Below are 47,622 nucleotides of genomic sequence, written 5' to 3'. Positions count from 1 at the left end.
CAGAGCGCATGTCTTAGTGTACTTTGGCTCCCTTTCTCTCTTTAAATGTAAGTACCTACTCCTATTCTTTCAATACACCGCAAGTCTAAAGGAGCGCAGCGGTGCCCGTTGGTCGAAGCCTGACCTATATATATGGTTAAACCGGGCTTCTTCACCGGGGCCTGTGTCCGCACAGGCATCTTTTATAGTACTGAGTATAGGTTTTAAGGAAAAAATTTACTGAATAAAGTCCAGGATCAACTCAATCAGGGCCTGGGGACTATCCACGGGGGGAATGTGTCCCGAATCAGGTATAATCTCAAAACGGCTGCCCTCTATAAGTTCGTGCAGGTTTCGCACTTCCTCTACTGGAGTCGATTTGTCCTCAGAGCCTACTATACAAAGGGTCGGTAATTTGATATTTCGGGCTACTTCGGTCAGGTCGGCATCGCGGATGGCTTCGCAGGTTTTGATGTAGCCCAGGCTGGGAGTGCGCGACAGCATGTTACAGTAGCCGGCTACTTTTGTGGTTTGCTCGTTACGGAATTTCTGTGAAAACCATCGCTGCATGACGCCTTCGGAGAGTCGGGCCAGACCGTCCTTTTCTACAGCCTCGATGCGGTCATTCCATACCTGCGCGTTTCCGATCTTATGCCGGGTATCACACAAGACCAGTTTTTCGATCCGCTCCGGTATACGATTCGCCAGTACCTGCGCGATCATTCCCCCTACGGACAAGCCCACGATGATGCACTTTTCGATGCGCAGCGCATTCAGGAGAGCCTCCACATCGTCAACGTAATCATCCAGTCCGCTGGTTTTGGGTACTACATCCGACAGGCCGTGTCCCCGCTGGTCAAACAGGAGGATATTTCCCCAGTCTTTCAGTTCCTTTACCACTTCAATCCAGATCCGCAAATCGGTACCCAGTGAGTTGATAAATACAAAGGTGCGGTCCAGTCCGGCGGGTTGCCAGTGGTAATGTATAACGTGTCCGTTTATATCTATAAATTCCACAACTAGATTTCTTTTAATCCAACATAATTCTCCGCGATGGTCGTCGCGTAGGCTCTTGACTGGCGGATATAGTCAAATTTAGCTTTTTGCAGGTGGTATTCAAATGATCCCTGCTCCTGCTGCTTATGGAAGAGCCCCGTCATGAAGTTGCTGAAATCCTGCGCCCGCCAGATTCGCCTCAACGCATTGGTCGAATAAGCCTGTAACTTATCGTCATTATTGGTCTGGAAAGAAGCTATCAGTGCAACAGCCAGCCACCGAACATCTGCCACCGCCAGGTTGAGCCCTTTTCCTCCGGTTGGAGGTACAATGTGAGCCGCATCACCCGCCAGAAAGAGCCGGCCGTACTGCATGTTGTCAATCATGAAGCTGCGCATGGGTGTAATGGCTTTCTCAAAAATTTCTCCGGTATTCAGGACGAAGCCTTCGGTATGGAGCCTTCTGGAAAGTTCATCCCAGATCCGGTCATCCGACCAGTTATCCAGGGAGTCGTCGTTTGTTACCTGCAGGTATAGTCGGCTGACTGACTCGGATCGTAAGCTATGTAATGAAAAGCCTCTTTCGGTGTAGCAGTAGATAAGTTCATCGGTGGATGGAGGCGCATAGGCTAGTATGCCTAACCAGCTGAAGGGGTACTCTTTGACGTATTCGCGGTAGGTACTCTTAGGTAGAGTCTTGCGCGAAATGCCATGAAAGCCATCACAGCCCGCAACATAGGCACATTCCAGTGAATGCTGTTCCCCGTTTTGCTGATAATGTATTATAGGAGTAGTGCCGTCAATGCCTTCGATGCTGGTGGCAGAGGCTTCAAATTCGATCTGAGTACCCTTCTCCAGATTGGCTTTGATCAGGTCTTTGATTACTTCCTGTTGCCCGTAGATGGTGATACACCGACCACCCGTCAGCTCGTCGAAGGGGATACGTTGCCGTTCGTAGTCAAAACTGAAGTATACTCCTTTATGCTGTAATCCTTCTTTATTAAGCCGACCCGCTACCCCTAGTTCATCAAACAAGTTGACGGTATTCTGTTCCAGGAGTCCGGCCCTTACCCTTGATTCAACATAGTCGCGGCTTCGGTTTTCGATTATGACCGATCCGATTCCAGCTCTTTCGAGCAGAAGGGCCAGAGTTAAACCTGCGGGGCCTGCGCCTATGATACCTACCTGGGTCTTGTGTTTCATTATGGCCTGTGATCATGTACTACTGCAATAACTCAAAAGTAAGTAGCAGACGCAGTTGGCCCTTTGGACAAATAGATTTAATAGTTGGACAAAATAAACATCTGCATAAATTGATTCGTACGTAATTAATTACATATCTTGTTAAAAAGTAGCATCGAAGCTGCTTACATACCCGTTTATGCTGGCCTTGATCTTATGGCCTTACCCCACTTGTAGCCGATGCTATATTCCAAAAACAAACCCCTGCGGTACGGGCTGTATGGTGAAGATGACTTGCTGGTGCCGGACTTTGTGCACTGTGAATCATTTGAATACCGAAGTGCAAAGCACAACTGGGTTATTGAGCCTCACCTGCACGCACACCTCTTTCAGGTGTTCCTGATTGAGTCAGGAACCGTCAATTTTACTTTTGAAGGGGAGCCGCATCGGGTTTCGGCACAGTCCATCGTGGCTATTCCGGAGAATATCATGCACGGCCTGGAAGTGAGCCGTGATATCAGAGGTATGGTATTGACTCTTTCCTCCTCCTTTATGGAGGTACTTTTCCAACCGTACCCCCATGTACTTACCGAGTTGGGGAGTACCCTTGTCCTGACTGAAGTAGGGCAGCACAAACTCTTCCAGCTCGTCCGGCAAACCATCTATGGGCTGTACGAAGAGCTACAGGATGATCTGCCCGAGAAGGGGATGGTGCTGCAGAGCTACTTTCATCTGCTGCTTGGTGGCATATACCGCCTTACCCTGGAGAAGTCAGAAAAATCAGTGTCCGCGGATAGCCGGAGCGCCCAGTACTTCCGAAATTTTCTGCGAAGTATGAAGCAGTCGTACTCTCCCCGGAAAACTATTAAAGAATATGCCCGCGAACTGCACATTACCCCGGTTCACCTCAACCGCGCCTGTCAGGCGATGGTAGGTAAGTCGGCCCTGCGGGTAGTACATGACTATTTCTTTCTGGAGGCCAAGAAGTACCTGCAGCATACCGAATATAGTATTTCGGAAGTAGCCTACCGTCTCAACTTCGAGGATCCGGCCTACTTCTCCCGCTTCTTCAGCAAGCAATCAGGTGTATCGCCGAGGCAGTTCAGAGAGTTAACAGAAAAATAAATCATCCTTCTTTCCAAGTAGTACTCATAGCTTTACCAATCACCCTTTTACATGCAACAACTCCTCCATACTACCAGCCGAAATCAGGAGCAGACGGCTATTATTTCTAACGGACAATCGTACACCTACCAACAACTACTTGATGCCTCGGAAGCCCTGGCAAGCCAACTGCTCGGCGGAGCTGCAGATCTGAATGAGGCTCGCGTGGCCTTTATGGTGACACCGGGCTTTGACTATGTGCGGGTACAATGGGGCATCTGGCGGGCCGGTGGTATTGCCGTTCCGCTGGCGCTATCGTATCCACTTCCCTCGCTCAGGTATGTCATTGAAGATACCGGGGCACAGGTTGTGGTGGCGGATGAAACCTATGCGGCGGTACTGGCCACCTTAGCCGAAGAAAAAGGCTTCCGGTTTATCATACTGGGGCAGGAGGAGAGTCGCGCCTCGCCGATACAACTACCCCAACTAGACAGGAGCCGCCGGGCTATGATCCTGTACACGAGCGGGACCACCAGCCTGCCCAAAGGGGTAGTAACGACCCATGGCAACCTTGAGACGCAGATATCTACCCTGGTGGATGCCTGGCAATGGACATCCGCCGATCATACCCTCTGCGTGCTGCCGCTGCACCATGTACATGGGATCATCAACGTGGTGTCGTGTGCGTTATGGGCTGGAGCTACGGTGGAGTTTCTGCCCAACTTTTCGGCAGAAGCTGTATTTGATGTATTCATGAGTAGCCGGGTTAATGTGTTCATGGCGGTGCCTACTATTTACTTCAAGCTTATTTCCTACTGGGAGGGGCTACCGGCGGATGAGCAGCAGACTATTTCGGAGACACTGGCCGGGTTCAGGCTTATGGTGTCGGGCTCAGCGGCTCTGCCGGCTTCGGTGATGGAAAAGTGGAAAACGATCAGCGACCATACACTACTCGAAAGGTACGGCATGACCGAGATAGGTATGGGCATCAGCAATCCCTACGAAGGGGACCGTCGTGTGGGGTACATTGGTCAACCCCTGCCGGGGGTAAGCGTACGTCTGGTTGACGAGGAAAATGTCGTAGTACCCGAAGGGCAACCCGGCGAGATACAGGTGAAAGGCGACAACGTCTTTCTGGAATACTGGAAACGCCCCGAAGCTACTGATAAGGCCTTCACACCCGACGGCTGGTTCCGTACGGGTGATATAGCCGTAGTGGAAGAGGGCTACTACCGCATCTTGGGCCGCGACTCCATTGATATCATCAAATCGGGGGGGTACAAGATATCGGCTCTGGAAATTGAAGAAGTACTACGTACTCATCCAACGATTAGTGATTGTAGTGTGGTAGGTATACCTAATGAAGAGTGGGGCGAACTGGTAGCAGCCGTACTCGTCCTGAAAGATGATGCCGTGACTACGGCAGATATCAACGGTTGGCTGCGCGAACGGATACCCGGCTACAAACTACCCCGGCAGTACCGGGTCGTGGAGGAGCTCCCCCGTAACGCTATGGGTAAAGTCACCAAGAATGACCTGAAACCACTTTTTCAACCGGCTTAACCACTCCCAGATATGATTATTTATGGTGTAGCCATCCTGGCATTCTGTTATGTCACGGGGCAACTGGCGGGTGAACTACTGGGGCAACTCATCGGCATAGATGCCAATGTGGGAGGCGTAGGCTTCGCGATGCTGCTGCTGATACTGCTGAATGACTGGCTTATTAAAAGAGATCACCTGGACAAACTGACCGAGGGAGGTATCCTCTTCTGGAGCCAGATGTACATACCCATCGTGGTGGCCATGTCGGCTGTGCAGAACGTAAAGGTAGCCGTATCGAGTGGCTTTATAGCCCTGCTGGCCGGTATAGTTCCGGTGCTGCTATGTCTGGCTACCGTTCCGCTGCTTACCCGGCTTTCCAAACCCAAACCCGTTGATCAGGATGGAGATTATTATCCGGTTTCTTGAAAAGAACGGGCTGGTGGTGGCCTTTTTGCTGGTGGGACTCATTATGTACGGCTCGACCATCCTTTCCATCCGGCTCACCAACCGGAAGATCCCGGCCTCGGCCATTGCCATTCTGATCGGACTGGTACTGGCTTACCTGGGGGGAATCTACTCGGGCGGTGAAAAGGGAGTCGCCGATCTGAAGCTCTTTTCGGGCTTTGGTATGATGGGAGGCTCTATGTTCCGTGATTTTGCCATCGTGTCGACGGCTATGGGAGCCAGCTTCCTGGTCATGAAGCAGACAGGTTGGGTAGGAGCCCTTTCCCTCCTGATCGGCGTATTCCTCTCCTTCATGGGTGGGGTGGCCGTGGCTCTACTCTGGGGCTATACCGACGCCGTTAGCCTGACTACTATTGGTGCCGGTGCCTGTACCTACATAGTAGGTCCCGTGACGGGCGCGGCCATTGGAGCCAGTTCGGATGTAATGGCACTCAGCATAGCGGCGGGTGTAGTGAAGGCCATATTTATCACCATCGCCACTCCCTTCATTGCCCCGAGTATCGGCCTGAACAATCCCCATTCAGCCATGGTGTTTGGTGGATTGATGGGGACTACAAGTGGCGTATCAGCCGGACTGGCGGCTACTGATCCCAAACTGGTACCCTACGGCGCCCTGACCGCTACTTTCTATACCGGATTGGGCTGTCTGATCTGCCCGTCCTTACTATACCTGTTTATGCGTTTGCTCTTTCCTGCCTAAAAATGAAGCGGACTACCTATGGATTAGGTAGTCCGCTTCAGGATATTTAAGGAATTTCTGCAAAGCTCAATTCTAAGAGCATTTCTTCCCCTAGCTCACATCCTTTGATCTGATTACGTAGGTGGCTATTCCGGCTACTATGGCAGGTATGGCAAAAAGGATGAAGTTAGTAGTGGTTGAGACATTCATTCCTATGAGTACTCCACCCAGGAGTGGTCCCACCAGGGCACCAATACGACCGGCCCCGATGGCCCAGCCAATACCGGTAGTACGTACTTCGGTAGGGTACATCCGGGCAGCAACGGAATACAGGCCCACAAATCCACCTTGGATACAGAAGCCGATCAGGCCGAACAGGACCAGTACCAGTACCGATCCGGAGAAGGCACTGAAGGTGAACATCAGCAGAGCGGTCATGATCAGGAAAGTACCTATTACTTTGCGCAATCCAAACTTCCCGGACAGGTACCCCTGCGTAAGGATACCGGCAAAAGAACCCATGTTGAACACCGTTCCGGAATAGATGGCCAGCTCAAGGCTAAGTCCGGTACTGGCGGCCAGCTTGGGTATCCAGCTGGTCAGGAAGTAGAGGGTAACAAAAGACATAAAGAAGGCTACCCACAAACCAATGGTTCCTGTTTTTCGGCCATCGGTGAATAGGGAACTGAATGACGATGCTTTGCGAGCTTCAAGCTTTACCTCGGGCATTTGCGACAGGTGATCCAGCCCCATCTTTCCCATGATATGATTACATTTTTGTAGTGCGTTTTTGGGTCGGGTCTTGAAGAGGAAGTCCAGTGACTCGGCCAGCATGAAATAGATCAGGGGGATGGTGACTACTGAGGCAATACCGGCCACTATATACATGGTACGCCAGCCGTAGGTAGGGATAACCTCGGCTGCCACCAAACCGGACAGAAAGGCTCCCATCGGATAGCCACTGATAACTAGACTTACCCAGAAATCCTTTGTACGATTGGGAGCATATTCGGAAGCCAGTGCCGATGTACTGGCCAGCATGGAACCAATGCCTAATCCACTAATAAACCGAAAAATACTTAGCTGTGTGATGGACTGGGCGTAGGCGGTAGCGAATATACTCCCTCCCATCAGCACCGCACAGATCAGGATCATGGATTTGCGTCCGATAATATCGGTTTTGGGAGCCAGAAACATGGCCCCGACGGCCATACCCATTACCCCGGCACTGAATACCATTCCTAACATTTCGGAGCTGATGGCCCATTCGCTGGCAATGGAGGGGGCGGTGTAGGAGATAATCAGTACATCCATACCGTCCAGCATATTCATCAGAAAGCAGACAAAGATGGTAGTGTACTGTAGCCAGCTCAGGCTCCGGTTGTCTATGATCCCCTTAATATCCGCGTAGGAAGGGGAGGAAAGGGGTGTTGTCTTGTAGGTTGGGTTCATCTTAGGAATGTATCTAAGCTTTCTATTTCTTAAAGAAGCTCAACTTTCTGCCAGTATACTTATATATCCCATGCTGAATAAGTAGGACACTGACTGGTTGAGTAGGAATGGGCTTGAATTAGAGGTGCCGAATAGGTAAAGCTTCGCTAATGAGGCTCCCTGCTTTCTTAAGATGCGGTTGATACAATACGTTTAGTTGCATGAGTGAATGGTAAGGGATGAAGAATAATTTGTGATTATTGTATACGACGACATTTCTGCATCCCTTCCCTCTACACTCTATTCATTTTTTTAGGTTCAGCATTCGGATTGCATTTTCTTTCAGGATCAGCGGCTTTACTTCTTCCTTGAATCCCGCCTGTTCAAAATCTTTCATCCACCGCTCGGGCGTGATCAGCGGGAAGTCGGTACCAAACAGCATTTTGTGTTTGAGCTGGGTATTGGCGTACTGCACCAGCTGGGGAGGGAAGTACTTGGGGCTCCATCCCGACAGATCAATGTACACGTTGGGCTTGTGCAGGCAAACGCTCAGGGCCTCGTCCTGCCAGGGCCATGACGGGTGCGCGATGATAATGGGTACATCCGGAAAATCAATGGCTACATCGTCCAGGTAGATAGGGTTGGAATAAGCAAGCCTGAGACCACCGCCCCCCCGTACTCCACTCCCAAACCCCGAGTGGCCGCTATGAAACAGCATGGGCAGTCCGGCGGCGGCGATTTCTTCGTAGAGATGGTACGCCATCCGATCGTTGGGGTAGAAGCCCTGCACCGTAGGGTGAAACTTGAATCCTTTTACCCCAAACTCTTCAATGAGCCGCCGGGCTTCGCGGGCGCCCATCCGTCCCTTGTGCGGATCTATGCTGGCAAAAGCAATCATTACATCCGGATTGGCCAGGGCGGCCTCGGCTACTTCCTCATTAGGTATACGGCGGCGGCCCAGTTCATACTCGGCATCCACCGTAAACATGACCAGCGCCATCCGGATGCTCCGGTAGTAGTCGACCGTTTCCTGAATGGTAGGCCGGTGGGTGGACTTGAAGTACTTAGCAAAGGCTTCGTCAAATTCGGGGCGGTAATCGTCGTGGGGCTGGGTACAGGATACCTCCGCGTGCGTATGTACATCGATCGCTACAATCTCATCTAGATTCATCAGGACAAAAGATAGGGTATTTAAGAGGAGTAGAGAACTACTTCTTTTTTATGAATTCAGTATAAACAGCGACTCCGGCCACCGGGACAACAACCTCCTAAGGAAGTACCCGGGGCCAGAGATCACGAAAGGTGACAATCGCTGCTAGTGGATCTGGGGCAGATTAACTCTCGCCCCACACTTTTTGGGCGGTATTGACTACCAGTTCGATCTTTCTCCACTGATCATCGTGGCTCATGTCATTGCCATGGTGGGTACTGCTGAATCCGCACTGGGGGCTGATGCACAGGTTCTCCAGAGGCATGTACTGCGCGGCTTCGTCGATGCGTTTACGCAGGTCATCGGGGTTCTCCAGTTCCCGGCTTTTGGATGATACAATACCCAGTACCACTACTTTATTGTTAGGTACAAAGCGAAGCGGAGCAAAATCGCCGCTGCGTTCGTCGTCGTATTCCAGGAAGTAGGCGTCTACGTTGATGTTGTTGAAGAGTACCTCGGCTACCGGCTCGTAGCCACCCTCCGCAAACCAGGTACTGCGGTAGTTGCCCCGGCAGAGGTGAATGCCTACCGTCAGGTCATCCGGACGACCATCTATGACCGAGTTGATCAGGGCCGCGTAGGTGCGGGGTAGTTCGTTGGGATCTTCCCCCCGCTCCTGAGCGGCGGCCCGCATCTTGGGGTCGCAGAGGTAAGCCAGGTTGGTGTCGTCCAACTGTATGTACCGGCAACCCGCCTGGTATAGCGCGTCAATCTCCTGGCGGTAACTCTGGCTGAGGTCGTGGAAGAACTCATCCATATCAGGATAGGAATTGATGTCGATGGATTTGCGTCCCCCCCGGAAGTGGATCATGGTGGGAGAGGGAATCGTTACCTTCGGGGTATAGGTAGCTACCTGCTTGAGGTAGTTGAAGTCATCCACCTGTATGTCCTTTACGTGTTGGAGCTTACCCGTTACGCTCACCTTGGGGGGCGTAAAACCATCTTCGGCGGCCTTTGCATTGGGATTGGCTTCAATGCCTCCGGTTACCGTTACACCGGCCAGCTCTTTGAGGAAGTCCAGGTGGAAATAGTCCCGGCGGAACTCCCCGTCGGTAATGGACTTCATCCCGGTTGACTCCAGCTTCTTTACCGTATCGGCAATGGCTTTATCTTCAATAGCCCGTAGTTCTTCCGCTGTGATTTCGCCCCTCTTCCATTTCATACGGCTCTCCTTTACTTCGGGAGTACGAAGAAGGCTACCAACGTGATCGGCTCTGAACGGGGGTTTGATTTTGTACATATACGCTTTTGTTAGGTAGGTTGATTACTGTTTATTTATGTTATTTCTATTTATTCAATAGGGCCGGGTTGGGGACGTTTGCCCGTCGAAACCCACTGGCGCAACGTATCAAAGGCTGTTCCGGTCTGCCGGGGCGTAAACTGGCAGTGCCCCTGACCATTGGTGTACTTTACTACCATAAACTGCTCCTTGTTTCGTTGTCTGACCATATTTTCATAATTAGTAACGGCCAACTCAGCAGGGATCAGCTGGTCGTAGGTAGTATGCAGGATCACCACCGGCCGGGCAATGTCACCCGTACGGTCGTAGCGTTGCAGATAATCGTACGATTTACGGGAAGCGGCAAAACGTTCCACTTTCTGATTGACCATCCAGTCGTCGGGGAAGCCGCTGTACAGGGTATTGGTATTGTCGAAAGGGTTTCCTCCGGATTTTCTGATCAGGTCCCGAAGTACCATTTCACCAAAGAGGACCGCAAAAGGAAGATCCTTGAGCTTCAGATCAAACAGCCGAGCCAGCTGCATGGCCGCCAGCGAGTCTTTCATCAATCCATTCTGAATCGGGGGCACCTTGGCAAAGACCTGATTCATGGGCTGCGGCTGTGTATTAGCGCTGTTATTCACAATATCTGAAAGTGACGAGGTCAGCCCCGGAAAAAGTACATTGAATACGGCCAGCAGGTCAAACTCTTTGCGAGTCTGAATGTAAGGCCGGCTCGAAAGCGGGCAGAGGGGCAAGGCTCCCTGGTAGTTCGCCGCGAAGTTTTCCATAGTACCCAGGGAGACCCCTCCTCCCATGGATTCACCGGCCATGTAGGTAGTGTCGGGCTTGCCGTACTTGGTAACAAAATGGTTGCGGAGTGCTTCGGTATCCTCGATGCCCTCGGGCAGGGCGTAACCCTGCTGTCGGTAGGCAGAGGCGGCCACGGCATAGCCCCGTTCCAGAAAGGGAGCCATTCGTTGGGCAAAGTTAGGGTTGTCAATGGCCGAGGGAGAATGCATGAACTCATAGCCGTGGGCGTACATCACCAGCTTATTTTTCCAGTTGGGAGGGAACATGATCTTGTACCTGGCCCCGTTGATCGTACCTGAATCAATCTTGGCCGGCTGAGCTACTGCCCAGCCGGTAAGTAATGCAAAAGTTAAAGTAAGTAGAATAGTTGTTTTCATAGGTACTTTCGAAATCAGGTATTGGCTTCAATGACAAGGAGATTGAGCTCAGGTTGATAGAGTAGCGCCACCGCTTCCGGATGGTTTTTTAGCACCTGCTTCTGATTAACGGATCCCTTATCGGTCAATTCACCGGCATCCATAGAAAGGGTGAAGTCAGCGAGCAGAACTCGTTTTATAAGGGTAGCGCTACCGGTACTGGTTTGGCTCAGACTATCCAGGAGCTGCTGCATCGTTTGTTGTAATTGCGTACTGGCTGCGATTTCGCGTACATCCGCATCCCCCGTAAGTCCGAAGCTGGCCTTGCAGGCCTCTACCTCCGGGAACACCAGCGCCCCGACGTACTCCCGATCGTGGCCGGTAATAACCACGTCTTGGATCAAACCGTTGCCCGCGGCCAGCAGGGCTGATCGTAGCGTGCCGACGTTGACCCAGGTACCTGTATCCAGCTTGAAGTCCTCGGCCAGTCGGCCGTCGAACAAGAGTCCTTTATATACATCGTCCGGATCTACAAATTTGAGGGCGTCACCGGTCTTGTAAAATCCCTCCTCATCGTAGGCTTTACGGGTCGCTTCTTCATTACGCCAGTACCCCGGCGTGACGTTGCCTCCCCTGAAGCGAGCTTCCAGTTTGCCATCTACCGGTACCAGTTTAAGTTCCAGACCCGGTACGGGTAGTCCCAGCAATCCGGCAAAGCCGTCGGGACGGGTGGAGAAAAGGGCCGAGGGACTGGACTCGGTGCAGCCCAGACCGGTACTGATGATGATGCGCTCACCTACAGTATCCAGCGCTAGCTGCTCCAGAGCATCCCACACGTGCTGGGGCATACCGGCACCCGCATAGAAGAGCAGCTTCACCCGGCTGAAAAACTTCTCCCGGAGCCCCCGATCCCTCCGCAGGTACTCCACCAGCTCACCAAATCCCTTCGGTACATTGAAGTAGATGGTGGGTGAAATCGCATGAAGATTAGCTACCGTGGTCTTGATTCCAGTTGGGGTAGGATTCCCCTCGTCCAGGTATAGGGTACCTCCGTTATACAACGTGAGCCCTAAATTGTGGTTGCCCCCAAAGGTATGGTTCCAGGGGAGCCAGTCAATGATCTCGAACTCTTCGGCCATGAAGGGGAAGGTCTGGGTGATCTGCTGCCAGTTGGTGCAGATGTTTCCATGCGTGTTGATCACCCCTTTGGGTAGGCCGGTGGAGCCGGAAGTAAAAAGTACTTTGGCAATGGTATCGGGTCCAATGTAGTTGAATGCTTCATCAACGGCATGGGTTGGGGTAGTTGTTAAAAGGTCCTGAAAAAGTGTTGCCGGCAGTTCTGCTGGATTTGACACTACTACTACCTCAGTACCTTTGGCAACTGCTTTCAGTGCCTTCTCGTACTTCTTTCCATCCGAAACGAACAGCATACCCGGGGTAAGCAGGTCCATGACGTGCCGGAGCTTCTGGAAATCCGTTGAGCGCAGGGAATAGGCGGGCGTAATGGACGAGCAGGGAATACCCACGTGCAGGGCCGCCAGCGCCAGCAACCCGTGCTCAATGCTATTCTCCGAGAGTATAGCAATGGGACGCATAGGGGAGACATTCGCCCGGAGCAGGTACTGGGCGATCCGTCGGACCTGCTCCAGCGTCTGCCGGTAGGTGAGGGTACGCCACTGTCCCTCCCTATCGCGCTGCCCGATGAATACCTTATCAGGCCACACCCCGGCCCAGTGCAGCAGTCGCTCGGTCATCCGGGTGGGGTGGGGCTGTAAGGGTACCCGTGACTTCAGCAGGATAGTGCCGTCCTCCCGGGTGCTCCCTTCAATGGACACTTCGCCAAAAGGGATCTTCCGGTAAGGCGTGGCTTGTATGTCGTCTTTCAGCATCATGCTTCTCCTACTTTTTTAGCTTTTCCTTCCAGAAACAGCCGGAGGCGTTCCTTCGCCTCAGGTGCACTTTGCGCAATGGCCGCTACCAGTGATTCCATCATCAGTCCCTGCTCCTGCGACGATTCCGTAATGCGGGGCAGTACGTGCATCAGGGCGTAGTTGGTCATGCCGGCATTGGAGCTAATCTTACGCGCAAGTTCCATGGCTTTTTCAAGCCCCTGCCCCTCTTCCACCAGGTACTGCGACAGGCCGATGCTGTAGCCCTCCTCCGCCGTATACACTCTACCGGTAAACATCATGTCCTGCATGCGCGCCATACCGATCAACTTGGGTATACGTACCGAAGCACCACCTCCCACGAATATACCGCGTTGGCCTTCGGGTAAGGCATAAAAGGCAGAAGGCTCGGCTACCCGAATGTGAGCAGCGCTGGCCAGCTCCAGTCCTCCGCCTACCACGGCACCGTGCAGCACAGCCACCACCGGTACTTTACCAAACTGCACTTTATCCAGTGCATGGTGCCACATACGTGAATGGAAGATACCTTCCACCACATCCCTTTCTTTCAGCTCCGACAAATCCAGCCCGGCACTGAAATGGTTGCCCTCTCCGTGTATCACCACGCACTTGATGCCGTCGGGGATATTGGAAAACAGCTTTTCCAGACTAAGTATGGTTTCGTCGTTCAGGGCATTCCGTTTCTCCGGGCGGCTGATCCGCACAATGAGTATTTCACCCACGGTCTCGAGCAGAAGGGTTTCGGAGAGGGTGCTTAGGTTAGAAGTATTGTTCATGAGTAGCGTTCAGGAGTCAGATAGTACAAACTGTTTTTCAAGGGGCAATTATTTATTCCTGACCGTAACAATTACCCGCTGGTACCTCGTAAGAGCAGGTGTACCATGGTCTGTCCCTTCCAGGACCAGATGAATCGTTTGGCCGGCCACGGCATCGCTGGGAATCTGTACCTCCGTTTGTTTTGAATCAGGATTTGTGATGACGACCTTACCGGGATAACTTCCTGTCTGGAACTGCCACCATCTGAGTGAAACCTGATCCCCATCCGGATCCGAAACGGCTCCGTGTAACCGTACTTTATCTCCGGCAGCAGCCATAAAGCTCAGAGGCCCTTCCACTTGTACAATAGGTTCATGATTGGCATTGGCGTACGTAGGGGTTACCGACCATTTCATACGGGCCGCAAAATCCTGCTGAGCTGCCGGAAAAAAATTGGGGTAGGCTGGTTCATTGGCCTTTTTATTCACTGGATTTGAGCTGAGGGCTGCTACCATGGCCTGAGCGGATGTATCAGCAGGCTGTGAAAATATATTCGGGGTTTCCTGTTCAGGTACCTGACGGCCACCCCAACCTCCGTACGAACTTGCTTCGTAGGCACGCAGACCATTACTGAGCATGTTCATAAATGTATGGTTATCCCCTTCGCCTAACCAGGAGCCTTTTTCCTGGACAGGCATCCATACCGCATAGCCCATTTGTTTTAGCTGATCGTTAGTGTAGCCCGATAGGCCAAAATAATCAAGTTTATCGCCTTTTACCATTTGTTTTCCATCCCCCCACACCCGGTAAATGGTTCCAAGAGGACCACGATCCGATACGTTTTCCTTCATCCATGACGAAGTCAGGTACACAGCATTCTCCGGGGTAGCCCGTAGTTGCGCCCCATAGCCATAGTTGGGGCCGCCTCTGAACTGCCGGTACTCGATATCCGGCCAGTTGGGCTTGATGTAGTTGGCATAGGTATCATCCTGATCACCGGAAGGAAGCAGGACTACCTTACGCGAGATTTTATTTTTGACTACTTCCCATTGGGTGGTGTACTCATACTGCTCCTGAATGGATTTGAGCGCCCGGGCAATGGTACTATGACCTCCCCAGGCGGTAAGGAACAGAGGTCCCGGCTTATCATCCAGCATCAGCGATTTGATCAGATCAGAGCCCGGTGTATCTTTTGAATAGTCACCATCAAATTCAATATTCCCATATTTGATTTTAGATCGTAGTACATCCGGTGCCGGGTAGGCCGGGTTATGCACTTTCAGGTTTGGATACACTTTTGCATACGCATCGACCGCATTATGAATAAAACGTTCGTCTTTGGCCCAGCGCCACGATTCACATGGACATAGATCTAAACCGAAACGGCTATACTCCCGTCCCTGCACAAACCATTTGGTACCCTTTCCGTCTCCTTTCCAGTGAAATTGGCTACTGGCGTAGATGAGTCCTTCTATGTTCAGGTCGCTGCTGTAGAGCAGAAAACGGATCAGTGAGTTATTATCGTCAAGTTCGGGATCCGCCGTCACGACTATGCGCGGCCGTGCCTGTTTTTGGGAAGATTGGGCGCTTGAACGGTTGGGTAAAAGAAGTACTAGAAGTAGTCCAATCCCAAACAGCCCAAAAGGAATATAGTACTTATGTTGACGCACGCTCATTAGGTAAAGCCTTTTGAAAATTAATGTGTATGGTTCAGTTCTCATCAGTTAGCTGCCCCTTGTTGTTTTCAATGGCCTGCCGGTAAGGTTTCAGACCTGTCCAGAAGCTTAGCGCACCCACTACTCCCCCTATCAATAGGAGTAGCGTCAGAGAGTACCGTATAGCCCCCTCGTCCTGAAAAACAAAGTCAGTGAATATGGCCACGGTGGTAGGTCCTAGTCCTAGTCCAATCAGGTTGAGAATAAAGAGAAAGATGGCGGAGGCCAGCACCCTTACCTGATTCGGCATCAGTTCCTGCACGGCCGAGGCGGCCGCTCCAATGTTGGACGCGAGGAAGAAGCAGGGGATAAACAGGATGGCCAGGGCCAGGATCGGACTATTCATGAGGGGAGCAAAGCAGGTAAGCACGACGGCTACCAGGGAGATCAACCCCACGCGGAGGCGACCATCAGTATATCCCATTCGTACCAGCCGGTCGGCGTACCAGCCACCCCAAAAGACTCCCAGTCCTGAAGCTACTACAAGTACTATCCCAAAGCCCAAACCGGCCTGCGGCGTGCTCCAGCCGTAGGTGCGCACCAGATACGTAGGTACCCAGGCACTGCACCCGTAGTTGATCAGGGCCGAAAAAGCCAGTCCGAAGCAGATGGACAGGTAGGCCCACTTGTGTTTGAATATGATGTTGAGAGCTTCCGGAATACTTACTTCTACGGTTTTGCCTTCCTTTTTCAGGAGGTTTTTGCGGACCGGCTCCTTTACCGTCAACATGAGTGCGGAAAGGATGAGGCCCGGTAGCCCGATGTACACAAACAGGAGCTGCCAGGGGTACAGCGAGCCGAGCAGAGGTACATACACCCGTCCCTCCGTTGGGAGTGTAGCAATAATACCGGCTCCGATCAGCAGAGCTATACCAGAGCCTAAGAATATACCCGACGAAAAGATACTGAGTGCCGTAGCCAGACGGTTTTTAGGAAAGTAATCAGCAATCATCGAATAGGCAGAGGGCGATAGGGTCGCTTCGCCCACACCTACGCCCATGCGGGCCATAAAGAACTGCGAGTAACTCCGGATGCCTCCGCAAAGTATCGTCATTAGGCTCCACAACGCTACGCCACCCATAATGATATTGCGGCGACTGTACCGGTCGGCCAACCGACCGATGATGACGCCGAACAGGGTATAAAACAGAGCAAAGCTTAACCCCATCAGCAGACTCATCTTAAAGTCAGACAACCCTAAGTCCCGCTTGATAGGTACTACCAGCAGGCTGAGGATCTGCCGGTCGATAAAAGAGGAAATGTTGGCCAGTGTTAGTAGAAAGACTACGTACCAGCCGTATTTCAGGGAAGGTTCCTGGGCCTTTTCCAGGGGTAGGGTTAACGTCTGCTTCATGGGTACGTATCAGATAAGTATGTCTTCCTCCGGATTGAATAGAGATAGCCCCTCCTCAGTCGTAAGCTGCTCGCAAAGTACTTTACACCTCGTTAGTTCATGGGTGAAGTAGAACTTCATAGTATGTATTTTGGACCGGTAGAAGGGTTTCTTTTCTCCTGCGGCTTCCCCTCCGGCTAACGCTTTTTCGGCCACTGTACCCATCCGGAGCCACTGCCAGGCCACGTTAAGGATACCGAATAGCTGCATGTACAGGGTAGCATCGGCCAGGAAGGCTTCATTCCCCTTTTCCTCCCGCACCCTAAGGAGCAGACCCGTTACTGACTTCCAGGCCGCGATGGACTGGTTGAGTTGATCGGCATAGGGTTGTAAGGCTTCAGATTCATTGGCAATCCGTATGTCTGGCATTACCTGCTCGCTCCACAGGTCTACGGCCTGCGCATGGTTCTGGGGGATCTGCCGGCCCAACAGGGCAATGGATTGGATGCCGGTGGTACCTTCGTATACCGGAAAGATCCGGGCGTCCCGTGCCATCTGCTCCACGGGGAAGTCAGTCGTGTATCCATAGCCACCCAGTACCTGCAGGGCCTGGTACACCGAGCGATTCCCCTCCTCCGATCCGTAGGTTTTAGCCACCGGGGTCAGTAGTTCCAGCAGGTCCAGGTAGTGCTGTTTCTGTGATTCCTCAACAACTTTCAGGAGATCCAGGTACTTGTAGCACTGGAGGATAAGAGCCAGGGTACCTTCGGTAATGGCCTTTTGAATCAGCAGCATCCTCCGTACATCTGGATGCTGAATAATGGGTACCGGAGGGGTATTGGGATCTTTGGCGTTGGCCCTTCTGCCCTGTACCCGCTCTCTGGCGTATTGCAGCGAAGTAGCGTAGGCCAGGGAGGCGACCGACACCCCCGCCAGACCCACCTCCAGCCGGGCGCTGTTCATGAGCTGAAACATGTACTGCAGGCCCCGGTTGGCTTCGCCGAGCAGGTAGCCGACGCAGGTACCCGCGCCGCCAAACTCCAGGTGCATGGCCGGAGTGGCCTTTTGCCCCATCTTGTGGTATATTCCGATGGATTCTACGCCATTGAGTACCAGCGTACCTGCTTCGTCTTGCCGCTTCTTGGGTACTATAAAGAGCGATATACCCTTGACACCCGCCGGTGCTCCTTCTATCCGGGCCAGCACCAGGTGTACTATATTTTCGGTAATATCCTGATCACCGGCTGATATAAATATCTTTTGTCCCCTGATATGATAGAGACCTTCCCCGGCCGGTATGGCCGTTGTAGTAATATCCGACAACGAACTACCCGCCTGGCTTTCTGTAAGGCACATGGTAGCTGCCCACTGCCCCGACAGGAGTTTGGGTAGATAGAAGGACTTCTGTTCCTCATTACCAAACTGAAGCAGGACATTAGCGACACCCTTTACCAGATCGGTGAACATCACGAAGCTGTTATTGGCCGAGGAAAGTATGTACTGAACGGAGGCAGCTATGGTGCGGGGTAGTTGCTGCCCGTCCCACTGGAGGGGAAAGGTAGCCGCCATTAAACCTGATTCGGCATAGGCATGATAGAACCTGTGCACCAGGGGATGCACCTTAACCTGTCCGTCTACCAACTGAGGCTCCTCACGATCGGCGGGCACGTAGGCGGGTTGTAGGTATTCCTCAGCTAGTTCCGCGGCAGCATCAAGGATCATGTCGAAGGTTTCCCGTCCGTGCGCTCTGAAGTACTCATGCGCTGTGACGTCCTCCATACCCAGTACCTCATACAGTACAAAGCGGAGGTGATCGCGGGAAAAACATTTGATTGCCATACGTTTTAATTTTCATGATTACACTCTTCCCTAAAGGAGAGAGGAAATCAGATCTTACCTCTTTGGTACACTCCAATAGTATAGATGGCGCTTCCTGTTGCTCTCAAAAATGATATTTTATCCCTTAGAAATCTAATTCTATTTTCTAATTTGGTAATTAGTATAACTTATTGGAAATTGCTGTATGGAACTACGGCAACTGCGCTATTTTGTAGAAGTAGCCCGCGAACTGCATTTTGGCCGGGCGGCGGAGAAGTTATTTATATCCCAGTCGGCGCTTAGCCAGCAGATACAACTCCTCGAAGAAGAGATTGGAGTGGACCTGTTTGTACGGACTCTGCGACTTAAACAACGAAAAGTGGAGCTAACGGAGGTGGGGGAGCAATTTCTGATAGATGTTGTTGCGATACTGAAGCAAAGCGAAATGGCTCTGGAAAATGCCCGCAGCCTGGGGCAGCGCAAGAATGAATTACGAGTAGGCTTCTTTAAATTGGCTTTTCGGGAGTGGATCGTAGAGATCATTCATACAATAGCGCGCCATTTTCCGGAGGTAGAGGTGAAGATCATTGAGTACCCTACGGTAGAAAGTGTACAGGATGGCCTGCTGGAACAAAAGATAGATCTGGGGATGATGCTGCTACCCCTCAAAGACGAGGCGTTGGCCTCGCAGGTGTACAAAAATGACTACCTCAGCGTAATCCTCTCGGAACACCATCCGCTGGCAACGGCCGATCATATCCTGCTGGAAGAGTTGAAAGACCAGAAATGGGTGGTTATCAATAAACCTCTTCATCCCTTCTATGACTACATCGAGCGGCTATGTCAGAAAGCGGGATTTAGCCGGGAGAGTCACATCGTGCAGGAGGTTTCATCCCACGAGATGCTCTGTAGTCTGGTGAGTCTGGATATTGGCATTGCCTTTATGCCCTCCCTCTTCGACCTCAGCAAAGAGCCTGGGCTGGTGGCCAGAAAGGTACTCAGAAGCGGCGCTTCACCCACGGAAATAGAAGTGAATCATGCCATAGCCTGGCGCAAAAGGCAACTGTCTCCGCTGGTGAAGGCCGTTGTAAATACAATTGGGTAAGGTAATTGGGCTAGGCTGGGGGTGCCTGCAGAAAAGCAGCTTTCTGCTCAATAGTTTCCAGTAATTCCTGCAGCTCCCGTTCGGTAGTAAGCGGGTTCATCAGGGATACCCGCAGATAGGTTTGTCCTTTCAGGGTGGTTTGTACAATGAAGAAGTCCCCCTCTTCCAGCAGCAGTTGTCTGATCTGTTGATTGAGCCTATTCGGGTCCCCATCCGTCCGGTACCGGAAACACACGATGTTGCACTCCGGCTCGTAAGCCAGTTCAAAGGCAGGATTGGCTCTGACCTGGGCGGAAAATGTTGTAGCCAGTCCGTACAGCCGCTCTATATTCTCCTTAAAAATTTCTTCGCCGTAGGTACAGAGGATGGTGTACACGTTCAGGATGGACATGTTTTTGGTACACTCAAGGGTTCTCTTCCCGCCGTTGTACCATTCTTCTTCCCCTGGCTGCTCCGCCCACAGGTACTGGGCCCGCTGGGCGAATGTCTTGTACGAGTTGCTGCCTCGTTTGAAGATAACCGCCGTAGAGAGTGAGGGGGTCATCATCATTTTGTGGTAGTCCACTACCACCGAATCCGCCTGCTCAATCCCTTTGACCAGATGCTTGTATTGGGGCGAAAAGGCGGCCGGAGCGCCGTGGGCCCCATCTACATGGAACCACAGGTTGTACTTCTGACAGAAGGCCGCAATGGCTTCCAGATCATCGTAGGAGCCGGTGGAGGTAGTGCAGGCACAGCCTACTACACACAGTACCTGCTTTCCTTCGGCCCTAACCTGCTGGTAGTAGGGCTCCAGCAGGTCGGTGCGCATCTGGTACCGCTCATTAACGGGTACTTTGATAATACCTTCGGTACCCAGACCCATGATGCGGGTGGCGCGGTCTATGCAGTAATGCGCTTCTTCCGACACCAGTACCGCCCACCGCTGTCCCTCCTGATGGCCTTCGTTCCATACATTACTGACCGCCGCTCGGGCTGCCAGCAAGGCCGTCAAATTCCCCAATGATCCACCTGATGTCATAATACCGGACGCTTCCTTACCAAAGCCGAGCGTTTGGGCCAGGTACTCCGACATGATCTTTTCGAGCGAATTACCTACCATGCCCATTTCGTATACCGCCTGTCCCTGGTTCAGCAGGGCCGATACCGCCGACGACAGCACCGTGACCGGTAAGGGAGGGGTAGTCTGGTGACCCATGTACCGCGGGCTGTGCAGATGAATGGACCGTTCGATGGCTTCCTGAAACAGGGCCAGTGGCTGGGTCAATGGTTGTAGGGAACCTAACTGCCAGTACGCCAGCTGATCGCCCGGCGGTTTCCAATCGATGGTCTTACCAGCTCCGGAAGTAGTCTTTTCCAGATAATCGGCCAGCATATCAATCAAGGCATGCCCCTGACGTCGGAAGTCATCGGCGGAGTAAGCCTGATCCATTATATTTTCCATGAATAGTTGCTCAGTTTTACTTGCAAAGTAAGCGGGAAGTAACCTGTAATAACAGTAGACACCAGTTATTTTGACCAAATTTGCAGGTACAGGAGTATGTGAATCAAGCTATCTGAATTTCTAGTATGCAATTACACTATATACCAACAAAGCACGGCCGGTATACCGGCCGTGCTTTGTTGGTATATGCTTAACTCAATTAGTCTTCTGACTCTTCAGTAGCTCCTGCTCCGCCCAAGTTCTTCTTGGCATTGTTATCTATTTCCTCTTCTTCGCGTGTACTGTCCATATTGTCGGTGACAAGTCCGGTACCACCGGTACCCACATTGCCTATAAACGATGAATTACCCTGAACCGTAGTACTACTATTTTTTAGCTCCTCCGCATTTCTATCGTAGGTGGCGTCAGTCCTGGCTTCACTCTGCTTTCCCTGCTCCTGATTGTCTTTATTGGTAGTGTCCATAGTCAATGAAGTTAATTCCTGCTTATACAACCTGTCCTTATCCAAAAGGTTTAGGCTACCTGTCTTCAATGAAAACGGGCAAAGAGGGATGGGGTGGTACGGGTTTTTAAGCTTCCTGAGCTACTTCAGGAACGGAAGTAACTACATGAGTACTCATTTTATATACATTGTATGAAGTAGAAACTATCTATAACTATACTACTGCTGGTAGTACACCTTTCCAGACAGCAGTAGGGGGGGGATCCGCAACCACCATTTTTGATAGAGACTTACCCTCTCGCTTAAATAAGTAACAAAAGCACCGAATACAGCAATACACCCGTACTGAATGCCCAGAAATTGCTCTTTCGTTCTTCGGGCAGTTCCTCTTTCAGAACGTTCAGGATGGTACTTCCGGCTATGAAAGCAAATAGTACCACAATCCACTCTTCCGGAACTTCGGTAAGTATACCTATCATCCAACCGGCTACAATAGAAAACGTGATGACCCAGCGGCCCTGGCGGCGGTAGGCGGAGTGGTAATGCTCAGCGAGGGCATAGTCATTTACCATGAAATGAAAAGCCATTGCCACCGTAAACCAGACCAGAGACGCTACGTTTTCGTCACGCTGGACCAGCAAGTATCCAATTATTGCATTATAAAAGGAAAAGGAAGCAATGTGTAGCCAGAAAACATTCAGGTTGTGTGTGGCCATCTCGGTTTCCTCCTCATCCCGGTTTGATTGCGCCGATTGCTTGGCGGCTTTTTCCAGACCGTAGTAGAAAGCCAGACCAAACAGGGCAATCAGGTAAATATGGTGTTCCAGAAAATTAAGAACCTGATCCTGCAGCACCTCCTGGCCCGCTGCCAGCTCCGGTAGTAGATGGACGAATATATAGGCTACCGACACTCCTCCGCCAAAGGATAACCACTTACTGCGGGGGATGGAGGTAAACTTCAGCCGTTCGGAGAGCAGGTGGGTGAGTGCCAGTACCAGGGCGGCTATTGCTGAAACAGAGACCATACATTAAAGTGCTTACATGTACTGATGAACTACGTTCAGCACTAGCCACAAAAGTTATTCCTGCATTAGCAGGAGTTTTGGTGTGGGATATAGTCTGGATTTTTGCCCTGGGTTTATTTATCTGCCACTTCAAGATGATTCCACTGATTCTGTACCTGAGTATTATCCTGGAAAGGGATCAAAAAGCCGAAGCTTCTTATCTCTTTTTGCTATGAATAAATTGGGAAGCCCGTTGCTTGGCTTCTTCCATCAATTGCATATAAATAAGATTGTAATCTTTTGAATACGAGTTATTACAGGTATGGATGATATAGGTAAACAAGCTCAGCACCAGAATCATAAGTAATGGCCCTAGTATACCCAGGCCTACACCATTGTGGAATATATAAATGGAGACACATATTGCACAGAAAATAGTAATTCCCCTTAGAGTAGAGAAATCCATTTTTCCGGTCTCTATTTCTTTGGTGTACTCTGCTAACTCTTCTGATTCGTCGTTACTGAATAAGGTGGGATTATTATTATTTATAAGATACGATATCTCATCAACGCTAAAACTAAACAATGTATCGTGATGATCATGCTCTTCCTGGGTGCGCATATGATGTACCCTTTGTGAAATATTCACATATAGTATAGATAATACCACCGCCAGAATTATGCCTATTGAATATTTAGAATCACTTGGGTCCTGGATTAATGGGTGCATAAGCAGCAGCAGAAGTATCGAAGACAATAGCCAGCTCAACTTATTATCTTCAAAAGTACCTATCAATGCTACCAGCAGCATTAAAAACCAGACTGCATAGATTGCGCCAATAAAAGTACCCATCAACTGCACTGTAAGAGATACTACAATGCTGATTATTAGTAATATTTTCATAAGTGTATATAGTGTGTGAAATAATAATAGTACTTACACCACAAGTATATCCACCTATCAAAAAAATATAAAGTAAAAATTATCTATTGGTTCAATATTTGATTCATAGTCAACTTCCGGACCTTTAATCTTGCCTAGGCAAAGGTATCCTTGATCAGAATCAGTACTTCCGCTGGCTGTATATCCCGAATCTCTACATAGGCTGCTTCTCCGGCCTGTCCTTTTACGGTTACCTTTGAACCTATGGCGTGAGTGCCTGTGTAGGCTCCGTTAGCAGCCGTTTGGGCTGTATTGGCAATGACTACAAATTCAGCACCGGGCTGGGACAGTTCGGCGGCCACTACTACATTACCCCCACGAGCATCAACTCCATTGGGATTGACGATGCAGAGCGCCTCCTGATTATGCAGGATGCGTGACCAGGCTACCAGTTCGCCCGCTTTCGGAAATTCAAAGCCCGTACCGGGAATTTGTATCTGTCGCAGGTACTGGCGTCCGAGCCGGAGTACCGAGTGGGCAGCTCTTATTTTGCCGAGACTCTGGATCCGTCGGTAGGCCGGGCTTCCTGTATCAAAGCAGTGCTTGCCAGCGGTACCAAACGGACCAAATCCAGGTAAGGTAGTATCCTGCTCATGGAGTTGTGTTTCCAGGTCCTCTGTTGCATTGGCCCGCGGATGTTCGGGACCAAACATGGCTTCGCGTAGGTACCTGTCGTTGGAGCGCCATCCATCCAGGAAGCTTACCTGCGAACTGGTCGGACCAGCCAGCGCCTGCTCGGTACCATAGTAGATGCAGGGAATCCCCAACGTGAAAAATTGAATGGCCACGGGAATCGTCACGTAATAATCCTTTACCGCGAAATCATCGGGTACTTCGGCAGAGAAGCGGATCTTACTGCCAAATACGTGATCGTGGTCGTCCAGGATGGATACGTGCCGGTCACCAAAACTACGGTGGGACTCAAAACCCTGGCTTTGCCGGTCAAAGATGTCGAAGTAGGTATTTCCTCTATCCAACCCTTTGGCCACGGAGTTCAGGGTGAGTCGGGCACTACCAATATCCAGCGCCGCGTTCAGGTTCCGCTCCATCATGGCTGTGAAGTCCATGACAGCATCCTGGAAGTTGTCTCCTCCGGCTATTTCACCGATCAGCAGGAAATTATGCTTACCAATCAGATCCGCAAACTCGCGAATGGCACCGCAGAAGTTGCGGGTTTCTTCCAGCGCCATGTGCTTCACGGTATCAATCCGGAAACCGTCGCAATCGGTAAGGGCGATCCAGTACTGCAGACACTGGATCAGGTGCGTAAGTGTACCCGGTACATCCAGAGCGAAGTCTTTTAACGAAAGAAAATCGGTACGCTTGTGTTCGGCTCGGGGATCTGCAATGTCCCTTGACTCACCCAAACTACCCATTCCCGCCCGGGTATACAGGCTCTCCCTTTGCAGCTCGCGGGGCCATACGCCTTCGTGTATGGAAGCGATATCCGCCGGTTCCGTGGTAAAGCCTTTCTGGGCTATATTTCTCCAGGCCAGCTTCCACCCACTCGTATCTTCAAAATCAGGAGAACCGTAGTAGTTGGGCCAGGCTTTGTAGGGCGGTTCATTCTCGGCCTGATCAACCTCATTCTCTGGCTTGACATACCCCCAGTTGTCACCCGAATGATTCACAATAACGTCAAATACTATACGTATTTCATTGGCGTGGGCCTCACTCACCAGATTTACCAGATCTTCTCTGGTACCGAAGCGTGGATCTACCTCCAGAAAGTCCTGTATACCGTAGCCATGGTACGAGTTCAATCCTACCCGCTGTTTGAATATAGGTCCAATCCAGATGGCGGTTACACCTAATCCTTTCAGGTAGTCCAACTGCCCCCTGATACCATTGATAGTCCCCCCCTGCCAGCGTGAGCCCGATTCAGCCCATTGCTGCCAGTTCCAGTCTTCACGTACCTCCGTCTGGCGTAGCTCTTTGATCTCGTCACGTGTTAGTAGTGGACGATTTGCCTCCTGTCCGTCGCTAAACCGATCGGGTAGTAAAAAATACAGTACCTCATCACGCCAGCTAATGGGTGAGGGAAAGTAGGTTACGCCCTCCCGTATGGCGCGATTGATAAGTGATCGAGCCCCTGCGATTGTATCAGGACGATCTGGTTCCAGAAGATCTAATGGTGTAGGCATAGTAGTATCGTTGATAGTGTGTAAGTCAAAAGCCCTCATTGGCAGGTATGGATGATGAGTCACTTCATCTGGTACCCTATTTTTGAGAGGTTACTCTTTTTGTAACTGCTACTTGTTGCGTTAAAAGTACAGCTAAGTACTTACAGTACATAGCCTATTGGGTACTTCTTATTGAGTGGTATCGTCTGGTAGGGTTACTTGTATGTGTGCTTCTGGGATCGGTAGTTTCCAAAACTTGTAAGGCAATGAAGGGAAACAGAAATGGAATGTTTCTGACTACTTAGTATTCTTATTCGAACAACAACGGCTGCGGCAATCGAATAAAAGTTTTACCACCTACCTCTATCTCCTTCACCATTTTTACTACATTTGCTGCAGCTTAATCACAAACCAAACTTTAGGGGTGTCCGCCGTAGGGCGGGCTGAGATGATACCCTTTGAACCTGAACAGGGTAATGCCTGCGAAGGGAAAAGTGAACATACTGACTGGACGCCGTGCACCCATTGCACAGCTGTTTGTAGTCTGTCTCAACATCTTCCCCTGCCGTTTGGCTCAACTGAAACCGGTTGCCAAACTATGCAAGTAAAACTTAACTTCAAACCCGTTGAATGTCCTCCGCCCGGTACATTGCTGGCGCTGCTGGAAAGTCTGGGTCTCACCGACCGAAAGGGTATTGCTCTCGCTCACAATAGCCGCATCGTGCCACGGGCGCATTGGGAGCAGACCCAGCTTCAGGAAAACGATTCCGTAACGCTTATACAGGCAACGCAGGGTGGTTAATGGACTTCAGGCAATGAGGTACAGCCTATGCGACTGGTCTTTGGACCGGCTGCTGCAACGGCTCAATCCAATCAAGCTACCTGATCTATTTCACTTCATCCCTATTGCATTGCTACCAACAGGTAATGAATCGTTCCTATGAAGATAAGTCCATTACAATACATCACCTCTCGTCCCGAAGATGCAGACCTGGCGTGCCGGAACGGAGTCAACTGGGTACAGTTGCGCGTCAAGAACCGGTCTCTAGCTGACTGGATGGCACTGGCGCTGGAAACGCTGGCTGTTTGCCGCCAGTACAAGGCTCGCCTGATCATCAATGATAACGTACAACTGGCCGGAGAAATCGGAGCCGATGGGGTACACCTGGGTAAGCAGGACATGCCCGTAGCCGAAGCCCGGCAGTTGCTGGGGGCGTCGGTGACTATCGGCGGTACGGCCAATACCCTAGAAGACATCCGGACCCACTATGCAGCGGGGGCTGATTATATCGGGTTGGGACCCTACCGATTTACGGTGACGAAGGAGAACCTTAGCCCCATTCTGGGTTTGGAAGGATACAGCGCGCTGTTGGCTGCCTGTGGGCAGGATAGTATATCCATACCCATCATCGCGATTGGCGGTATCGAAGTGGCTGATGTACCGGCTATACTTCAAACTGGGGCCTATGGCATAGCCGTTTCGGGTGCCATTACACGAGATATACCCGGGCAGGTTCCGGCATTTTGGGAGGCTATAAAGCCGGTTTATTCTTAAACATTCACAACCATGAATCCACAACCCTTACGTATTGCCAATAGAACATTTACATCCCGCCTGTTTACGGGTACCGGCAAGTTTAGCTCAACACCCCTTATGGAAGAAGCGCTCCTGGCTTCTGGCTCGGAGCTGGTGACGGTCGCACTGAAAAGGGTGGACATCACCGACGCTACAGATGATACCCTGTTGCACCTGAAGGCGCCCCATATCCATCTGCTGCCCAATACCTCGGGGGTACGGACTGCTCGGGAAGCAGTGTTTGCTGCCGAACTGGCCCGGGAGGCGCTGGAAACCAACTGGCTCAAACTGGAGATACATCCTGACCCGCGCTACCTGCTGCCCGATCCCATCGAGACACTACAAGCGGCCGAAGAACTGGTGAAGCTAGGTTTTGTGGTGCTGCCTTACATCCATGCGGACCCCGTGCTGTGCAAGCGACTGGAGGAAGTAGGGGTGGCGGCTGTGATGCCCCTAGGAGCTCCCATTGGCTCTAACCGGGGCTTACGAACCCTTGATTTTCTGGAAATCATTATTGAACAAAGCCAGGTACCCGTGGTGGTAGATGCCGGTATTGGTGCCCCCTCCCACGCTGCGGCGGCTATGGAAATGGGTGCCGATGCAGTACTGGTCAATACAGCCATTGCCGTAGCCGATAATCCGGTACAGATGGCGGTTGCTTTCAAGATGGCCGTCGAGGCCGGTCGACTGGCCTATGAAGCCAGGCTTGGAGCCTCGTCGGCCACCGCTTCCGCCAGTAGCCCATTCACCGCATTTCTGGAAGATTAAGTATGTTCAGCCAAGTACTAACTACTTATTCATGGGCGGAGGCACAACGGGCCATCCACACCAAAACCGCTCGTGATGTCGAACGGGCACTGGCCAGTACGGACCGCACGCTGGCCGACTTTCAGGCGCTGATCTCACCGGCGGCCGCCCCCTATCTGGAGGATATGGCCCGCCAGAGTCACTTCCTGACCCAGCAGCGCTTTGGTAAAACCATGCAGCTGTATGCCCCGCTGTACCTCTCAAACGAATGTCAGAATATATGCACCTACTGCGCGTTTAGCCTGGATAATAAGATCAGGCGGCGCACGCTGACGGATGAGGAAATACTGCGGGAGGCCGATGCGCTGAAGGCGATGGGCTATGAGCATGTTCTGCTGGTAACGGGTGAAGCGAACCAGACCGTAGGGGTACCTTACCTGAAAAAGGCCATACAGTTGCTCAGGGAGCAATTTGCCCATCTCTCCATGGAGGTACAACCCCTCGATCAGCCAGACTATGCTGAGCTGGTAGCCGAAGGGCTGCATACCGTGCTGGTGTATCAGGAGACCTATGATCAGGAGAATTACAAAAAGCATCACCCCAAAGGCAAGAAAGCCAACTTCACCTACCGGGTTGAAACGCCTGACCGGTTGGGACGGGCGGGTATATACAAGATTGGGCTGGGCGCATTACTGGGTTTGTCCGACTGGCGCACCGACAGTTTTTTTACGGCACTGCATCTGAACTACCTCGAAAAAATGTACTGGAAAACCCGGTACAGCATCTCTTTCCCCCGGTTGCGGCCCATTGATGTACTAGGTGCTGAGGGAGTTACTTCCCGCGATTTCGGACAATGTATGACCGATCGCGAGCTGGTTCAGCTCATTTGTGCATACCGGCTTTTTAATCGTGATGTGGAGCTATCACTCTCGACCCGCGAAAGTCCCCGCTTTCGTGACCATGTCATCCGATTGGGAATCACCAGTATCAGTGCCGGCTCGAAAACCAACCCGGGGGGATATGTGGTGGAGCCGCAATCGCTCGAGCAGTTTGAAATATCGGATGAACGTTCCCCCGCCGAGATGGCAGAAGTGATACGCAGGGCTGGCTACGAGCCGGTCTGGAAAGACTGGGATTGGAGCCTCATGCCTACCTAGTGGACCAGATTTGACAGTTGCTGAATGGTCTCGACGGGGTCTGGGCTTTGCCACAGCGTTCCCAGTACTGCTGCCCCGTCGAAACCCGCTTCCTTTACCTGCTGAATAGTTCCGGCATGTATACCACCCAGTCCAATCAACCGGGGTAGTCTCTCTTCCTTCTGTTTCAGGTTCCGGATGGTAGCCGCTTGATCTGATAAGGGTAGTGCGGGCCCGTATCCTGGCTTACTGATACTTGCGAATAATGGACTGTAAAACACCAGTTCGCACCGCCCGTTCAGTTGGGGCCACTGGGCCAGCTCGTGGATACTCGTAGAAAAGGCCCGGCTATGTGGGGCTGCTCCCTGACGGTCTGCCTCTTTCCAGTGCTGTAAGTAAGGCTGATCAGGAACGGCAAAGGGTATGATCAACTGCCGCTGGAAGGGCCGTAAGTAGTCCTGCGCCAGGGTCGTTGAAAGTACTTCGGAATACGCCTGACGTACGTACAGGTAGGAAAGGCCGGACTGAAATAGGGCCGGAACAAGCTGCCACTGGTCAGTAGTTAATGAGTCCGGAGTAATACCAATAAGAGTAAAAGCCATATCTGATTGAAATCACTAAGATAGGAAATTCCCCTTTGAGCGGACCCAGTTGTGACCAGTAGAGTTAATGTATGCCTCGGAGTACTTGAGTACCTGCCGAAGCACTGGTTGCATCCGGAGTAAAGCAACGGGTATAGTTTGGCTGAGGATAAAGTTACCAGTTGCGTTTCATTCACCAAAGTACCTGGTCTTAATCAGGTACTTTGGTGAATGGGTCGTTTGATCTATTTGTTATTGACCAGCTTGAAGAAGCGGCTTTCGTCTCCATCTTTGGTTTCCTCCTGGTAGAGGAAGGCCAGACCATTTTTTTGAAATATCTCATACCACTCTTCCCACGATATTTCTTCCAGGGAGTCGCCTCCGCTATATCCGGGAAAATCAATCCTGATTAGACCTTCGCCTTCATCGGTATTACCCGCTCCCTTTACTTTGGCCGGTTTGCCCTGGCGCTGCTCGGCCCACTGCTGAATTTCTTTCAGATCCGTCGTTGTTTTTGATGAGTGACTTGACATATGCTATCCGGTTTGTTAGTTGAACTTATGTCCTGATTAACCAGGTACTTCAGGTGTGGAAATGGATACGGCGTTCGTATCTATTCCCCTATCAACTGGCTGATGGATTGAAATGTTTATAGGGAAAATCGGATACTCAGATGCTAAGAGTAGCGACAGCAGAGACAGGCACTTTGCAATTTCTAGAACAAACATTGGTTTCTTATATCCAGGTAAAGGTGGATCAGGCAAGAACACGATCAACAATCTGTTTATAGTGTCTGCCAATAGGTATTTCTACATGATTGACACAAATCTGTCCCTGCGAAAAGGAGGTGATCTTATCCAATGCTACGATATATGACCGGTGAACACGTAGAAAATGGTCTTCCGGTAGCATCTCGGCAAGGGAGCTGATTGTTTGCTTTACTACAAGTTGGCCGTTGGGTGTCATGATTTTTACATAATCCTTCAAACTCTCAATATAGAGGATATCCTTTAGCATCACCTTCAGCATCCTTCGGTCTGCCCTGAAGTAAAGGTATTTATCGGCGACTGATGGAGTTGATGGTTCGAGGGACGGTAAGGAGGGTAAAGGCTGATTACCCCAAGGAACTGCTTTTTGAATAGCTTTCAGGAAACGCTCCAGGGGAATAGGCTTGAGCAGGTAGTCTACTACATCCAGTTCATATCCATCAAGAGCAAATTCTTTATAGGCGGTTGTGAAGATTACCTTAGGGGGATTTCGCAGTGATCTTAGAAAATCGGTACCCAATAGCTGGGGCATCTTAATATCAAGGAACATCAGGTCTATAGCTTGCTGCTGCAGTACTCCAAAGGCGGCCATAGCACTATGACATTCGGCTACCACTTCCAGGTTTGGTACATATGTAATGTGTGACTGCAGTACCGTAAGGGCAGGTGGCTCATCGTCGACCAGCAGACAACGTATTTTTTTATTCTCCTCAGGCATGGGTAGATGTTGTTATCAATCCCGGATCATTGGTGTTACTTAGTACGTGTTCGGGTTTTTCCTCCTCCAGTTCGAGTACAAGCGATACCATGTACATCCCGTTTTCACTGATTACTTTAAGCTCATGTTTATTCGGATAAACCAGCTCCAGACGCTTCCGAACATTCTCCAGCCCAATACCTCCGGGGGAAATAGAAGCCTGGTATTCGGGGCTGTTTTCACTGATGCTGTTCATTAGCTTAAACTTCATGGTATTCCCCTGAACCGTCAGCTCCAGATTTATCCAGCCAAAATCGAGCTGTTCACTGATACCGTGCTTAAAGCTGTTTTCAATAAAAGGGATAAGCAGAAGTGGTGCAATTACCTTATTGTTCAAATTATCACTTATACTCATAGAAACATCAAGACGGTTGCCATAGCGATCTTTCTCCAGCTCAACATAGTCCTGTATCAGTTTCACTTCTTTACGCAATGGTACTTTAGGGATATCACATTCGTAGAGTACGTGTCGCAGCAAGCTTGAAATCTTAAGTACTACATCAGGCGCTTTTTCAGACTGGATCAGCGTGAGCGAGTATAGGTTATTGAGCGTGTTGAACAGGAAGTGGGGATGAAGCTGAGCTTTAAGGAGCTGAAGCTCTGCCTTAAGTCTTTCCGATTCCAATTGCTGGTACTGCTGATTCTGGAAGTACCATTGTTTGGTGAGCTTAATAGCAACGGCCAAACCGGCTACCGCAATACCTCCCCTAAATCCGGATAGTAGTCCCATGCTAAGCAACAGGAATGGAAGATTAGCACCTGGCACCTGATGAGCAGTTCGTAATGGAACTAATAGAAAGTAGGCCAGGAATGTATAGAGAATCGTAGCAAGTACCAGAGTGCCTACAACAGAGATCAGGAGCTGGCTATATTTCCCTTTAAGTAGAAAACGTGGTATGACCAGGTAAATGCTGAAATAACAAAGAAACAGCATGACGGGTAAAACGATCATGGTTTCAAGGAAGCCAATCTTATAGATAATGTATAACGGGAATTTTCCCCGGCCTTCAATACCCATATAACCAGTGCCCGATACCACCGTAAAAAACATCACTACCACCACCCAAAAAGTGAGGTGGCGGCGCAGACGGTAGGCAGGCCGATCAGACAGAAAAAAACTCGTATGGGTGACAGCCATTTTTAGGATTGGATTATATGATACAATCACTCTAAATAAGCGGATCAATACTTCTTTTACAATAGATTGGATGGGTTTATAGCCAGACAACAACCCACTGTCGACGAACGCCGTTGATCGCCAATTACGGGTGCAGAACTTACTAGTTATGATGAGTGTCAGCCTTAACTTTAGATAGGTCGAAAAGCCAGGTTTAGCGTTTTGGGACCACTTACATTTGGTTCAAATTATGTATCAAACCCAAAAAACAGCTAAACAAATGACAACTTTAACAAGTACTACTCAACTTTCTATTGAAGCACAACCAGCAACAACAAAAAGTAAGCAAGGCTACTTTCATACCCTCTCTGCGTATGGACTTATTGGCATCGGAGTTGGTTTTATCGGGATGCTCGTTCTGGTGTTCAATGTATCACTTTCGGGACTCTTTGCCATTTCACCCCCTATCATCTTTACCATTTCTGCCTTTACGTTTGCATTCGTAATGTTATTTACCCGCTGGCGATGGACTCCGATCCTTGCTGTTACTTTTGCTCTAATAGAAATCCTTTTTCAACTTTGAGCGAATCCTTAACGTAATGGGTGCGGCCGCGGGAGGTCCTGATTTCTATCTGACAACAGTCATTCTGGCTTTGATTGTTGTTACGCTGGTGGCCGGAGTGTTTGCTTTAATCTTCAACTACAGAAGTGGCTTTGAACATGTAGCCAGCCGGTGGGCCGGCAGATCATTATATATGCTTATGGGAGTGGTACTTGGTGTATATTTTTTATACTACCTTTTACCGGATAGCAAAACTGCTCTGACGGGTGTCAGCGCCGGAATCCCAACTTTGACAATGCTTAATCCGGAAGAGACGATTCATGTAGAAGCCGGTAAACCAGTAGTGATGAAAGTGAAAAATGAATCTCCCTTTGCCATTGCACTGCATATAGATGATCTTGGAGTACATACCGTGATAGCAAGCGGAGAACGGCTTATTACTCTGAATCCTTCAAGACCTGGTCATTATAAGTATATTGGTACGATGTGCTTCCATGGTAAAGAAACTCCAGCTCATGGATTACGTACCCCAGGTGGCAAATTACTGGAAGGAGTTATTGTTGCTGAATGATAATGTACTATTCAGTCAGTTAAGATCAATACCTATTGATGTAATAAAGCTGTACTACTTGTATGAGTACAGCTTTATTACATGTAAAGGCATATACCGATAGGTTGTTTGCGAGTAACTTTGTAGAATCAGAAGTCCAGCTAAGCGCAGGTTCTGTATAACCTGAAAGAAAGATACGTGTTGATGCATCCAAAACAACCATTTGAACCATTCGGAAAGGGTAAAAATACCAGTAGTACCGGTAGTACAGAACCCTCTGATGAGGAGTTTCTACTTAAGTACCTAGCGACCAAAGGCGGGGTATCCGGGGATGCCCCTGCTGCCAAACGAATCGTTGTCATTGGGAAGCATAAGTACTATGATCTGTTCAACGCGCAGCTCATGGACTGTCAGCTCAGCGATAAGGGCGAACTGCGGGCTCCTTTTATACCAGTCAACCCCGTGGACTTGATCTGGAATACCAGGAGCCCCGAAGAGCTGAAGTTTTACGCGGCTATCATCAAGTTTCAAACCTACTACGAAAAGTCAATAGCTGATGCCGAGGGGCTAAAAGCACTCATCCATAATCCCCTGAAGTACGAGTTCTACCTCCACGATAGTAGCGTCTCCGAGAAGATCACCACCCGCTCTCTGTCGCCGGTTCAGCTCAGCCGGCCTCAGGTAGATTTTAAGGTACAGATCAGCCTGGGTGAGAAATACTACCACGTGCACAGTGACCTGAAGCTGGATGATGCCTACTGTCCCCTGACCCGCGTCTCCCTCCGATTTGACCATTTCCTAGTACTTGATAGCAACTGGTACCTGTTTGAGAACAGCAACGTCATAGATGCCATCACTTACTTTATCAGGCATGACAACGCTATTCAATTAGATCTCGATGCTTTACTGCAGTTTCAGCTAGAGGTATTGGCCAATTTGGAAACCCATGTACAGGTACACCACGGGTACCTGAAACCAGCAACCAAAGCACAGTTGAAGGGGGGAGGATTCGATCAGTCGCCGGAAAAGTTTATTTACCTGTCCGATCTGGGTGAGTATGTACTGATCAATCCGGTGATGCGGTACGGCGACATTGATATTCCTGTCCTGACCAAGCGGCAGATCTACACCCAGGACATCAGAGGGAATCTATTCGGAGTGACCCGGGATGGTCGGGCAGAGGACGAATTCATCGCCCTGCTGATCCAGCAGCACCCTGATTTCTGGGAGCAGATGGAAAATCCGCTCCAGTACTTCTACCTGCACAAGACCCGGTTCCTGGACGAAAGCTGGTTTCTGGATGCTTTTGAGGAGTGGACGGCTGCCCGTATCACCGTACTTGGATTTAACGAACTGAAAGGCAACAAGCTGAATCCTCACAAAGCAAAAGTGAGCATCTACATTGCCAGCGGCCTAAACTGGTTCAATGCCCTGGTGGATGTACGCTTTGGCCGCAAGAAGGCTTCCCTGAAGCAGTTGCACAAGTCGGTAAAGAACAAGTCGAAGTTTGTCCAGCTGGATGATGGTACCCTGGGCATTCTGCCGGAAGAGTGGCTCAGTAAGCTGGAAGCCTATTTTGCCAGCGGCGAGCTGACTGAAGAGGCTATTCATATACCAAAGACTAATTTCACTGCCGTAGAAAATTTGTTTGAGGCCCATATGGTGGACCAGCAGGTCAGGGAAGAAATCAACCAATACAAGTCAAAGCTTTCGAACTTTACATCCATAGCGCTTGTACCCCTGCCCAAGGATCTTAAAGCTACCCTGCGGCCTTACCAGTGGCAGGGATTAAGTTGGCTAAACTTCCTGGATAGTTTTGGTTTTGGAGGATGCCTGGCGGATGATATGGGTCTGGGAAAAACTGTACAGATCATAGCCTTCATGCTACACCTTCGTGAGAAATATGGCAGGGCTACCCACTTGCTGGTAGTACCTACTTCGCTCATTCATAACTGGGAGGAGGAGATCAGCAGGTTTGCCCCCTCCTTAAAGGTACTGGTACTGCACGGATTAAACCGGGCCAAAAATACCAAGGCATTTGATGAATACGATGTTGTCATTACCTCCTATGGTACCCTTATTTCGGATGTTACCTTTTTGAAAGGGTACGAGTTCAGTTACGTTTTTCTGGATGAGTCTCAGAACATCAAGAATATCTCCTCCCAGCGGTACAAAGCCGCCCGTTTGCTCCAATCCCGTAACCGGATTGCTATATCAGGTACCCCTATTGAGAACAACACGTTTGACATCTACGCGCAGCTGTCGTTTGCCTGCCCGGGCCTGCTGGGTACTCGGACCTATTTCAAAAATACCTACGCTATCCCCATCGACCGCTTCAAGGAGAAGCGGAGTGCCGAGGCCCTACAGGATCTGATAAAACCTTTTGTACTCAGAAGAACCAAGAAAGAAGTAGCCAGCGAGCTGCCAGATAAAACGGAGGTAGTACTATACTGTGAACTGGGGGCCGAGCAGCGTAAGGTGTACGATGCCTACGAGCGGGAGTTCAGGGACTACATCTCAGCAACCAACGAAGATGAGATAACCAAAAACGGAATGCACGTGTTGCGGGGCATTACCAAGCTCCGGCAGATCTGTAACTCACCCCTGCTGCTCAATGACGAAAAAATACATGGAGACACCTCTTCCAAAATTGAGCGGCTGCTGGATCAGCTGAGGGGTATTTCACGAGCACACAAGGTACTCGTATTCTCCCAGTTCGTGTCTATGCTGGACCTGATCAGGAAGGAGTTGAACAAGGAGAAAATCAAGCACGCTTACCTGACGGGTAGTACCCGCAACCGGTCAGAGGTGATCGAACAGTTTCAGCAGGACGAAGAGACACGGGTGTTTCTGATCAGCCTGAAAGCTGGTGGTACGGGTCTAAACTTGACGGCCGCCGATTATGTGTTTCTGGTGGATCCGTGGTGGAACCCTGCGGTAGAGAATCAGGCCATCGACCGGATCTACCGCATAGGTCAGGAGAAGAATGTCATTGCCGTAAGGCTGATCTGTCCGGATACGGTGGAAGAGAAAATCATGCAGATGCAGCAGAATAAAGCCAGGCTGACCATGGACCTGATCAGTACCGATGAAAGCTTCTTTAAATCGCTTACAAAAGAGGATTTATTAGGCTTGATGAACGGGTAACTGCTATATTGCGCGGACTAATCACTAAACAGAAATATGCAGAATACGCTTAAACTGGATTTCCTGGGAGTAGATCACCCGGCCGTAGCCGCCGAGGATGTGGAAGCACTGGCCAACTGGTACTGCGAGGTACTTGGCTACCAGAAGTGGTACCACGACCCCAAGCCCGTATGGATGCTCAAAGCCCCGGATGGTACGCTGCTGGAAGTCATGCCCAGAGATAGTACCCAACGCCCCGAGCGCACCACCTGGACCCCCGGCTGGTCACACGTGGCCTTTCGCGTTGCCAGTATTGCGGATGCGATTGCCTACCTGGATACCAAAGGCGTAGTATGGACCGGTGAGGTAGTAGAAGCCATCGGTGGCGGCAAGGTAAGAAGCGCCATGGACCCGGATGGCAATATGATTCAGATTCTGGAAAGGAGAGGGTTGTAGTACCTGTTCCGGTACTGGAGTTCAAACCCCTTTTACAAATGATCGCTGGTACTGGGTTGGACTTTTGCCAGTGATCTGCTTAAAGTACCTGTTAAAGCCAGAAAACTGGTTGAAACCACTCTCAAAGCACACTTGAGCTATACTGAGCTTTTCTTCCACCAGGAGTTTGCAGGCATTGTTCACCCGTAGCTCCAGCAAAAACTGGAAGTAGGCTTTGCCAGTCCGGGATTTGAAATAGCGACAAAATGAGTTGGGGCTCATATGAGCTACCGCCGCTATTTCTTCCAGGGTGACCTTCCGCTGGAAATTAGCCAGTGAGTAGGTGTATATTTTATTAATACGCTCGGTGTCGGTCTCATCGAAGTACCTGGGGTAATCGACATTAGACAGGTACTCAAGATCTTCCGAGTGAGCGATGTCAGTCAGGATCTGCAGCAGCAATATAATCCTGCTGGAACCCGTTTCCACTAGCAGTTGCTTCAATAGGTATTTAATCTTCTCTTTTACCCGCCCATTTAACCGAATGCCTCGTTTGGATTGCTCGATGAGGTGATAGATCCGTCGGTTTTCAGGGAGTTTCAAAAAGGTACTTCCCCAGAAGCACTCCTGAAAATGCACAACAGTGGCTTTGGCTACCAAATCATCCCGTTCAAAATATTCCTGATTGCAGCGCCAGTAATGCGGCAGATTGGAACCGATCACTAGTATGTCACCCGCTTCAAAATTCTGGATGCTGTTACCTATGAACTGAGTCCCTCTTCCTTCTTCTATGTACACCAGTTCTATCTCAGGGTGATAGTGCCATTTATTATAGAAGTACTGCACCACATCCTGACGCACGCTGAAGGAGCATTCGGTGGCTACGGGTACTTTAAGTAATTGAGGTTTCATACCGACCAATTAAATGAGTTGATATCCGATAAAGCCAATTTCATGTTAATATAATATCAAAAGAGGCTAATCTAATTAAACTACTCCATCGGTTTTTTCCATTGTTTTACGTATACGATTGGATACAACAGCATGATGAAAAGACTGAATATCAGTATGATCATACCATTGTCATAATTGAAGCGGAACAGTAGATGTCTAAGAAAATACACTAGTGCCAATCCACCTACACCTTTACCATTATCTAAACAGTAAAAACGTATGAAAGAACATGTACAGACAGGTTCGTCATTGGTTACTGCTATGAGATGGACGGCCCTACAGCTAGTCTGTACGGTCGTACTCTCGGGCTACACCCTGGCATCTGATGACACCCCCAAAGTAGCCTCGTCCGGCACTATCAACCTTAGAGTAACGGGAGCCGGGCTCAACGCGGAGGATATAACGGTCACCGGTAGGGTAACCGATGAAAACGGATCGGGCCTTCCAGGAGTGAATATACTGGTAAAAGGTACCCAACGTGGTGTCATAACCGGATCGGAAGGTACCTACACAATCAGCGCCCCCAACAATGGCACGCTGATATTCTCCTATATAGGGTATGTGACGCAGGAGGTACTTGTTAGTAATCGCTCTCAGATCAATGTTACGCTGGATGCAGATAATAAGACACTCAATGAAGTGGTGGTAGTGGGCTATGGTGAGCAAAAGAAAAGTAATATTACCGGCTCTATTTCATCCCTGAAAGGGGCTGAAATAGCCAGAGTACAATCACCCAGCTTTGATAATGCCCTACAGGGTAAGGTGCCGGGAGTGTATGTAACTTCTAACGGAGGCCAGCCTGGTGGGGGTATCTCAGTACGTATACGGGGAGTGGGAGCCATCAATAACTCCAACCCGCTCTACATCATCGATGGTGTACAGAGGGACCCGGGAAGTAATGAAAATGCTAACGCATTGGCTAATATCAATCCTAATGATATTGAGTCCATTGATATCCTGAAGGACGCGGCCTCTACGGCTATCTACGGTGCCAGAGCGGCTAATGGGGTAGTACTGATCACGACCAAACGGGGGACAACCGGTAAGCCACAAGTGAGCTATTCCACCTACTATGGCCTCCAGAACCCTTCCCGTAAGATGCCGCGTCCCATGAATGCCATGGAGTTTGCTCAAAACATGAATGCGGCATTTACGGCAGCTGGTCAGAACGCTCCTTTCCCTGATCCGCAATCACTGGGTGAGGGTACTGACTGGCTATCGGCAGGTACCAAACAAGGTACCATTACGGACCACCAGATATCTCTGGCAGGTGGTTCGGCCCGAAACAAGTACTACATCTCGGCCAATTATTTCCGGAATAACGGGATGATGCTGAAAACCCACTTTGAGCGGATGTCTATCCGGATCAATACAGACAATCAAATCAATGACAAGATCAAGGTGGGCAACAGCTTTATGTTTTCCCGCATTGACAGACGTGATAACGGTGCCGGTAACCGTGGGTTCATCCACGGTGCATTTACTGACTTGTATCAGGCACTACCTACCATGCCGGTCTACAATGAGGATGGTACCTTTGCCGGTCCTACCGATGCCCGCCTGGAGCGCAGAGAAAACTTCATAGCACAGGTTCTGCGGCCCAAAGTACTCAATGAATCGTACGATGTCATAGGTAACCTGTACGCGGAATACGAGCCCATCAAGAACCTCAGGTTCCGGACTAGCTTCTCTACCAACTTTATGTTCGGGAATGACTACCGGTTTGACCCCATCTGGTCGTATGGATTGATCAATTCAGGAGGCCTGACAAACCTGTCGGTAGGTAACTCTATATCGCGGCAGTGGATCTGGGAAAATACCTTATTCTATAACAAGAGCTTCGGCAAGCACAACATCGGAGCTCTGGTAGGTACCACGGCACTGGATCTTTCGTACCGCGGCAACTTCCAGTCGGGCCGATACGATACCGACGCTTTCACCGAGATCAACAGCCAGAGTATGAAGTCTATCAACACCAGTACGGGTTCTTCGGAGGAGTCGCTGGCGTCGGTTTTTGGAAGACTTACGTACGACTTCAATGACAAGTACCTGCTGACGATGAATATCCGCCGGGATGGGTCCTCGAAGTTTGGACCTAATAAGAAGTTCGGGGTATTCCCCTCTATTTCGGCCGGCTGGCGGATATCTGAAGAGGCCTTCTTCCCCAAGACTACCTTCCTTGATAATTTGAAAATTAGAGCCGGATACGGTCAGGTAGGTTCGGACGCCATTGGTAACTTCAGGTACCTGGCCCGGGTACAGTCGGGATATAACTACGCCTTTGGCAACCAGTCGGCCATTACCTCACTGGGAGCGGCGCTAGGTGACCTGGGCAACCCGGATATCAAATGGGAAACAGTATCCGAATATAATACCGGTATTGAAGCATCCTTTTTGAACGGTGCCATCAGCTTCTCGGCAGAGTACTTTAACCGTACCCGCACGGATATGCTGCTGACCCTTGACCTGCCGGGTGTATCCGGTCTGAGTACGGTTACTGAGAATACAGGAGAGTTCAGAAACAAAGGGTTTGAGTTCAGCATGGACTACCGCAAGGGACAGGGCGAATTTAAGTACAGCATCAACGCCAACCTGACTACTTTCAACAACAGGGTGATATCACTGGGAGCCAGAGGAGACATCTTCCCCTTCAACTACTCCGGTTCGGGTGGTTCGACGCTAATCAGGGTGGGACAGCCCCTGGGGGTATTCTACGGATTGGTGACGGAGGGGCTTTTCCAGAATCAGGATGAGGTAGATGCGGCGAATGGTATAGACGGCAATCCTGAAACGCCCTATCAGGTAGCCCGTACGGGCCCGGGTGACTTTAAGTACAAAGACTTGAACGGCGACGGACGGATCACGGATGCGGACAAAACGATCATCGGAGACCCTAATCCTAAGTTTACCTTTGGATTGGGAGGAAACTTCTCCTACAAGCGCTTTGACTTGAACCTGCAGTTCTTCGGTGTACAAGGCAATGATATTTTCAACGTAGCCCGTTCTATCCTGGAGTCTTCGGGTAGGGCTTTCAATAAATCATCCACCGTGGTCAATGCCTGGAGTGGACCGGGTACCAGCAATACCATTCCCCGCCCGATCATCACTGATCCCAACTCGAATACGCGTCTGGGCTCGCACCTGATCGAGGATGGCTCTTACGTCCGGCTCCGCAATATCCAGCTGGGCTATACGATTCCAGTTAAGGCCGTCCAGAGTCTGCAGGTGTATCTGGCCGTACAGAATGCCTTTATCTGGACGAAGTTTTCGGGTATAGATCCCGAGGTGGGGCTGGATAGTAACAACAGTGCCATCGCCGGCGTATACCAGGATTTATATCCTCAGGCTCGTACTACCTCATTGGGGGTAAGATGTAATTTCTAACTGCAAATCGACTTGTGTAATGAAAAAAATAAAATACTGTCTGCTGGCACTGGTGGGTATGCTCCTGGCAAGCTGCAATGAGGAGTTTGTGACCAAGCAATTCAAAAACGGCATCGTTGACGAGAACTTCTACAAGACTGCCAAAGATGCCGAACAAGCCCTTACCGGAGTCTATGACCCCATCAGCCGGAAGGGCGTTTACCGCGAATCCATATTTGTATTGGGTGAAAGTTCGTCGGATAACATTGATGAACAAACGGGTGATAACGGAGACTATGGTTTTCACTTCAAAGCCGTGAGTGACTACCGCTGGCTGCCCGATAATCCCTTTATCCGGTCGCGCTGGTACGACTGCTACGCCGGTATATTCAGAGCCAACACTTTTCTGGAAAAAGTACCCGCTATTAACATGGATGAAGCGCTGAAAAAGCAGTACCTGGCGGAGGCAACCTTCCTGCGGGCTCTGTACTACTGGAACCTGGTGATCACCTTCGGGGATGTACCTTTCATGACCAAAGTACTGAAGCCGGAGGAGTACCGTCAGCTGGCCCGAACCGATAAAGCGGAGATTTATAAGCAGATAGAAGCCGATCTGACAAGCGCTATCCCCAATCTACCCATTGCCGAAAGCAACCCCATCGGTCGTGTTACCCGCGGAGCGGCCTTGGGTTTTCTGGGAAGGGTGTACTTGTACCAGAACAAGTGGCAGCAGGCGGCTGACGCATCCAAGCAGGTGGTAGATCTGGGACGGTATAACCTGGTGAGTGACTACATCTCCCTGTTCAATGGCAAGGCCGAAAACAGCCCCGAGGCCTTGATGGAGTTTCAGTCGGTGAGTTTTGCTCCCGGCTACTGGAACGCTGAAACCAAAAGCTCTATTGCCGCTATGTGGAGCCCGGTCATTGGCTGGTCCAACTGGTATACTCCCAGTAAGGAAGTTACGACCATCTTCCCCGAAGGCGATCAGCGTAGAAAATCTATCCTGGTAGCAGGCGCACAACCCGCCGATATGATCGATGTGGATGGTAAAGGAGCTAAGCCTTTCCCAAGTCCACCGATGCGACCTACTTTCTTCAATAATGCCAATGTTCGTAAGTTTCTGCCGGAGGGCAGGGACATCAATGATGTCAATAACTTTGATGTCAATGTACCCATCATACGGTTTGGTGAGGTATTGCTTAATCAGGCAGAAGCCCTGAACGAGCTGGGACGGGGGGCGGATGCCCTGGTACCCCTCAATCAGGTACGAAAAAGAGCGGGACTGCAGCCGGTAACCGAAACCAGCCAGGCCAGCCTACGCGATATTATTAGATTGGAACGTCGTTTGGAGCTTATGTTTGAGGGGCACCGCTTCTTTGATCTGTCACGCTGGGGAAAAGCGGAGGAAGTACTCAGAAAAAAGGGTTTTGTGAAGGGTACCCATGAATATTTCCCGGTACCCCTTTCTGAATTATCAATAATGCCCAACCTGACTCAGTATCCCAAGTAGCATTTCCTCTTATAAGTAATAAACAGAAAGGCAGAAAGTAACTCTTCTGCCTTTCTTTGATACGATCCCTACCTACCATGAGATCCACCCTCTACCCGCTTTTATCACTCCTTGCTTTGGTGTCTTGTACTAAGGCTACCGATACCTTATTTACCTCGTTACCTTCTTCGCATACCGGGATCAGGTTTCAGAACACCATCAGGGAAGATGATCATCATAATGTATTCGACTTTCACCCCATTTATAACGGAGCCGGGGTAGCCTGCGGCGATATCAATAACGACGGACTACCTGACCTGTACTTCACCGGCAATATGGTGGGTGACCGGCTGTATATCAATAAGGGTAACCTCCAGTTTGAAGACATCACTGAGCAGGCAGGCATCCTCAAAAGGGGATGGTCAACGGGCGTCACAATGGCGGATATTAATGCGGACGGCCTGCTGGATATATACGTGAGCAAGTCGGGTAACTACGGAGGAGAAGACAGAGCCAATCAGCTATACATTAACAAAGGCAATGCGGTATTTGAAGAGATAGCAGCATCGTATGGGCTGGCCGATACTACTTTTACCAATCATGCCGCTTTCTTTGATTTTGATAAAGACGGGGACCTGGATGTATACCTGCTTACTACCAGCGCTCTGGAACGTAATACCAATAAAATTGTAAAAGTGATAAACGACGGAACTGGTCTGACGCCGGATAAGCTATACCGGAACAATGGTAATAACACCTTCACCGATATCAGCCGCGAAGCGGGTATCCTGCATGACGGCTATGGCTTAGGGCTGGCTATCGCCGATGTTAATCAGGATGGGTACGATGATGTGCTGGTTTCCAATGACTTCCTGACCAACGACCACCTGTACATCAATAACCAGAACGGCACCTTTAGCGAGGCTTCCGGACAGTACTTCGAACATACCAGCCGGTTTGGTATGGGTAACGAGGTAGCTGACTTCAATAACGACGGCCTCCTGGATGTGGTACAGCTGGATATGCTGCCCCAGTCTGATGAGCAGTTTAAGCGGATGTCGGGCGGGGGCCATTACCTGCAATATGAGACGGAAATGCGGGAAGGCTTTCAACCCCAGTTTATGCGGAATATGCTGCAGCTTAATCTAGGTAAAGCTCCCGATGGACAGGTGAGGTTTGCGGAGATTGGTCAACTGGCGGGGATCCACCGTACCGACTGGAGCTGGGCTCCGTTACTGGCTGACTTTGATAGTGATGGTTATAAAGACCTGTTTGTGACCAATGGGTACCTACGGGATGTAACGGACCTGGACTTTATCAAATACAACCAGTCCTATAATCCCGAAAATGCAACCCTGGAGGCATTCAGGAAGTACATTACAGATAAAGTTAAAGAGCTACCCTCCTGGAACAACTCCAACTTTTTCTACCGCAACAGGGGCGATCTGACTTTTGAGGATGTGACGGAGGAGTGGTCAGGTAAAGTACCTTCCCTGTCCAACGGTGCCACCTATGCCGACCTGGATAATGACGGTGACTTAGACATAGTCAGTAATAATGTGAATGAAGAGGCAATCATACTACGGAATGATGCCAGGGCTAAGAACTACCTGCAGCTAAGTCTGAAGGGAACCGACCTGAATCGTTTTGGACTGGGAGCCACGGTCACTATTTATTCGAGTGATAAGTTGCAGAAGCAGGTACTGCAGCCGATACGTGGGTATGCTTCCTCGGTGGATCCCCGGTTTTACTTCGGGCTTGGTACATCTACTCGTATAGATTCATTGGTGATCGACTGGCCAGATGGAAAAGCACAGAGGCTTGAAAGGGTCAATGCCAATCAGCACCTGGTACTCGATTATAAAAATGCAACATTTAAGGGTAAGCAAGTACCTGCTGAACCCCAACCCTTTGTACAGGAGCTCGATCTTATTCAGTATACGCACCTGGATGAGCCGTATCTGGATTACAACTACGATGAACGGATGCTCCCGCACAGGTTCTCGCAGCAGGGGCCCAAAATGGCAAAAGGAGATATAAACGGGGATGGTCTGGATGATATATTTATTGGAGGTTCTTACCTGCATGAGGGGCAGTTTTTTGTACAGAACAGCAATGGCTCTTTCTCACCCCAGAAGCTGACCAACCACACTTCTGTCAAAAATGAAGAAGATGTGGGAGTACTTCTGTTTGACTCGGATCAGGATGGCGATCTGGATCTTTACCTGGTAAGTGGCTCCAATGAGTACTCCGATGGCTCACAGTACTTCCAGGACAGGCTCTACCTCAACGATGGTAAAGGCCGGTTTAGGTTGGCTCCCAACCGCTTACCCACCATCCGTCACAGCGGATCATGTATCAAAGCCGCCGATATGGACAACGATGGTGACCTGGATCTGTTCCGTGGGGGACGGCTTACCCCCTCCCAATTTCCGGTAGCCGGTAATTCGTATGTACTCCGGAATGATGGAGGGATTTTTACGGATATTACCCCTACCGTACCCAGTATCCGGAAAGCAGGCATGGTGACCGATGCCGAGTGGGTGGATATTGATAATGACCAGTGGGTGGATCTGGTCGTAGTGGGTGAGATGATGCCCATCCGGATCTTCAAAAACAACAAAGGAAGTCTTACTCCCTTTGAGCATAATTTAAAAGCTACCGAAGGATTCTGGAACTGTATCAGGGGAGCTGATTTTGATCAGGATGGCGACATAGATTTCATGGTGGGTAATTTGGGATTGAACACCCGTTTCAGACTTTCGGAAAAAGAGCCTCTGACCGTTTACGGAAAGGATTTTGACGGTAATGGCAGCTTTGATGCTATTCCTGCTTACTGGGCCAATGGCAAAGAGGTACCTATGGCTGGTCGTGATATTTTTATGGAGCAGTTGCCTACCTGGCGTTCCCGTTTCCAATCGTATGGCAACTACTCCAAAGCTACCATCCAAGATATACTTAACGAGGAACAAATCCGCAGCTCAGCTACTGCAAAAGCTCATTGGCAGGAGAGTATCTATCTTGAAAATCAGGGGGGAGGAAAGTTCACCATCAAAAAGCTACCGCTGCTGGCTCAGTTTGCTCCTATTCAGAGTATAGCTGTTACAGATATAAATGATGATGGTCATCCGGATGCACTTCTGGTAGGCAATGATTACAGCACCGAGCCTGTAATGGGTAGATACGATGCTTTCGTAGGACTGGTACTACTAGGAGATAGTAAGGGAGGTTTTACACCCCAGTTATATTTAAAAACAGGATTTGTAGCGGAAGGAGACTGTAAGGATATAGTAGTACTGAATGATAAGTATATAGTAGTATCCCGTAATTCAGACAAGGTCAAACTCTTTCAGGTACAACTCTACAAGCCATCTATCCAGCGGGTCATAGCCAGCAAGTAGTGTTAGTGCATAAAGCTCACCAGCTCATGGCGCAGGATGGATAGAGCCCGGGCAATCTGTACCTCCACGGTTTTGATGGAAGTACCCAACTGTTCGGCTACTTTTCCGTAGGTCATACCCTGCTCCCGGTTCAGGTAGTAAGCCTGCTGGGTGCGGGGAGGCAGCTTGGAGAGGGCTTCTTGTTCATCGTTATGCCCTACTATCCCAGGTGAGAATATGGCTTCAATATTAGATCGTACTGATGCCCCACCCGCTACTCTTTCTAAACAATCCGTTAAATTGCAGGAATTTTACTTTGTAAACTCCGGGGTATAAACCCACTTAATCTTGTTTGGAATGTATAGTATATCAGGCAGGCTTTCATTGAGGAAAGTCAGACACACGTTCAAATGGTTGTTGATCCTAATGATTACGTCACTCGCAGGTACCGCTTTTGCTCAACCTACTTCGGTCATTCCCATCGAAACGAAGCGCTATGGGCTGGCCCTGCAGGTGGGGAATGATAAGCGGGTAGGCATTATTCATTTTGGTACTAAGCTGAAGAATAGCTCTGAGTACCTGCATGCTCCCGCTATGTCGCGTCGCGGGGATGATTATTCAGGTATTCTTAACTCCGTCTATACCCCCAGTGGCTCGCGTAACCTGGTTGAGCCGGCCATTCGGGTAACGCATACCGACGGCAACACCTCCCTGGATCTTCAGTACGTAAGCCATAGTGTACAGAAAACCGATAACAATGTATCTACCACCAGCATCCTGCTTCGTGATCCGGCCTATGCCCTGGATGTGACCCTTTTCATTAAGGTATACGCGGAGGAGGATGTGATCGAGCAGTGGTCGGTGATTAAAAACAATGAGAAGGGCAACGTGACGCTGCATAAATACGCCTCGGCCAACCTCTACGTGTCGGCTAAGGATTACTACCTAAACCATTACCACGGCGACTGGGCCAAGGAGATGCAGCCCGAAGAGATACGCCTGACTTCGGGTATCAAGGTACTGGATTCCAAGCTGGGGACTCGCGCCAATCTCTATCAGCCACCTACCTTCATGGTTTCGCTGGATAAACCTGCTTCCGAAGACGAAGGCCGGGTACTATACGGATCGGTTGAGTGGTCGGGTAACTTCCGGGTTGACCTGGAGGTGGACCCCCTGAATAACCTCCGTGTGATAGCCGGTATCAATCCATTTGCGTCCGAATATGTACTCGGGAAAGGGCATGAGTTTACTACCGCCCTTTTTGTATATACCTACTCGGATAAGGGTAAGGGTGATGCCAGCCGTAACATGCACCGCTGGGCGCGCAAGTACCGCGTCATGCAGGGCAATGGTTCACGACTGACGCTTCTGAACAACTGGGAGGCTACCTACTTTGACTTCAACGAAACCAAGCTGGCTGAACTCATCAAGGATACTAAAAAGCTGGGCGTAGATATGTTCCTGCTGGATGATGGCTGGTTTGGCAACAAGTACCCGCGCAATGGTGATAA

39 protein-coding genes and 1 riboswitch (1 of these 40 running past the window's edge) are annotated in these 47,622 nt (G+C 50.2%); of the genes, 17 read left to right on the top strand and 22 right to left on the bottom strand.

Going from position 1 to position 47,622, the window contains the following annotated elements; genetic code table 11:
* Positions 1-216 precede the first annotated feature (216 nt).
* Together pcaD and JTN23_RS19410 are read right to left on the bottom strand one after the other, a co-directional pair.
* Positions 217-996: a 3-oxoadipate enol-lactonase gene (gene pcaD, locus JTN23_RS19415; RefSeq protein ID WP_247236692.1), complete on the bottom strand. Its 780-nt coding sequence runs from the start codon at positions 994-996 to the stop codon at positions 217-219.
* A 2-nt stretch (positions 997-998) separates the two neighbouring features.
* Entirely contained in the window at positions 999-2,177 is a 1,179-nt protein-coding gene (locus tag JTN23_RS19410; RefSeq protein ID WP_247236691.1) for a 4-hydroxybenzoate 3-monooxygenase, read from the bottom strand.
* Positions 2,178-2,396: 219 nt separating this feature from the next.
* On the opposite strand from JTN23_RS19410, the gene JTN23_RS19405 reads away from it, so the two are divergent.
* The 4 genes from JTN23_RS19405 to madM are packed head-to-tail and all read left to right on the top strand — an operon-like array spanning position 2,397 to position 5,970.
* Positions 2,397-3,281 (top strand): helix-turn-helix domain-containing protein, encoded by an 885-nt coding sequence (locus JTN23_RS19405; RefSeq protein WP_247236690.1) that lies wholly within the window; start codon positions 2,397-2,399, stop codon positions 3,279-3,281.
* Positions 3,282-3,332: 51 nt separating this feature from the next.
* Positions 3,333-4,823, top strand: coding sequence for an acyl-CoA synthetase (locus tag JTN23_RS19400; protein WP_247236689.1), 1,491 nt, complete (start codon positions 3,333-3,335; stop codon positions 4,821-4,823).
* A 12-nt stretch (positions 4,824-4,835) separates the two neighbouring features.
* Positions 4,836-5,231 carry a malonate transporter subunit MadL gene (madL, locus tag JTN23_RS19395; RefSeq protein WP_247236688.1) on the top strand — a complete coding sequence of 132 codons (396 nt, stop codon included), beginning with the start codon at positions 4,836-4,838 and terminating at the stop codon, positions 5,229-5,231.
* Positions 5,206-5,970 carry a malonate transporter subunit MadM gene (gene madM / locus JTN23_RS19390; protein ID WP_247236687.1) on the top strand — a complete coding sequence of 255 codons (765 nt, stop codon included), beginning with the start codon at positions 5,206-5,208 and terminating at the stop codon, positions 5,968-5,970. Before madL ends, madM begins: the two co-directional genes overlap by 26 nt.
* 90 nt (positions 5,971-6,060) lie before the next feature.
* On the opposite strand, the gene JTN23_RS19385 is transcribed toward madM, so the two are convergent.
* The 9 genes from JTN23_RS19385 to JTN23_RS19345 form a co-directional block, all read right to left on the bottom strand.
* The gene (locus JTN23_RS19385; RefSeq protein WP_247236686.1) at positions 6,061-7,401 is read right to left on the bottom strand and encodes an MFS transporter; all 1,341 of its coding nucleotides are present in this window, start codon (positions 7,399-7,401) and stop codon (positions 6,061-6,063) included.
* Between the two features lie 283 nt (positions 7,402-7,684).
* Complete coding sequence (locus JTN23_RS19380; protein ID WP_247236685.1) at positions 7,685-8,551, bottom strand: amidohydrolase family protein; 867 nt, start codon at positions 8,549-8,551, stop codon at positions 7,685-7,687.
* Positions 8,552-8,714: 163 nt separating this feature from the next.
* A complete protein-coding gene (locus tag JTN23_RS19375) occupies positions 8,715-9,830 on the bottom strand; it encodes a 5-methyltetrahydropteroyltriglutamate--homocysteine S-methyltransferase (protein WP_247236684.1) in 1,116 nt (371 codons plus the stop codon).
* A 50-nt stretch (positions 9,831-9,880) separates the two neighbouring features.
* Complete coding sequence (locus JTN23_RS19370; RefSeq protein WP_247236683.1) at positions 9,881-10,999, bottom strand: alpha/beta hydrolase family protein; 1,119 nt, start codon at positions 10,997-10,999, stop codon at positions 9,881-9,883.
* A 14-nt stretch (positions 11,000-11,013) separates the two neighbouring features.
* On the bottom strand, positions 11,014-12,870 hold the full coding sequence (locus JTN23_RS19365; protein WP_247236682.1) for a feruloyl-CoA synthase: 1,857 nt from the start codon (positions 12,868-12,870) through the stop codon (positions 11,014-11,016).
* Positions 12,867-13,664 (bottom strand): crotonase/enoyl-CoA hydratase family protein, encoded by a 798-nt coding sequence (locus JTN23_RS19360; protein WP_247236681.1) that lies wholly within the window; start codon positions 13,662-13,664, stop codon positions 12,867-12,869. Before JTN23_RS19360 ends, JTN23_RS19365 begins: the two co-directional genes overlap by 4 nt.
* Positions 13,665-13,712: 48 nt before the next feature.
* Positions 13,713-15,320, bottom strand: coding sequence for a DUF1593 domain-containing protein (locus JTN23_RS19355; RefSeq protein WP_247236680.1), 1,608 nt, complete (start codon positions 15,318-15,320; stop codon positions 13,713-13,715).
* A 34-nt stretch (positions 15,321-15,354) separates the two neighbouring features.
* Positions 15,355-16,713, bottom strand: a complete 1,359-nt coding sequence (locus JTN23_RS19350) for a spinster family MFS transporter (RefSeq protein WP_247236679.1) — start codon at positions 16,711-16,713, stop codon at positions 15,355-15,357.
* Between the two features lie 9 nt (positions 16,714-16,722).
* Positions 16,723-18,531 carry an acyl-CoA dehydrogenase gene (locus JTN23_RS19345; RefSeq protein ID WP_247236678.1) on the bottom strand — a complete coding sequence of 603 codons (1,809 nt, stop codon included), beginning with the start codon at positions 18,529-18,531 and terminating at the stop codon, positions 16,723-16,725.
* A 184-nt stretch (positions 18,532-18,715) separates the two neighbouring features.
* Here JTN23_RS19345 and JTN23_RS19340 point away from each other — a divergent pair, with 184 nt between their 5' ends.
* On the top strand, positions 18,716-19,615 hold the full coding sequence (locus tag JTN23_RS19340) for a LysR family transcriptional regulator (RefSeq protein WP_247236677.1): 900 nt from the start codon (positions 18,716-18,718) through the stop codon (positions 19,613-19,615).
* Positions 19,616-19,625: 10 nt separating this feature from the next.
* Here the strand turns inward: JTN23_RS19340 and JTN23_RS19335 are convergent, their stop codons facing one another.
* From JTN23_RS19335 to JTN23_RS19315, 5 genes are all read right to left on the bottom strand, one after another.
* The gene (locus tag JTN23_RS19335) at positions 19,626-21,059 is read right to left on the bottom strand and encodes a pyridoxal phosphate-dependent decarboxylase family protein (RefSeq protein WP_247236676.1); all 1,434 of its coding nucleotides are present in this window, start codon (positions 21,057-21,059) and stop codon (positions 19,626-19,628) included.
* Between the two features lie 199 nt (positions 21,060-21,258).
* Positions 21,259-21,522, bottom strand: a complete 264-nt coding sequence (locus tag JTN23_RS19330; protein ID WP_247236675.1) for a hypothetical protein — start codon at positions 21,520-21,522, stop codon at positions 21,259-21,261.
* A 281-nt stretch (positions 21,523-21,803) separates the two neighbouring features.
* Positions 21,804-22,526: a hypothetical protein gene (locus tag JTN23_RS19325; protein ID WP_247236674.1), complete on the bottom strand. Its 723-nt coding sequence runs from the start codon at positions 22,524-22,526 to the stop codon at positions 21,804-21,806.
* Positions 22,527-22,722: 196 nt separating this feature from the next.
* On the bottom strand, positions 22,723-23,409 hold the full coding sequence (locus JTN23_RS19320) for a hypothetical protein (protein ID WP_247236673.1): 687 nt from the start codon (positions 23,407-23,409) through the stop codon (positions 22,723-22,725).
* A gap of 134 nt (positions 23,410-23,543) precedes the next feature.
* A complete protein-coding gene (locus JTN23_RS19315) occupies positions 23,544-25,592 on the bottom strand; it encodes an alpha-amylase family glycosyl hydrolase (protein WP_247236672.1) in 2,049 nt (682 codons plus the stop codon).
* A gap of 389 nt (positions 25,593-25,981) precedes the next feature.
* Positions 25,982-26,079, top strand: a riboswitch (TPP riboswitch).
* A 90-nt stretch (positions 26,080-26,169) separates the two neighbouring features.
* Between JTN23_RS19315 and thiS the strand changes: the two genes are divergently transcribed.
* From thiS to thiH, 4 genes are all read left to right on the top strand, one after another.
* Complete coding sequence (gene thiS / locus JTN23_RS19310; RefSeq protein WP_247236671.1) at positions 26,170-26,373, top strand: sulfur carrier protein ThiS; 204 nt, start codon at positions 26,170-26,172, stop codon at positions 26,371-26,373.
* A 138-nt stretch (positions 26,374-26,511) separates the two neighbouring features.
* Positions 26,512-27,126: a thiamine phosphate synthase gene (locus tag JTN23_RS19305; RefSeq protein ID WP_247236670.1), complete on the top strand. Its 615-nt coding sequence runs from the start codon at positions 26,512-26,514 to the stop codon at positions 27,124-27,126.
* A 12-nt stretch (positions 27,127-27,138) separates the two neighbouring features.
* On the top strand, positions 27,139-27,915 hold the full coding sequence (locus tag JTN23_RS19300) for a thiazole synthase (protein ID WP_247236669.1): 777 nt from the start codon (positions 27,139-27,141) through the stop codon (positions 27,913-27,915).
* Positions 27,916-27,917: 2 nt separating this feature from the next.
* Complete coding sequence (gene thiH, locus JTN23_RS19295) at positions 27,918-29,051, top strand: 2-iminoacetate synthase ThiH (protein ID WP_247236668.1); 1,134 nt, start codon at positions 27,918-27,920, stop codon at positions 29,049-29,051.
* On the opposite strand, the gene JTN23_RS19290 is transcribed toward thiH, so the two are convergent.
* The 4 genes from JTN23_RS19290 to JTN23_RS19275 form a co-directional block, all read right to left on the bottom strand.
* Positions 29,048-29,632: a thiamine phosphate synthase gene (locus JTN23_RS19290; protein ID WP_247236667.1), complete on the bottom strand. Its 585-nt coding sequence runs from the start codon at positions 29,630-29,632 to the stop codon at positions 29,048-29,050. The two genes, thiH and JTN23_RS19290, sit on opposite strands and share 4 nt — an antisense overlap.
* 224 nt (positions 29,633-29,856) lie before the next feature.
* Positions 29,857-30,144, bottom strand: a complete 288-nt coding sequence (locus JTN23_RS19285; protein WP_247236666.1) for a hypothetical protein — start codon at positions 30,142-30,144, stop codon at positions 29,857-29,859.
* 223 nt (positions 30,145-30,367) lie between these two features.
* Positions 30,368-31,096 (bottom strand): LytR/AlgR family response regulator transcription factor, encoded by a 729-nt coding sequence (locus JTN23_RS19280; protein ID WP_247236665.1) that lies wholly within the window; start codon positions 31,094-31,096, stop codon positions 30,368-30,370.
* Complete coding sequence (locus JTN23_RS19275; protein WP_247236664.1) at positions 31,089-32,273, bottom strand: sensor histidine kinase; 1,185 nt, start codon at positions 32,271-32,273, stop codon at positions 31,089-31,091. Before JTN23_RS19275 ends, JTN23_RS19280 begins: the two co-directional genes overlap by 8 nt.
* Before the next feature lie 229 nt (positions 32,274-32,502).
* Between JTN23_RS19275 and JTN23_RS19270 the strand changes: the two genes are divergently transcribed.
* The 4 genes from JTN23_RS19270 (at position 32,503) to JTN23_RS19255 (ending at position 36,946) form a co-directional block, all read left to right on the top strand.
* Positions 32,503-32,835: a hypothetical protein gene (locus tag JTN23_RS19270; RefSeq protein WP_247236663.1), complete on the top strand. Its 333-nt coding sequence runs from the start codon at positions 32,503-32,505 to the stop codon at positions 32,833-32,835.
* A gap of 16 nt (positions 32,836-32,851) precedes the next feature.
* The gene (locus JTN23_RS19265; protein WP_247236662.1) at positions 32,852-33,385 is read left to right on the top strand and encodes a cupredoxin domain-containing protein; all 534 of its coding nucleotides are present in this window, start codon (positions 32,852-32,854) and stop codon (positions 33,383-33,385) included.
* 183 nt (positions 33,386-33,568) lie between these two features.
* On the top strand, positions 33,569-36,511 hold the full coding sequence (locus JTN23_RS19260) for a DEAD/DEAH box helicase (RefSeq protein ID WP_247236661.1): 2,943 nt from the start codon (positions 33,569-33,571) through the stop codon (positions 36,509-36,511).
* Positions 36,512-36,547: 36 nt separating this feature from the next.
* Complete coding sequence (locus JTN23_RS19255; RefSeq protein ID WP_247236660.1) at positions 36,548-36,946, top strand: VOC family protein; 399 nt, start codon at positions 36,548-36,550, stop codon at positions 36,944-36,946.
* Between the two features lie 21 nt (positions 36,947-36,967).
* Here JTN23_RS19255 and JTN23_RS19250 read toward each other — a convergent pair whose 3' ends face one another.
* On the bottom strand, positions 36,968-37,837 hold the full coding sequence (locus JTN23_RS19250) for an AraC family transcriptional regulator (protein WP_247236659.1): 870 nt from the start codon (positions 37,835-37,837) through the stop codon (positions 36,968-36,970).
* 261 nt (positions 37,838-38,098) lie between these two features.
* On the opposite strand from JTN23_RS19250, the gene JTN23_RS19245 reads away from it, so the two are divergent.
* From JTN23_RS19245 to JTN23_RS19235, 3 genes are all read left to right on the top strand, one after another.
* Entirely contained in the window at positions 38,099-41,263 is a 3,165-nt protein-coding gene (locus JTN23_RS19245; RefSeq protein WP_247236658.1) for a SusC/RagA family TonB-linked outer membrane protein, read from the top strand.
* A gap of 19 nt (positions 41,264-41,282) precedes the next feature.
* On the top strand, positions 41,283-42,752 hold the full coding sequence (locus JTN23_RS19240; RefSeq protein ID WP_247236657.1) for a RagB/SusD family nutrient uptake outer membrane protein: 1,470 nt from the start codon (positions 41,283-41,285) through the stop codon (positions 42,750-42,752).
* 77 nt (positions 42,753-42,829) lie between these two features.
* On the top strand, positions 42,830-46,132 hold the full coding sequence (locus tag JTN23_RS19235; protein WP_247236656.1) for a VCBS repeat-containing protein: 3,303 nt from the start codon (positions 42,830-42,832) through the stop codon (positions 46,130-46,132).
* Between the two features lie 2 nt (positions 46,133-46,134).
* On the opposite strand, the gene JTN23_RS19230 is transcribed toward JTN23_RS19235, so the two are convergent.
* Positions 46,135-46,335: a sigma factor-like helix-turn-helix DNA-binding protein gene (locus tag JTN23_RS19230; RefSeq protein WP_310586732.1), complete on the bottom strand. Its 201-nt coding sequence runs from the start codon at positions 46,333-46,335 to the stop codon at positions 46,135-46,137.
* Between the two features lie 202 nt (positions 46,336-46,537).
* On the opposite strand from JTN23_RS19230, the gene JTN23_RS19225 reads away from it, so the two are divergent.
* On the top strand, positions 46,538-47,622 hold the 5' portion of the coding sequence (locus JTN23_RS19225) for an alpha-galactosidase (protein WP_247236655.1). 1,078 nt of this gene lie beyond the right edge of the window; only the first 1,085 of its 2,163 coding nucleotides appear in the window; it begins with the start codon at positions 46,538-46,540; the stop codon falls past the right edge of the window.

This window comes from Telluribacter roseus (assembly GCF_017355915.2).
Taxonomy (GTDB): domain Bacteria; phylum Bacteroidota; class Bacteroidia; order Cytophagales; family Spirosomataceae; genus Telluribacter.
Note: the sequence above shows the minus strand (reverse complement) of the source record. Positions and strands in the feature narration are given on the sequence as shown.

Bases quoted from the DNA above. Each gene is read 5' to 3' on its own strand.
- JTN23_RS19410 (WP_247236691.1), bottom strand. From the start codon at position 2,177: ATGAAACACAAGACCCAGGTAGGTATCATAGGCGCAGGCCCCGCAGGT.
- JTN23_RS19405 (WP_247236690.1), top strand. From the start codon at position 2,397: ATGCTATATTCCAAAAACAAACCCCTGCGGTACGGGCTGTATGGTGAA.
- JTN23_RS19400 (WP_247236689.1), top strand. From the start codon at position 3,333: ATGCAACAACTCCTCCATACTACCAGCCGAAATCAGGAGCAGACGGCT.
- madL (WP_247236688.1), top strand. From the start codon at position 4,836: ATGATTATTTATGGTGTAGCCATCCTGGCATTCTGTTATGTCACGGGG.
- madM (WP_247236687.1), top strand. From the start codon at position 5,206: ATGGAGATTATTATCCGGTTTCTTGAAAAGAACGGGCTGGTGGTGGCC.
- JTN23_RS19385 (WP_247236686.1), bottom strand. From the start codon at position 7,401: ATGAACCCAACCTACAAGACAACACCCCTTTCCTCCCCTTCCTACGCG.
- JTN23_RS19380 (WP_247236685.1), bottom strand. From the start codon at position 8,551: ATGAATCTAGATGAGATTGTAGCGATCGATGTACATACGCACGCGGAG.
- JTN23_RS19375 (WP_247236684.1), bottom strand. From the start codon at position 9,830: ATGTACAAAATCAAACCCCCGTTCAGAGCCGATCACGTTGGTAGCCTT.
- JTN23_RS19370 (WP_247236683.1), bottom strand. From the start codon at position 10,999: ATGAAAACAACTATTCTACTTACTTTAACTTTTGCATTACTTACCGGC.
- JTN23_RS19365 (WP_247236682.1), bottom strand. From the start codon at position 12,870: ATGATGCTGAAAGACGACATACAAGCCACGCCTTACCGGAAGATCCCT.
- JTN23_RS19360 (WP_247236681.1), bottom strand. From the start codon at position 13,664: ATGAACAATACTTCTAACCTAAGCACCCTCTCCGAAACCCTTCTGCTC.
- JTN23_RS19355 (WP_247236680.1), bottom strand. From the start codon at position 15,320: ATGAGCGTGCGTCAACATAAGTACTATATTCCTTTTGGGCTGTTTGGG.
- JTN23_RS19350 (WP_247236679.1), bottom strand. From the start codon at position 16,713: ATGAAGCAGACGTTAACCCTACCCCTGGAAAAGGCCCAGGAACCTTCC.
- JTN23_RS19345 (WP_247236678.1), bottom strand. From the start codon at position 18,531: ATGGCAATCAAATGTTTTTCCCGCGATCACCTCCGCTTTGTACTGTAT.
- JTN23_RS19340 (WP_247236677.1), top strand. From the start codon at position 18,716: ATGGAACTACGGCAACTGCGCTATTTTGTAGAAGTAGCCCGCGAACTG.
- JTN23_RS19335 (WP_247236676.1), bottom strand. From the start codon at position 21,059: ATGGAAAATATAATGGATCAGGCTTACTCCGCCGATGACTTCCGACGT.
- JTN23_RS19330 (WP_247236675.1), bottom strand. From the start codon at position 21,522: ATGGACACTACCAATAAAGACAATCAGGAGCAGGGAAAGCAGAGTGAA.
- JTN23_RS19325 (WP_247236674.1), bottom strand. From the start codon at position 22,526: ATGGTCTCTGTTTCAGCAATAGCCGCCCTGGTACTGGCACTCACCCAC.
- JTN23_RS19320 (WP_247236673.1), bottom strand. From the start codon at position 23,409: ATGAAAATATTACTAATAATCAGCATTGTAGTATCTCTTACAGTGCAG.
- JTN23_RS19315 (WP_247236672.1), bottom strand. From the start codon at position 25,592: ATGCCTACACCATTAGATCTTCTGGAACCAGATCGTCCTGATACAATC.
- thiS (WP_247236671.1), top strand. From the start codon at position 26,170: ATGCAAGTAAAACTTAACTTCAAACCCGTTGAATGTCCTCCGCCCGGT.
- JTN23_RS19305 (WP_247236670.1), top strand. From the start codon at position 26,512: ATGAAGATAAGTCCATTACAATACATCACCTCTCGTCCCGAAGATGCA.
- JTN23_RS19300 (WP_247236669.1), top strand. From the start codon at position 27,139: ATGAATCCACAACCCTTACGTATTGCCAATAGAACATTTACATCCCGC.
- thiH (WP_247236668.1), top strand. From the start codon at position 27,918: ATGTTCAGCCAAGTACTAACTACTTATTCATGGGCGGAGGCACAACGG.
- JTN23_RS19290 (WP_247236667.1), bottom strand. From the start codon at position 29,632: ATGGCTTTTACTCTTATTGGTATTACTCCGGACTCATTAACTACTGAC.
- JTN23_RS19285 (WP_247236666.1), bottom strand. From the start codon at position 30,144: ATGTCAAGTCACTCATCAAAAACAACGACGGATCTGAAAGAAATTCAG.
- JTN23_RS19280 (WP_247236665.1), bottom strand. From the start codon at position 31,096: ATGCCTGAGGAGAATAAAAAAATACGTTGTCTGCTGGTCGACGATGAG.
- JTN23_RS19275 (WP_247236664.1), bottom strand. From the start codon at position 32,273: ATGGCTGTCACCCATACGAGTTTTTTTCTGTCTGATCGGCCTGCCTAC.
- JTN23_RS19270 (WP_247236663.1), top strand. From the start codon at position 32,503: ATGTATCAAACCCAAAAAACAGCTAAACAAATGACAACTTTAACAAGT.
- JTN23_RS19265 (WP_247236662.1), top strand. From the start codon at position 32,852: ATGGGTGCGGCCGCGGGAGGTCCTGATTTCTATCTGACAACAGTCATT.
- JTN23_RS19260 (WP_247236661.1), top strand. From the start codon at position 33,569: ATGCATCCAAAACAACCATTTGAACCATTCGGAAAGGGTAAAAATACC.
- JTN23_RS19255 (WP_247236660.1), top strand. From the start codon at position 36,548: ATGCAGAATACGCTTAAACTGGATTTCCTGGGAGTAGATCACCCGGCC.
- JTN23_RS19250 (WP_247236659.1), bottom strand. From the start codon at position 37,837: ATGAAACCTCAATTACTTAAAGTACCCGTAGCCACCGAATGCTCCTTC.
- JTN23_RS19245 (WP_247236658.1), top strand. From the start codon at position 38,099: ATGAAAGAACATGTACAGACAGGTTCGTCATTGGTTACTGCTATGAGA.
- JTN23_RS19240 (WP_247236657.1), top strand. From the start codon at position 41,283: ATGAAAAAAATAAAATACTGTCTGCTGGCACTGGTGGGTATGCTCCTG.
- JTN23_RS19235 (WP_247236656.1), top strand. From the start codon at position 42,830: ATGAGATCCACCCTCTACCCGCTTTTATCACTCCTTGCTTTGGTGTCT.